The organism is Haloferax sp. ATB1 (assembly GCF_000730175.1).
This window is the reverse complement of record NZ_JPES01000039.1, coordinates 1-47,919: the sequence shown is the minus strand read 5'-3', so window position 1 is coordinate 47,919 and position 47,919 is coordinate 1. Positions and strand designations below refer to the sequence as shown.

Annotated in this window: 43 protein-coding genes and 8 pseudogenes; 17 read left to right on the top strand and 34 right to left on the bottom strand. The window is 56.3% G+C overall.

Annotation, left to right across the window (positions count from 1 at the left end; genetic code table 11):
* Positions 1–203: 203 nt before the first annotated feature.
* Positions 204–1,442: an orc1/cdc6 family replication initiation protein gene (locus tag ATB1_RS06400; RefSeq protein WP_042662755.1), complete on the bottom strand. Its 1,239-nt coding sequence runs from the start codon at positions 1,440–1,442 to the stop codon at positions 204–206.
* A 1,311-nt stretch (positions 1,443–2,753) separates the two neighbouring features.
* On the opposite strand from ATB1_RS06400, the pseudogene ATB1_RS24315 reads away from it, so the two are divergent.
* Positions 2,754–3,684, top strand: a pseudogene (locus ATB1_RS24315) (carbohydrate kinase family protein).
* Between the two features lie 19 nt (positions 3,685–3,703).
* Here the strand turns inward: ATB1_RS24315 and ATB1_RS06390 are convergent.
* The 3 genes from ATB1_RS06390 to ATB1_RS06380 all read right to left on the bottom strand — a co-directional run bounded on the left by ATB1_RS06390 (position 3,704) and on the right by ATB1_RS06380 (position 5,684).
* On the bottom strand, positions 3,704–4,498 hold the full coding sequence (locus ATB1_RS06390) for a BtpA/SgcQ family protein (protein ID WP_042662754.1): 795 nt from the start codon (positions 4,496–4,498) through the stop codon (positions 3,704–3,706).
* Positions 4,499–4,712: 214 nt separating this feature from the next.
* Complete coding sequence (locus ATB1_RS06385) at positions 4,713–5,156, bottom strand: hypothetical protein (protein ID WP_042662458.1); 444 nt, start codon at positions 5,154–5,156, stop codon at positions 4,713–4,715.
* Entirely contained in the window at positions 5,157–5,684 is a 528-nt protein-coding gene (locus tag ATB1_RS06380; RefSeq protein WP_042662753.1) for a winged helix-turn-helix domain-containing protein, read from the bottom strand.
* A gap of 358 nt (positions 5,685–6,042) precedes the next feature.
* Here ATB1_RS06380 and ATB1_RS24495 point away from each other — a divergent pair, with 358 nt between their 5' ends.
* Both ATB1_RS24495 and ATB1_RS22985 read left to right on the top strand, forming a co-directional pair.
* Positions 6,043–6,126 (top strand): hypothetical protein, encoded by an 84-nt coding sequence (locus tag ATB1_RS24495; protein ID WP_394324765.1) that lies wholly within the window; start codon positions 6,043–6,045, stop codon positions 6,124–6,126.
* A 59-nt stretch (positions 6,127–6,185) separates the two neighbouring features.
* A complete protein-coding gene (locus tag ATB1_RS22985; RefSeq protein ID WP_343122537.1) occupies positions 6,186–6,479 on the top strand; it encodes a hypothetical protein in 294 nt (97 codons plus the stop codon).
* A gap of 91 nt (positions 6,480–6,570) precedes the next feature.
* Here ATB1_RS22985 and ATB1_RS06375 read toward each other — a convergent pair whose 3' ends face one another.
* Positions 6,571–6,894 (bottom strand): hypothetical protein, encoded by a 324-nt coding sequence (locus ATB1_RS06375; RefSeq protein WP_042662752.1) that lies wholly within the window; start codon positions 6,892–6,894, stop codon positions 6,571–6,573.
* Between the two features lie 139 nt (positions 6,895–7,033).
* On the opposite strand from ATB1_RS06375, the gene ATB1_RS06370 reads away from it, so the two are divergent.
* Together ATB1_RS06370 and ATB1_RS06365 are read left to right on the top strand one after the other, a co-directional pair.
* The gene (locus ATB1_RS06370) at positions 7,034–7,960 is read left to right on the top strand and encodes a MarR family transcriptional regulator (protein ID WP_042662751.1); all 927 of its coding nucleotides are present in this window, start codon (positions 7,034–7,036) and stop codon (positions 7,958–7,960) included.
* Positions 7,957–8,760 carry a DUF6036 family nucleotidyltransferase gene (locus tag ATB1_RS06365; protein ID WP_042662750.1) on the top strand — a complete coding sequence of 268 codons (804 nt, stop codon included), beginning with the start codon at positions 7,957–7,959 and terminating at the stop codon, positions 8,758–8,760. Before ATB1_RS06370 ends, ATB1_RS06365 begins: the two co-directional genes overlap by 4 nt.
* A gap of 43 nt (positions 8,761–8,803) precedes the next feature.
* Here the strand turns inward: ATB1_RS06365 and ATB1_RS21455 are convergent, their stop codons facing one another.
* The 5 genes and pseudogenes from ATB1_RS21455 to ATB1_RS06345 all read right to left on the bottom strand — a co-directional run bounded on the left by ATB1_RS21455 (position 8,804) and on the right by ATB1_RS06345 (position 11,915).
* Positions 8,804–9,064: a hypothetical protein gene (locus tag ATB1_RS21455; RefSeq protein WP_128081418.1), complete on the bottom strand. Its 261-nt coding sequence runs from the start codon at positions 9,062–9,064 to the stop codon at positions 8,804–8,806.
* A gap of 431 nt (positions 9,065–9,495) precedes the next feature.
* Positions 9,496–10,182, bottom strand: a complete 687-nt coding sequence (locus ATB1_RS06355; protein ID WP_241768101.1) for a hypothetical protein — start codon at positions 10,180–10,182, stop codon at positions 9,496–9,498.
* A 208-nt stretch (positions 10,183–10,390) separates the two neighbouring features.
* Positions 10,391–10,534, bottom strand: a pseudogene (locus tag ATB1_RS22980) (DUF955 domain-containing protein); the annotation flags it as partial.
* 38 nt (positions 10,535–10,572) lie between these two features.
* A complete protein-coding gene (locus ATB1_RS06350) occupies positions 10,573–11,022 on the bottom strand; it encodes a hypothetical protein (protein WP_241768100.1) in 450 nt (149 codons plus the stop codon).
* 5 nt (positions 11,023–11,027) lie between these two features.
* The gene (locus tag ATB1_RS06345; RefSeq protein WP_241768099.1) at positions 11,028–11,915 is read right to left on the bottom strand and encodes a hypothetical protein; all 888 of its coding nucleotides are present in this window, start codon (positions 11,913–11,915) and stop codon (positions 11,028–11,030) included.
* Between the two features lie 241 nt (positions 11,916–12,156).
* Here ATB1_RS06345 and ATB1_RS06340 point away from each other — a divergent pair.
* Positions 12,157–12,522 (top strand): annotated as a pseudogene (locus ATB1_RS06340) (transposase); the annotation flags it as partial.
* A 44-nt stretch (positions 12,523–12,566) separates the two neighbouring features.
* Here ATB1_RS06340 and ATB1_RS06335 read toward each other — a convergent pair.
* The 5 genes and pseudogenes from ATB1_RS06335 to ATB1_RS06315 all read right to left on the bottom strand — a co-directional run bounded on the left by ATB1_RS06335 (position 12,567) and on the right by ATB1_RS06315 (position 17,338).
* A complete protein-coding gene (locus tag ATB1_RS06335) occupies positions 12,567–13,511 on the bottom strand; it encodes a hypothetical protein (protein ID WP_128081417.1) in 945 nt (314 codons plus the stop codon).
* 122 nt (positions 13,512–13,633) lie between these two features.
* A complete protein-coding gene (locus tag ATB1_RS22335) occupies positions 13,634–13,846 on the bottom strand; it encodes a hypothetical protein (protein ID WP_042662745.1) in 213 nt (70 codons plus the stop codon).
* Between the two features lie 123 nt (positions 13,847–13,969).
* On the bottom strand, positions 13,970–14,476 hold the full coding sequence (locus tag ATB1_RS06325; protein ID WP_042662744.1) for a hypothetical protein: 507 nt from the start codon (positions 14,474–14,476) through the stop codon (positions 13,970–13,972).
* Positions 14,473–15,495 (bottom strand): hypothetical protein, encoded by a 1,023-nt coding sequence (locus ATB1_RS06320; RefSeq protein WP_128081416.1) that lies wholly within the window; start codon positions 15,493–15,495, stop codon positions 14,473–14,475. Before ATB1_RS06320 ends, ATB1_RS06325 begins: the two co-directional genes overlap by 4 nt.
* Positions 15,496–16,412: 917 nt before the next feature.
* Positions 16,413–17,338: pseudogene (locus tag ATB1_RS06315) on the bottom strand (DUF955 domain-containing protein).
* A 610-nt stretch (positions 17,339–17,948) separates the two neighbouring features.
* Here ATB1_RS06315 and ATB1_RS06310 point away from each other — a divergent pair.
* The 4 genes from ATB1_RS06310 to ATB1_RS21440 are packed head-to-tail and all read left to right on the top strand — an operon-like array spanning position 17,949 to position 21,741.
* Positions 17,949–18,464, top strand: a complete 516-nt coding sequence (locus tag ATB1_RS06310) for a hypothetical protein (RefSeq protein WP_042662742.1) — start codon at positions 17,949–17,951, stop codon at positions 18,462–18,464.
* A complete protein-coding gene (locus ATB1_RS06305; protein ID WP_042662741.1) occupies positions 18,451–20,160 on the top strand; it encodes an SbcC/MukB-like Walker B domain-containing protein in 1,710 nt (569 codons plus the stop codon). The genes ATB1_RS06310 and ATB1_RS06305 overlap by 14 nt, the downstream gene beginning before the upstream one ends.
* Positions 20,153–20,596 (top strand): hypothetical protein, encoded by a 444-nt coding sequence (locus ATB1_RS06300; protein ID WP_042662740.1) that lies wholly within the window; start codon positions 20,153–20,155, stop codon positions 20,594–20,596. Before ATB1_RS06305 ends, ATB1_RS06300 begins: the two co-directional genes overlap by 8 nt.
* A gap of 50 nt (positions 20,597–20,646) precedes the next feature.
* Positions 20,647–21,741: a hypothetical protein gene (locus ATB1_RS21440; protein ID WP_198526049.1), complete on the top strand. Its 1,095-nt coding sequence runs from the start codon at positions 20,647–20,649 to the stop codon at positions 21,739–21,741.
* A gap of 928 nt (positions 21,742–22,669) precedes the next feature.
* Here the strand turns inward: ATB1_RS21440 and ATB1_RS06295 are convergent.
* The 5 genes and pseudogenes from ATB1_RS06295 to ATB1_RS06275 form a co-directional block, all read right to left on the bottom strand.
* Complete coding sequence (locus ATB1_RS06295) at positions 22,670–23,566, bottom strand: DNA-binding protein (protein WP_042662757.1); 897 nt, start codon at positions 23,564–23,566, stop codon at positions 22,670–22,672.
* A gap of 914 nt (positions 23,567–24,480) precedes the next feature.
* A pseudogene (locus ATB1_RS06290) lies at positions 24,481–25,678 on the bottom strand (RNA-guided endonuclease TnpB family protein).
* Positions 25,679–25,765: 87 nt separating this feature from the next.
* Complete coding sequence (locus ATB1_RS22330) at positions 25,766–25,942, bottom strand: hypothetical protein (protein ID WP_198526048.1); 177 nt, start codon at positions 25,940–25,942, stop codon at positions 25,766–25,768.
* Positions 25,943–26,184: 242 nt separating this feature from the next.
* Positions 26,185–27,672, bottom strand: a complete 1,488-nt coding sequence (locus tag ATB1_RS06285) for a hypothetical protein (RefSeq protein WP_128081414.1) — start codon at positions 27,670–27,672, stop codon at positions 26,185–26,187.
* A gap of 146 nt (positions 27,673–27,818) precedes the next feature.
* The gene (locus ATB1_RS06275; protein WP_042662737.1) at positions 27,819–28,016 is read right to left on the bottom strand and encodes a hypothetical protein; all 198 of its coding nucleotides are present in this window, start codon (positions 28,014–28,016) and stop codon (positions 27,819–27,821) included.
* Between the two features lie 256 nt (positions 28,017–28,272).
* Here ATB1_RS06275 and ATB1_RS06270 point away from each other — a divergent pair, with 256 nt between their 5' ends.
* Together ATB1_RS06270 and ATB1_RS06265 are read left to right on the top strand one after the other, a co-directional pair.
* Positions 28,273–30,012: a hypothetical protein gene (locus ATB1_RS06270; RefSeq protein ID WP_128081413.1), complete on the top strand. Its 1,740-nt coding sequence runs from the start codon at positions 28,273–28,275 to the stop codon at positions 30,010–30,012.
* A 158-nt stretch (positions 30,013–30,170) separates the two neighbouring features.
* A complete protein-coding gene (locus tag ATB1_RS06265) occupies positions 30,171–30,980 on the top strand; it encodes a hypothetical protein (RefSeq protein ID WP_128081412.1) in 810 nt (269 codons plus the stop codon).
* 157 nt (positions 30,981–31,137) lie between these two features.
* Here ATB1_RS06265 and ATB1_RS24070 read toward each other — a convergent pair.
* Together ATB1_RS24070 and ATB1_RS06260 are read right to left on the bottom strand one after the other, a co-directional pair.
* A pseudogene (locus ATB1_RS24070) lies at positions 31,138–31,368 on the bottom strand (hypothetical protein); the annotation flags it as partial.
* A gap of 177 nt (positions 31,369–31,545) precedes the next feature.
* A complete protein-coding gene (locus ATB1_RS06260) occupies positions 31,546–31,926 on the bottom strand; it encodes a hypothetical protein (protein ID WP_042662734.1) in 381 nt (126 codons plus the stop codon).
* A 341-nt stretch (positions 31,927–32,267) separates the two neighbouring features.
* On the opposite strand from ATB1_RS06260, the gene ATB1_RS06255 reads away from it, so the two are divergent.
* A complete protein-coding gene (locus ATB1_RS06255) occupies positions 32,268–33,179 on the top strand; it encodes a helix-turn-helix domain-containing protein (RefSeq protein WP_042662733.1) in 912 nt (303 codons plus the stop codon).
* A gap of 82 nt (positions 33,180–33,261) precedes the next feature.
* Here ATB1_RS06255 and ATB1_RS06250 read toward each other — a convergent pair.
* The 3 genes and pseudogenes from ATB1_RS06250 to ATB1_RS06240 all read right to left on the bottom strand — a co-directional run bounded on the left by ATB1_RS06250 (position 33,262) and on the right by ATB1_RS06240 (position 37,162).
* A pseudogene (locus ATB1_RS06250) lies at positions 33,262–33,705 on the bottom strand (hypothetical protein).
* Positions 33,706–33,977: 272 nt separating this feature from the next.
* The gene (locus ATB1_RS06245; protein WP_042662732.1) at positions 33,978–35,042 is read right to left on the bottom strand and encodes a TrmB family transcriptional regulator; all 1,065 of its coding nucleotides are present in this window, start codon (positions 35,040–35,042) and stop codon (positions 33,978–33,980) included.
* Between the two features lie 110 nt (positions 35,043–35,152).
* A complete protein-coding gene (locus tag ATB1_RS06240; protein ID WP_042662731.1) occupies positions 35,153–37,162 on the bottom strand; it encodes a glycoside hydrolase family 15 protein in 2,010 nt (669 codons plus the stop codon).
* 97 nt (positions 37,163–37,259) lie between these two features.
* Between ATB1_RS06240 and ATB1_RS06235 the strand changes: the two genes are divergently transcribed.
* From ATB1_RS06235 to ATB1_RS06220, 4 genes are all read left to right on the top strand, one after another.
* Positions 37,260–38,750 (top strand): extracellular solute-binding protein, encoded by a 1,491-nt coding sequence (locus tag ATB1_RS06235; protein WP_042662730.1) that lies wholly within the window; start codon positions 37,260–37,262, stop codon positions 38,748–38,750.
* Between the two features lie 63 nt (positions 38,751–38,813).
* Complete coding sequence (locus ATB1_RS06230; protein ID WP_042662729.1) at positions 38,814–39,806, top strand: carbohydrate ABC transporter permease; 993 nt, start codon at positions 38,814–38,816, stop codon at positions 39,804–39,806.
* The gene (locus ATB1_RS06225; protein ID WP_042662728.1) at positions 39,806–40,804 is read left to right on the top strand and encodes a carbohydrate ABC transporter permease; all 999 of its coding nucleotides are present in this window, start codon (positions 39,806–39,808) and stop codon (positions 40,802–40,804) included. The genes ATB1_RS06230 and ATB1_RS06225 overlap by 1 nt, the downstream gene beginning before the upstream one ends.
* Before the next feature lie 2 nt (positions 40,805–40,806).
* Entirely contained in the window at positions 40,807–41,985 is a 1,179-nt protein-coding gene (locus ATB1_RS06220) for an ABC transporter ATP-binding protein (protein WP_042662727.1), read from the top strand.
* Positions 41,986–42,443: 458 nt separating this feature from the next.
* On the opposite strand, the gene ATB1_RS06215 is transcribed toward ATB1_RS06220, so the two are convergent.
* The 9 genes and pseudogenes from ATB1_RS06215 to ATB1_RS06175 form a co-directional block, all read right to left on the bottom strand.
* The gene (locus tag ATB1_RS06215; protein WP_042662726.1) at positions 42,444–43,364 is read right to left on the bottom strand and encodes a DUF2255 family protein; all 921 of its coding nucleotides are present in this window, start codon (positions 43,362–43,364) and stop codon (positions 42,444–42,446) included.
* Between the two features lie 98 nt (positions 43,365–43,462).
* Positions 43,463–43,720 (bottom strand): annotated as a pseudogene (locus ATB1_RS06210) (hypothetical protein); the annotation flags it as partial.
* A complete protein-coding gene (locus ATB1_RS06205) occupies positions 43,717–44,313 on the bottom strand; it encodes a helix-turn-helix domain-containing protein (protein WP_042662725.1) in 597 nt (198 codons plus the stop codon). The gene ATB1_RS06205 and the pseudogene ATB1_RS06210, both read right to left, overlap by 4 nt.
* A gap of 48 nt (positions 44,314–44,361) precedes the next feature.
* Positions 44,362–44,697 carry a hypothetical protein gene (locus ATB1_RS06200; RefSeq protein ID WP_042662724.1) on the bottom strand — a complete coding sequence of 112 codons (336 nt, stop codon included), beginning with the start codon at positions 44,695–44,697 and terminating at the stop codon, positions 44,362–44,364.
* Positions 44,697–44,990, bottom strand: coding sequence for a hypothetical protein (locus tag ATB1_RS06195; protein ID WP_042662723.1), 294 nt, complete (start codon positions 44,988–44,990; stop codon positions 44,697–44,699). The genes ATB1_RS06200 and ATB1_RS06195 overlap by 1 nt, the downstream gene beginning before the upstream one ends.
* A gap of 159 nt (positions 44,991–45,149) precedes the next feature.
* Positions 45,150–45,614: a hypothetical protein gene (locus tag ATB1_RS06190; RefSeq protein ID WP_042662722.1), complete on the bottom strand. Its 465-nt coding sequence runs from the start codon at positions 45,612–45,614 to the stop codon at positions 45,150–45,152.
* Entirely contained in the window at positions 45,611–45,862 is a 252-nt protein-coding gene (locus ATB1_RS06185) for a ribbon-helix-helix protein, CopG family (RefSeq protein ID WP_042662721.1), read from the bottom strand. Before ATB1_RS06185 ends, ATB1_RS06190 begins: the two co-directional genes overlap by 4 nt.
* A gap of 200 nt (positions 45,863–46,062) precedes the next feature.
* Positions 46,063–46,500 carry a hypothetical protein gene (locus ATB1_RS06180; protein WP_042662720.1) on the bottom strand — a complete coding sequence of 146 codons (438 nt, stop codon included), beginning with the start codon at positions 46,498–46,500 and terminating at the stop codon, positions 46,063–46,065.
* A 546-nt stretch (positions 46,501–47,046) separates the two neighbouring features.
* On the bottom strand, positions 47,047–47,919 hold an 873-nt coding region (locus ATB1_RS06175), incomplete at its 5' end, for a primase-associated protein (RefSeq protein ID WP_042662719.1).

Here is a 47,919-nt window from a genome sequence, read left to right as displayed (position 1 = left end):
CCGGCCCGGCAGGAACGGGCTGCCCGCCGGAGCGCGCACAACCCGAGCAGTCGCCCCCAAACGTACCGACACAACTCACCTCCCAACCATGTGCGGTACTGAGTTAATTCTGCTCGCCGGCCGTCAAGAACGTCGGAAACGTGGGGTCCACCTGTGAACAACTTTAAAAAGTGTGAACGGAGAGACCAGCCCGAAAGCCGAATTCAGATTGTTCGAAACTCCTCACCGGAGTCGGGAAGATACTCGAGAATACTTCGGTGGGCACCGAAGTCGCTGATAATCGTCTGTAGCGCATCGACGACGGTCGCGATATCACGGTTGAGCTCATGCTCGCGATACGTGCCCCCATCCTGACCACGGTGCTCCATCTGCGAGAGCGTGAGGTTGAGGATCTCAAAGTCGGAGAGGAAGCTGCGCATTCGGCGAGCAGTACGGGGGTCTCGACCTCGATACTCGCAGAGTTCTTTGTAACGCTGATAGACAACTCGTGACCGGGCCGGCGTGGACTCCTCGGCAGCGAGCGTCGTCAACGCGTAGAGTGTGAGTTGCTCGTGCTCGGTGAGGTCGCGCATGATGTCCATGCTCTGCTGTGCCTCGAGTTTCTCTTGGGCGCGTTCGACGTGGTCGCTCGTCACCGACTCCGCGTTCTCGGTGCGGGCGAGGTCCCCCGCCTTTCGGAGAAGAGTTATTGCTCGTCGGGCATCCCCACCATCTTGGCGACCAAGGGCTGCACACAGCGGAATCACGCCCTCTTCGAGAGCGCTCTGGTGGAACGCGATTTCTGCCCGCTGTTCGAGGACCTTCTGGAGCTCTTCCGTACCGTACGGTGGGAACGAAATCTCGGTTTCACACAGCGATGACTGCACTTTTGCATCGAGCTGTTCTCGGAACGTCGAGTCGTTACTGATCCCGATGAGGCCGAGCTGAATGTTGTCAATGTAGCCGTTGTTGTCGGCACGGGTAATCTGGTAGAGGAACGTGTCGTCCGTGATGTGGTCGATCTCGTCGAGAACGATGATCACGGTCCCCGAGAGCTTGTTGAGTTCATCCCAGAGAAGACGATAGACCTTGGATTGGGGGTGGCCGGTTTCGGCGATGTGATGCTCAGGTTCTCGGAGATTGTTCACCAGACTAATCGCCGCCTGGTAGCTCGTGCTGAGACCGTCGCAGTTGAGGGAGATGACAGAGAGGTCGACTTCGAAATGCTCCGCCGAATCCAAGAGCTCGTTCAGTAGGAAGTTCGTTACAGCGGTCTTGCCGACGCCAGTCTTGCCGTAGATGAAGATGTTGTCGGGGTACTCGCCGTTGATGATCGGCTGTAGGGCAGCTTCGTACTCCTCAATCTCGTTGTCCCGCCCGACGATGTCGTCTGGAACGTACTCGACTTTGAGTGTATTCCGCCGTTTGTACAGCGTATCGTCCGGCTGAAATCGGGGAGTCATATTGTCCTCGACTGACTCAGGCTAGAATGATAACTATTTCGACCACCGTTTCCGCTATTTCCAGTATAACCACCATGGGGTGAGAGTTCCACTATCCGATATCGACCCCGTCGTTTCCAGTCTATTGGAAGAAGGTTGTGTTGACTGTCACGAGGAATGAACACAGAAAACCCGACTCTGGATGAGCAACCCCACCCCACTATTTCCAGTAAACACAGCAGATTGTGGATGACCGACTCACCCCGTCGTTTCCAGTAATTCGCGGTAACTCCAGGTAGCGAGTCACGAGTAAGACATACCACAGGGTTCCAGTATTTCCAGTAAACGTTTCTTTATATACTCGATAGACTCCACTATTTCCAGTATACTCGGTCAGAACACGAACCAGCAGACTACGGAGGGCAACAGCTGACGAGAATGACAGAAACCCCCTCCCCACTATTTCCAGTAAAGCACCAGGAAAGAGAGCCGCCTAGTGATAAGAAACTCTAAACAAGAGAAAAGTTTATATCAATAGCGTTTGAGCTAGTCCGTAGGAGAGCTAGAGTGCGGTTGCTGTGCGGTTTGTCCTAGTGAAAGAAAGCAACTCGAGAGTTCGGGAGACCTTCGTCACTAGCTTTACTGGAAATAGTGGGGGAGAGTGGGTAACTAGAGCCGCTGGCTCTCATCGTGTAAGTGTATTAGTGGAAATGATGGGGTCTGACACTCGTCAGACATTCTGGATTGGTTAACCAACGTGGAGGAGTATGCTGTTCACTCGTTGGTTAATGGCCAATCGTGAGTAGCACCAACGTCCACTCGTGTTCGACGAACTGATGAGACGAGACTGCCAGTCACCACACCACTATTTCCAGTAAAACACCGTCTCTCCGTCTCACTAACAAACCGGCATATCTTGCAAGGTGTCGACGGATTTCGGGTCGTCGTCGCGGGGATCGACGATGTTAGAGGAAAGTTCCTGTGGGAGTCATAGCTCGTAGGGCATGACCGCTCACCCTGTCTTAACCAACAACGAACGTCAATGGCCTATTTTGTTGGTTAACTTTCTATAAGACCGCGAACTAGCCGCACGTGACCAAAGCGTCGGGGTATTCAAACAGTACTCTCGTCGCCGACCCCGTTGCACTTGGAGCGTCCTGTGTCTACTCGACCCTCATCCGGAAACATCCGAGGCCGTGAGGCACATAGTCGCCATCAATTCTCGTGGTAATAGCTATCGACGAGAATGGATACAACAGCGAGGCCATGGACTCAATACAGGCTTGTAAACAATCCCTGTATGTTCAAGACGCACCACCGTTGAGTAGGCGTATGTCATCGTTCGATGTCGTGACGGTCGGCAGTGCCGTTCTCGACCACATCTATTCTCTGTCGAATCTCCCGAAACCTGACGGCGGTGCATTCGCGCGCGAACACACAACCGACGTGGGTGGCGTCGCTGCAAATGTCGCTGCTGGGCTTGCTGAGTTCGGGAACAAGACGGGGGTTATCACCCGCGTCGGCGCCGACGATGCCGCCGAAATCGAAGCTGACCTCCACGCACGCGATATCGACTGTTCGCGGATTCAAGCCGGCTCCGAAGAATCGTCGTACACGCTGATTCTCCGTGGGCCAGATGGTGAACGAATGATCGTCGCCGGTGGCCAGAGCGTTCCGAACCTCCGACTTGATGCTCACGATATTGAATATGCAGGTAACGCCAGCGTGGTGTTCACGAGCGCCTATGCACCTGATGCGGTCGTCTCGAGACTTGTGACTGCCCGGGAACGGGGTGAGATTTCCACACTCGTCTTCGACCTCGCAGGACCACTCTCGGAACTTGAAGGCCGAGGGACAACACCCGAGACGATTGACCGACTACTTTCTGTCGTTGATCTATTCGTGGTCGGTGAGGTTGCCGCACGCTCGTATTTTGGTGGTGGGGCCGACGACGCAATTGCCACGCTTACGCAGCAGGACGTCTCTCGTGCGGCGATTACGGCAGGGCAGTAACGGGGCACGCCTTCTTGAAGGAGGGACAGTAACCGACGTCCCGGCGTTCAAGGTGGATGTGACTGACACGACCGGCGCTGGCGATACGTTTACTGCGGGGCTGATTCATACGTGGCTCCTTAACGACGACACAGCACACAACGCAGGACGATTCGCCGCTGCCACGGCCGCGCTCAACTGTACTGAACTGGGCGCACGGGGCAATCTCCCAGCCGAATCCGACGTTCAAGCGTTTCTCGAGACGCGGTGAACCGCTGAGACAGCGAGGTCTAGCGAACGGACGCGACAAGCCGTTCGACTGCTGCTTCGTCGACAGGGTTCGTCGTCTTGCCACCTTCTTTGAGCGCTGTGCCAACGATTGCACCATCTGCGATCGAAAGCAGTTCAGGTGCCGTCTCGGGGGTGACACCACTCCCGATCAACACAGGGGCGTCGAGACCGCGAGCATCGCGAGCGTCGACAACTGCGTCGAGAACCGTCGTATCGACTGCCTCGCCCGTGCCAGTGCCACTCACAATGATTCCGTCGGCACCGCCACGTTCGATGAGTTCACCAACGACCTCTGAGTGTGACCGGTCAGCGAGTGGTGCAGAGTGTTTCACGTCGATGTCTGCAAGAATGGCAACATCGGTGTCGAGTTGATCACGCAGCCGGACCGTTTCGTGTGCCATCCCCTCGATGACGCCCTGATCAGTAAGCCGAGCACCGGTATGGACGTTCACGCGAACAAAGGCTCCATCTGTCGCAGCGGCAATGCCGAGGGCACTTTGAACGTCGTTTCGGAGGATGTTCACGCCAAACGGCACGGTGACATGCCCACGAAGTGTGCTCGCGAGTGCTGCGACGTCAGCGACGACGTGACGGGGGACTCGGTCTGGATAAAACGGCGCATCACCGAAGTTTTCGAGCATAATGCCGTCGACACCACCCGCCTCGAGTGCTGCCGCATCTTCGAGGAGTCGGGTTCGAAGTGCGTCTCGATCTCCATCAAAGCCGGGAGAACCCGGGAGGGGCGGTAGGTGGACCATTCCGATAATTGGGGTTTCTGTGCTGAAGAAATCCATATCTGGTGTGCCCGTTCGAGAGACTTAACCGTACAGATGTACGCCACTGTTGAGGCCTTCAGTCACGCTGCACGGCCGGAGTAATCGTGGTCTCAGTCGAGTGCTGACGCGAGGCAGGGGCTGAAATCGCTGGGGCGAACCAGCTGAGTCGGTAGTCCGATCTCAATTGTGGACAAATATACTCGAGAGATCTCTCGGCCGAGCCCAGCACGTGCTAGGGCCACAGTATCTCTATGCGTTGCTCGATCGCCGTGAGGACGGTGGAATATACTTCGAGTGGATGGAGCGACGGGAGTTCGAGGTCGGTGATTTCGGTAGCAGACGGTGGCTTGTGGAAGTGCAACCGTGTGTTGTGCGCGTTCGGGTGCCGGTCCCAGCGACATTCCCAGCGTTTCCCGTCCTCGTGCTCTTCGACGTAGTGGACTGAGAAATCGCCAGTCGTGAACCATCGGATGTCGAGACGGGCCGCTGTTACTGTGTCAGGATATCGTCCAGCGTCGAGCAGTCCACGAAGCAGTCGAGGTTCGTATGAATCCGGGTCGAACGCAGTCTCGGCGATGAGCGAATCCGACGATAGGTGTCGCTCCAGCAGGCGCAGTGTTTGTCGATCCGGTGGGCCTGTCGAGTGGGGGTCCGAATCCTCCGGTGGCTGGCTCATTTAGGCCGGAATCAGATGCCCGTCGTTCTGGGAGAGCTGGCGAGCAAGTTCGTACAGCCGGATATCCCGAATCACGCCCTGCCATTCACTAACTGCGGTCATCCGCTCGTGGATGGTTCCGTGACTATCGTGCTCGAACACGTTGACAGCCGTTGGGTCTGTCGTCTCGAACTGCGCTTCGTATTCCGTTCGCTGGGCTTCAAGCGCCTCCACGCGGTCGATGATCGCTTCGATAGAGAGCTCGGTTGCGATTCGACTGGCGTCCTGCCATTCGAGATACCCCTCGTTTCGTTCGTATGTCGCCGGGCGGCTGTCTCTCTCGGCTCGAGCGATGCCCATCTCTGCCAAGCGGTCGAGGTGCTTTTTGGCAGCATTCGGAGAGCAGTCCGCAAGCTCAGCGATCTCGGTGTAGGCAGTCGGTGAGGTAACGCCGAGGACGACGTCGTAGACACGACCAAACGTGTCTGTCCCCGTCTGCCACCGGCGCTGCGTATCGTTGGACGTGGGGGCCGGATCGAACTCGGTCATACGTATCTGTAGGCGGCTACTCTCAATATATCTTCGGATTATTCAGATATATGCAAAAGGGTGCTGTGTTGAGTTACTGGGAAGGCAGGGCCAGTGTTGTTAATCACGTAGTCTTGCGACTGCCTTTCCGACCTGTCGGACGTGTTGACTCCGCTCCAGATCTAACTCCTCGGCGAGAAAATCGACCGTCTCTGTGAGCGTCATGATTGGGTAACTCATCTCGCAGCGTATGAAGTTGATGCCGTTGCAAATCGGCTCACGCTGCGTTGAGTTCGTCTCTCCTCGCACGAACTGTTACAGCTGACATCCCGCTGACGGCGTCACTACCGCGCAAGAACACGGTGACGCCAGAAAGGCAATCGAGGTTCTTCGTCACGCCGACGAGCTAGCCGAGCGAGAAAATGTCGATACAGTCGTCGAGGAACACATTCGCGATGCCTAGGAGTGGGCTGAAATTGATCGCTTCGAGGAGCTACTCCGTGGTTCGACGACCCAGGTCAAATTATCCTATATCCTCTCGCGCTGCTCACCGAAGAGAATCCAAACGAGGACGGGTTTTCGACCAACCGAATTTACGAACGATATGAAGCGACGACCGAGAAAGCTGATGCGAAGACTCTCAGCGAGCACCGCGTCTATGAGCTGTTGAAAGAGCAGGCGTTCCTCGGTGTCGTCGAATCAACTCGGACCGGTGGCCGGGGTGAAGGCAGCTACCTCGAGCATCGGCTGGTTCAGGACACCGGTATCGTGTTGAAATCTGTCCTCCGGGACAGCCGGCTGGAAGACTTGGCTTAGCTCTCAGTTCGGTCGTTCACCACACCCCTGATCACGAGTGTATCTCTCGATACGTCGGAAACGTGGGGTGGGTGTCCTCCCTCATCGAGTTTTACTCGTCCGGGTTGACCGGGCCCTTGTACTGAGAACGAATCTTCTCTCCCTCCCGCCACTGCCAGTAGTAGTAGCGATTGTCGTTGATCTCTTTGATTGTGATCGTTGCTTTGGCAGGGACGTCATCCGGAAGATCGTCTGGTCGCTCTTCGGCCTTCTCTTGATCTGCCGACTCCTGGAGACAGGCCTCTCGTTCCTTGTGCTCGGCGAGCGCTTCGGCATACGAAGCAACGTCGCGGAGCTGCTCCGGGTCCGACTCGTTGAGCGTGTTGACGACCTCCGTCGGAAGATTCGTCGGTGGAGTCTGGGGTTCATAGGACATCGGCTGCTCTCGTGTTAACCAACACCACCCGCGGCACCATAGCTTTGTTGGTTAAGTCGGTGGAAAACGGTTTCCGCGCCTGCTGGATGTAACACTACTCGAAACTTATTTATATATTAGTTTCGTACTATGTTACACCATGCTCCGGCACATCGAACTCGAGGTCCTCGCCGCGGTCGACCGTGGCGACACGATCTCCGAGCTCGCGACGAAGCTCGACCACAGCGAGAGCTACCTCTCTCGTGCCGTCGGCGACCTCGTCGAAAAGGGACTCGTCTACACGGAACGCGATGGCCGGCGAAAACGAGTCGTCCCGTCGGATGCTCGCGCCGTCGAACTCTACCGGGACCTCGTCCGCCAGCACACCCACATCGAGTTCCCCGAGCTGCTGACCGGGAAGGCACTCGAAGTTCTGTACTACCTCGACCAGCCGCGAACCGTCTCCGAGATTGCCGAGCGGAGCGCCAACTACCGCAACACGGTCAACCGCGTCCTCAAGCGGTTTCGCGACCGTGGGCTCGTCGGGACGGACGACGGCCACTATGAGTTCAACGCCGATTTCGGCCGCCTCCACGAGTTCGCACGTGAACTCGCACACCATCTGCATCGTCAACGCCTCGAAGCCGCCGCACCGAAGGGCACGATTCTCTGGGAGGGCTACGACGAATTCCTTGCCCAGGCCGAGACGGAGATCGACGCGGAGGCGTTCCACGAAACCGGCCTCGCTCGATTCGCGGCCTTCGACCTCCAGTTCCTGCTCACCGGCCACCGCTACTACGTCTACTCCGAGGAACTCGACGTAGTCTCGCCGGCGGAGCTCTGCTGTCACACGCTGCTCATCGACGACGGCAGCCGCCACCGCTCGTACTGCCTCCTCCTGCTCAGCCACGTCGGCGTCGACGAGGCGGACCTCCGAGAGCAGGCGGCGAAGTATGGCCTCGAAGACGAAATCGACGCCTTGCTCCGCTACCTCGAGACGCACGGCGAGGTCGACGACGACCGGCTCCCGGCGTGGGACGAGTTCCAGAAGCTTGCGGCTGACTACGAGGTGCCACTCCCACAATGAGACCAACATTCGGACGTGAGTACATCGAGAACGAATTCCAGCGAATCGGAGACGGGCTATCTGAACCGCTCACCGTCTACCTGATCGGTGGTGGCGCGATGTCGCTACGCGACCTCAAGGGGGCGACGAAAGACATCGACCTGGTCGTCCCGGATGGCGACGCGTACGGTCAGCTGTGGGCCGTCCTGATGGACCTCGGGTATGCGGAGGTTCAATCGTTGGATCCAGATTACCGGGCGCTGGGGGCGACGAGCTGCGTCGAGAACGACGATGGGTGTCGCCTCGACATCTTCAACCAGCAGGTCGCGAACAAGCTCGTGCTCACCGACGGGATGCAAGAGCGCAGTGAGCCGTTCCTCAACCTGGATCGACTGACGGTCCGGCTGGTCAGCAACGAGGATATCTTCCTGTTCAAGGCGATTGCCGGCCGCGACGACGACATCGAGGACATGAATATGCTCGTGCAGGCCGGCCTCGATTACGTCGTCGTCCGGGATGAACTCGAAGCCCAGATCGAACGCCTGGGGGACGATCAGTTCGCCACGTTCGCGAATGAGGCACTGGTCGAACTCGAGGAGCGGTACGGGGTAACCACGCCGATCGAGGGCCGCGTCCAGGAACTCACGAATAGGTACTACCGAGGGCTCGAAGTTCTCCAAGCACTCGACGAGACGATGACCGTCGACGAACTGGCCGCCGAACTGGAGTTGGACACCGCTGAAATTCAAAAACGTATTTCGTATCTCACGGAATTCAGTCGAGTTGCACAGAATGGCGAACGAGTCCGTCTAATAGAGTAGGACACAACTCGCATTTGCTTCTAAGGAATTAGCTTAGATCAGGTCATCTTCTGAAGGCTACAATCAAGATCAAGAGAAGGACAACGACTGCGCCGATTTCTTGTAGTGGTAGGGACATGGCGAATCCAATAATGGACTGAATGATCTGATGGATGAGCGTAGTAAGGCCTCTTACAACGTAATTGATGAATGCGGTGACTTGTTCAACGACGTAGTTGATCAGGGGTGGTCCAAACCAAGGGGCGAAAACAAGGAGGAGCGATACACCAATGACCACAAACGTATCACGATCACCGTCAATCACGTTCCAATTCTCAGCTTCATCATTCGTCCGAATTAGCAGAAGTGGTAGCAAAACACCGACCCCCGTCACCAGAAGACGTAGGTCCTGAAAAGAGCGGACCAACAAAGGCTGAGTGTACCCGAAAAGGACTGCAGACGAGAGAGGTAGAATGATTGCCAGCGCAAGCACTAGCCGTTTGTTCCGGTAGAGATCCCGAATCCGCACCCCGTTTTCATCCGTGTCATAGAGACGAGTAACAGTTACTGTGAATACCGTTCCAATTAATAGAATTGCAACTCCATTCCGGAAAGCAGAGAGTAGACTTTCCGTAAGCGGCCCTAACATTTGAGATAATCTACTTTAGTCTCCCTCAAAAGCTTGACGTGCAGAAGTAGCGTAGCTCCTTGCAGTATCACTATATAATGGGTGAAAGTAGTGTCCTTTCACGAACTCTAGGGTAGTCGACCATCCGGCCGCGGAACACGTCCCCGTTCGAACTCGTGATCGATGCGACGCAGGTGCTTGCAGCCGCCTTCGGGTGAACGCTGCTGCCAGTCGGGATAGGTACACGATTCATCGATGACGTCGACTTCGTACCTGTTGCTGGACGCGGACTGCACCTCGTAGCGGCCACCTTTCGAGAGGAGCGAGACGTCCATCGCTTCGGCGACGGCACGCTTCGTGCGTGGCTCGAGATCGTTCTGAGGCCCTGTGTTCTTGTCGACGACCAGTCGGTCACGAACGTCGCCCGTTCGGCCACCATCGGGCGCGACGGCTTCCGCAGGGCCACTGAGCCGCTCGTGGAGCACTTCCTCCACGGGATGGCCTTCCGGCCACAGGTAGTGGACCTCGCGGCGCTCGCGATGGTCGTAAGAGCCGCACGCGGCTGCGCTCCCGGTCCAGACGCGCCAGGCACCGAGCGCGGCCATCACGTCGACGATGTCACGGGGGACCGTCTGGTGGTCGTCCGGGAAGAACACCCGAAAGCGGGTACACGCCTCCTGTGGCGGGACACTCTCCCACCAGTCTTCGCTGGAGCCCCAGCTATCGAACATCGCCCCGTCGCTGCCGTAGCCGACGGTCACGCCGTCGATCGGCGTCCAGTCCGCCGGGAGGTGATCCGCCTCGCCTTCGAGCACCCGAAGAACGACGTATCGAGGGTACTCGTGAGCTTGGTTGTCTGTCGTTCGAGCGACATCGTGCTGCTCGGCAACGTGCTCGGCTTCTTCGAGGACCGTCGTGGATAGGCGTCAGTCATGGTTCGCGGAGGTCAGAATGCGCCTCCACCCCTCTGCGGACGCAGATAAAATTAACCAACAGAGCCGAAAGAGCCCATCACTCCGTTGGTTAACTGGGTTGGGACGAGGATTCGCTCTCGAGAACGTCGATGAGTTCTTGTGCCGTTCGACTAATCCGGCCGAGGCGCTCGCGAACGACCTCGGGATCGTCCGACTCCCACGCAGCGAGGTAGAACGCCGACCTACTGATGTCGAAAGTATCTTTGTTAATAAAGCTGAAATCAGGTTAAATCACCGGCATACAGGGCAAGAGATGTTCTCTAATCCTTCCTCGACAGCATAGGAGAATCCGCAGTCACTACACGTCACTTGGTCTGTTTCGATATCCAGGTGTGGCGAGGGGGTGTTCCGGTAACCGAAATCAATGTCGTCTGTATTCGTTTCGACTTCGATGAAATCGCTTGAGCCCGTACCGCTGAATGCGTCTTCAAACATATCTGCGAACTGGTCCTCCAGCATCTGCCTCGCCTCATTTTCTGCAACAGCATTCCCGTACTCCGCCTGTTCCTCTGTGAGAAACTCGTCGAACTCCGCGATCCAGTCACAGTACGGACACTGGAGATTCAGATAGTGTTCTTGTTCGTAGGTCTCTCCATGGATCATGAACTGACAGTCACAACTCGGGCATTGACGGGGAAGCATCCCGGCCTCGTCAGTTGGTAAATCGATGTTGACTACCATATCCGTCATACAACCACCGTCCCGTTCTGCCAAGCGGCCGTAAACTGGGACTCAATAGATTCCCGATTGATTGGTCGGAGCTCAGAGGCGGTGTGCTGCGTATCACCGGCGTCGTGGAACGAGTGACCCCATGCCCAGCCATCCTCCCGGTCACGTATGATGTAGCGGTCATGGAAATCCCAGTCGCTGTCCGAGAGATACCGGACCTCGATATCTGAGTGCTGCTGTGCAAACTGGGATACGCGCTGCTGGTAGCCCCCTCCAGTCACGCGATCCGTCGTCATCACTTTGATTTCGACGCCGTTCGGCACGTGCTGGAGCAGGTCGTAGAGGCCTTCGCGGGCGTACCGATCGATGATAATCACCTCATCTCGCGCAAGTTCCACGAAATCCCGGAACAGGTGCTCAGCTTGTTGCGACTCGTTAGGGCCAATCGAGGCCTGCCGAAGTGATCGGTGCGTCCCTGTCCGCGGAATTTCGACACCATCGTTCCGATATGCTTCGAACCGATCTGCACCACGGTCTGTGATCCTGGCGCCGTGGTAGAAGAGTCTGCTGCCCCCTCCGTGCGTCTCGATGAGTCGCTTCTCCTTCAGGTACCAGATGTTCTGGTCGACGAGCGTTTCATCCCCAATTTCGTCAATGAGTTCGTCTCGCTCGGCGAATACTACCCCGGTGTTCTCTCGATCAAGCTGGTACAATTCCTCTAGGATGTCGTACCGGGTGTTGCCGTCGATGATGGTTTCGTACCCGTCTTCGTGCAGTTTCTCGATCCCTGCCGCAGTAATCTGGATTGTGCTGATTCGCTGCCCCAGTGCCCCCTGTACTTCGACGTATTCTCCATCGATTCGCTCCGCCACATAAGCCACGTCGTCCTGCTCGTACTCCTCCAATGCCTCGTACAATCCATCCCCTGTCAGGCCACGGTACTGTACGTCTTTGAACTGATTATAGAGCGCTTTCAGAATCTCCCGCGCGATTTTCTCATCTTGTTCCCCCTAGTGACGACATCGTTTCGTGTGGAATACTTAGACCACATATCATTTAAAATCGTGCTGCAGCGACAGGCGGCAACGCAGATATTACGGGAAGAACTAGTACAGAAGGGCTTTGTTGAAATCCTCAGAAGATGACAGTGATGTGGAATCGCTTGCGGTTCTTGACGTTCACATCACAGCGCGGTGGAAGCACGATACGAAGACCGGACCGCAGGTCGTCGCCGACAACGGTTTCCAAGACTGGCATACCGAGTACGAAATCGCCGCATATGACGTGGAGTACCTCGTTCACTACCGTTGATCATCACCGAAAGCAGCTCTAAACAACGCGCTCAACCGGGGAAAAGGCTACTCTCAGCGCTGGATGGCCGAAACCTCGTACTCGACAGTCAAGCGCTCGCTCGGCGACGCCGTGCGAGCGCTCGGCTGGTATCGGCAGTTCCGTGAAATTGTCCTGATGTTCGCTCTCATCAACATAGAATCGCTGTGTGAGCCGCTGTAACCGTGACTCAGTATCTATTCAACAGGGCAGAAGTGGAATATATTCTACAGGTAGGAGTAGTGGCCTGTACGGTGAACCCTTTCGCCGTTTCGGAGTGAAATGTTTCCTCTATCATCGAACGAGGGCTGTTTGTGAGTGAGAATGGTTCTATTCTCTGAATCTTCAAACAACTGTTCCACGCTGCCCCCATCTCGAATATCAATCCAGCCAGTAGCCAATGTCCTATCAGACACCTCATTGTCAAATATATCGTGGTAAGAGATACTGATACTGAATCCAAGTGTACTGACACCCTCTTTTATTAGTTGTTCTACACCCTCACTAAATGAAAATCTGCTTGGCTGTTCTCCGCCGGGGTCTACGTATCGCTCAAGATATAGTGAAAAGTTCAACTCTTGTTCATTGCCTTCACGAAGAATCTCTTCTGTACGGGTTTGTGGTAGTTCTTCATCAGCGCCTACCGTCACTGGTGTTGTGGCACCAGCCGTGTAGGTGGCACGAAAGGTTACTTCACCCCGTGGTGTCTCTTGTTCAGTACTGGTGAAAGCCTTGTCAGAGACCGGAACCACCTCAACGCCCATGTCATAATCAGCAGGTCCGTCCATCGCTTCTTCACCAACGTAGAACTCAACATCAGTCTTGAATTGCTTGGCAAGGCCTGTCCCTTGATTTGAACAGTGAATAGTGATAGAATCATCAGAGACTTCAGTCACAGAAATATCGACCGCAGGAATGTACTCGGCCTCCATTATCTCTTGCTGTCGCTCTTGAATTGAGGTCTGTTCTTTACTGATTGATGTTTGCTCTTCTGCTATAGAGGCTTGTTCTTCACTAATGTCTCTCTGATCTTCCAACACTCTCGTCTGGCGAAGGTATATCCATATCAGACCACCTGTAAGGAGGCTGTTCACGAGAATAGAGATAGCTGACAACGAGATATTCCCTGCTTCACTCGGGGTTGCATTTGGGAAAATCGAATCGACTGCCATAGTAAGGAGGCCCATCGAAAATAGAGTCAGCCCGACAACCAACAGTACGACGTGAGAGAAAATGACGGCTATACCAACTCCTGTTGGAACGCTTACTTTACCGTTACGGAGTCTTTGCCAATTCATAAGTCTGATTCCGTGAAAATCAGGTCTGTGCTATTCTTTTCAATCCAATTGGCCTTCTCCTTGTAATCAAGAACGTGTTCTCCGACCAATTTATACGTCTGTCCGAACGCTTCAACGGAGTATTCGAGTTGCGTGTTTTGCGGGATCTGCCAGTCGAGAAGTTCCAAGAAGTCACGGAAGACAGCGGCCTTGGTGTTGACCTCATCCATCTGTGGAGAAGATTCGATACACATACTCCCTAACAGCGTCCCTATTCATCGTATGCTGTCACGAACTTACTGACACTATATCAATCCCTGTGAACGAAAACAGTGGTTCTGTAAACTGGAATCTCAAAGAACGTCGCCATGTATCAAAGACCAGAAACGGTGAGTGATGACTAACAGCGTCAAGAAGTAGTGTGCCATCAGGCTGTAGACAATCCCACTCACGACGAACGCGAGTCTCGAACCAGTGGGGCCACCTATACGCGATACCACGATTCCGAAGACCAAACAAATGATTAGAACAACACCTGCCAGAATCGCGTAGAGAGTGAACTCTTTCGTCTTTCTCACAGTCCGTTGTTCGTAGGGGTGGCTACCGTCCTCATCATACCTCATAAGCAGAATGATAGTGTTGATTGAGAATCCCGTCAGGACACTCAACACAGAAGCAGAGGCAGTGATGAATCCCGACCAAAGCACGACGTAGTTGGCCAGAGCGAACCCGACAACCGCGGGGAAAGCGACGAAGATAACCGCCAATACGGCATAATCAAACGGATTCTTCAGACCAGTCTCTTGGCTGAGAGACGAATAGTGGTCGCTGATAATGCTTCCAATGTTGCCAAATATCATTTTTCGACGTTGGCTGTCCCGGTAACTGGTTCTACAATCTGCTGGTCCAAAATGTCATTGGCCAAGTCGTTTGCTTCACTTCGGAGAGAACGTGCAGTAATGAGGCCAGAGTCAGTACGGAGTTCCTCACTATCAAGGTCTTTCCGCATAGCCACTTCCTCGTTCAACAGCGAGAACGTCTCGCTCCTACCGCCGTCTTTCTGAATAGTCACGGTGAAGTCTTCCACGTCGTTGCCGACAATCGTCCCAAAGTGCGTATCTTGGTCTTTGAGACTTGCCGCCTTACGCTTCAACTTCTCAAAACTTCCCCCATGTTCCGGACGTAGGACGATGGAACGAGTCCCGACTTCCTCGGTGCTTAATCCCTTCACCAGTTCCATCCGGCTTTCATCGTCTCCCGGAATCTTTCGGACGTTTATATCTAACTTGGCAATCCGGTCTGCCTCTATGACTTTCTCAAGTACTTCTTCTGTAGAGACAGGTTCCATCTTCATCGTATAGTCAGTCACTCCCGAGAGACACGTTTGCTCGATATGCTTCTTCAATTTCCCCTTCACACCAATCCGGTTCACTTGGTGAAGGATGATTAGGGCAGTCTGGCCACTATCGTATGGCTTGCCTTCACGTGTATGAGGAAGATAGATGAGGAAGTATAGCGGCATTTGCTCGGCTTCGTCTTCGCCTTTCAGATGGGTCATGTCACCCGATTCAACATCACGGATTTCGGCCTCGTATCCGTGGTAGCCGGTAGACACGATTCCTTCGATTATGTTCCCGTCCCGGTGGTAATCTTCGATAACGAAGGTCTTGTCATTGGTCGAAGGTTCAAGATTGGTGTCTTGCTTTGAGAATAGAGTTTCCATCAAGTCGAGAATGTGATTTTCATTGAACGCTGTATCGTGTGCCTGCAATTGAGTGAGATTATATCCGTTGTCGGGATTGCGATGTTCGTATATCTCGAATGAATAAGGTACGAGCTTCTCTGATGCATTGCCCGAAACCTCAAAGTGGGATAACATAAAGGTGGACACTCTCTATACCTATAGTTCTCCAATCAGGCAAGTCTGTGCGACAGCAACGTTCTTTTCGTCCGTCTCCGCACCTACCACGTCGATTACTTCCTCTTCGTCAGCTGGTATGTGTATCTCGGGGTCCTTGTCTGTTCCTCGCTCATACCTACCTTATTCCCGAAATACGTGAACTTCTTTCAGCAGTTGAGTGATGAAGTCGTCGTTCACGGGATTAGTCGTATAGCTTGATCGTTACAAGAGTTAAAAATTATACTTTGGAGGCCCTGTTGAAATCCTTCAGCGTTGACATCACAAAGAGCTACTCTTTCCACCGAATTTCGTCGATACAGTTAGAAACTAGCCTCTCAACAAATCGCCAGACGTGATGAGGGTTTCAACAGAGCCTACAGAAGCAAACGCCGCTTCTCTCTACCTCTTCAACACCTCATCGAGGCCAGCTTTTTCGATCAATAGGAGTGGCATTCCGCCAAGGAATACGATCCCGATCAAGGTGCCCAAAAACCCGAATACGGGATGGATCACTATCGAGATAATCTGGGTGCCATCCAAATCAGGACGATACCGGACAGGACGAACCCCGTCGTGTAGCGGATGTACCAATTTTTTGCCGAGGTGTAGATCCCTAAGAAGATAACAACAAGCATGAGCAGGTACACCAGTCCTGCTACCACCGCCCCCACGAACTCCTTGATGACCACGACGATGATGAAAAAACGCCCACCGGCGGCACGAAAACCTCCTGGATAGCTCGTCCGACTCCATCAGCTCCCGTTGGCGCCGGCATACAATCTCATCTAAAGTGTCGAGTGACAAAAACAGCCACCCGATACGCTGGCAACACAAAGGGGTACTGAGTATAGTAACAACCGAGCAGCGGAGTACCGGATCGAATGCTGGTTAATCCCTCAATTCTCGAGTGTCTCGACGATTTTCTCTGCTGTGGTACTAATCCGTCCAAGCCGCTTGCGGACGACCTCAGGGTCGTCCGACTCCCCGGCTGCGAGGTAGAACGCCGAGCCGCTGGTATCGAGCCCGCAGTACCGCCCAACGACGTACGCGACGGCTTCGGCCTCAACTTCGCGTTTCGACCGCTCCGTATCGTCGTCGACGTCGAAGTGGAGCAGGGCGTGGGCGTACTCGTGTATCAGCGTCCGCGCAAGGTCGGCCTCGTTCTCCCGATCACGCACCTCAACCCGCGGTTGCATATCGACGAGGCTCAGCTGCTCGCAGATCCCCTTCGCCTCGCCGTGGGTCCACTCCTCGGTTGGAACGATCCGCACCGTAACGCCAAGGTCGTCAGCGGCGGCATTCAACTGTTCGACGAGGTCGCCAGCGTCGCCGGTCGCTTCCGTGTCCAGGTCGGGAAGCGGCTCGCCCTCGGTCTGGGAGACATCGAACACCGGCGCGGGCTTGAACCCGACTAGACCCTCGGACCACTCCTCGGGTGGCGTCTCGTCGTACTCACAGTTACTGTCCTCGTGGTAGCTCGGCGAGTTCTCGCACTCCGGGCACTGCTTGGTGATGATCGGCGCCCAGATAAGATGGTACTTTCACCCTCATCGACGTGCTGATCGAACTCCTCCTGCCACGTCCGGTAGCCGGCGACTTTCGTCGCGTTGGGGCACTGCTGCTTGATGAGCAGCGTGTTTCGGTGCGAGTAGTCGTGGAACTGACTCTGGACGTCCAGCTAGTCTTGGAACTCGTCGCTCGCTTTTGCGTCGTCGACGGCGCCGGTCAGCTCGGTAAGCCACTGTTCGATGGTGCTGTGCATCTCGTCGTGCCGCGTGTCCGAGTCGTCGAAGGACACACTGGGGCTATCGCTCGTAGCCATTGGTCAAATCCGAGGACGCGGGTTCTGTCGCGCCTTCGGCCCTCAGGGGCAGCACAAACTGACATGAGTGGCTCTGTTGAAACCCTCTTACCGTCTTGCGATTTCTTGAGAGACTAGTTTTTACTGTGAGCTATGGAAACTAGCCAGAAAGAGCGCTCTCTCCAATGTCAACGTTGATGGATTTCAACAGAGCCACATGAGTCGTATCGATGGGGGTGACGAGTAACCCGTGTGGCCATTGCATCGATATGAACCTCAGACTTCGGGGAAACCACCAAGTCTCACGGAGAGAATTTACCCGAGGTGTTGTTTCTGGCCAGTTGGTACGGCTTGGAAGTTACCAGAAAAGATTGACACAGCCACCTCGAACGCTGAATCTCTCGAAGAAGTTCGAGACTGCATGGTACAGGGCGGAAGCCTTGACGAGCATCCCTAACCTGATGAACCGACAATGACGTCGCTTGAAGGGGCCCAGGAAATGTCAGACAAATTTGGCTATGGTAACGCTCGTTACAAGTTACCTTTGCCGATTAATATTCGGGCATTGTGACAGTCCCACACAATTTATATTTGTTGGCACTCTGATTAGTTCTGAAGGTCAGAATATCGAATGCAAATTGCCACGAAGATTTGGGATAGTGGATGGGGAGCGGTCTTCCTAACTGTCTACACAGGCGTGGTTATCCATCTTGTCACGCCAGAACCGCTCTTCCTAAAAACGCTAGCTGTACTCCCAGCAATACTGGTCATGTTTATCGCCGACCGGCAGAACAACCAGCTCATTAACTTTTTTGCAGGAGGTGAACTGAGACGTTCCACGGATCAAATCCAAGAAATCACAGGAGATGACGACTTCTACGAATCCGCTTCCGAAGAGCTTCAAAACCGAGTAGACGACTTCGACCGCCGCGCTTATCAGAAGAATATCTCCATCCTCGCAGGCGTGATTATCACCGTAACTACTCCCTTTATCGGAGCCTACCTCCGTGGCACTCTCGGACTGGCTATCGGCCTACTCGTTGGCCTCCTTGCTGCTCAACTTCTGACCCGGCGCAGCATCCAAGAACTCAACAGACTCGCACAGAACATCAGCAAACCGTACACAGCCAAATATGAAAATCAGTAGACTCCACATTGATGAGTTCGCGATCGAGGACTACCAGACAATCACGAAAGAAGACATTGGTGGTGATGACCTCCTCCTCAAGGGCGGAAACCGTTCCGGTAAAACGCTGACCATCAACGCTCTCCTGTACGCACTCTACGGTCCTCGGGCAACACTCGGCATCCAGCCCGGTCGATCAAGCACAGTAGAAATCCAATTCGATAACGGGCACGAACTCCATCGTGGTGGGGGAGGACGCTCCTACAGTGACGGTACAGCGACAGTTGACAAAGAAGCTGCTGACGAGCGCTTCGTAGAACTCATCGGGCCGGAAGATATCACCACTCTCCAGTTCGTCCACTCTGAGACCGACAAGCTCCCACTCTCTCGGCTCTCAAATCCACAACTTATCCAGTCTATTCGCCGGGTAGTTGAAAGTAATCTTCAACAAGAGCTTGAGGACTATCGGGAAGAACGGGACGCACTTGAGCAGGAGGTCGAGCAGGTCAGGCGTACTGAGCTAAAACCAGTTCAGCGTGAGTTGGAGGAAATTGATGTTGGCCGGGTCGAAAATCGCCTTGAGAAAATCGAGAAGCTTCAGTCGCTTATTGATACCGGGCGCATCGAAATTATCAGAAACCGGCTCTTAGAAAATGAGGAACTCAACGAGGAGCTGCAGGACCTCTACGATCGGAAGCGAACGATAGAACAGGAACTCAGGAAGAAAGACCGGCAGTTGCGTGAGGTTCATCGGTATACACAGGAAGTCAACGACCTCATCCTCAACGCGATCGAAGAGTTGTCCTGTCCTGTCTGTGACCACGTGGTCGCTGAGAGTACCGCTAAACATAGGCTCCAACGGGGGAAATGCCCGCACTGCGGGCAAGACCGGTCCTTGGATGATCTGAAAACGAATCTCCGCAGCCGTGTTGAGTCCGCTGACGACACGGTCGACCAGTTGGAAGCAGAGATTGAGGAGCTGGAAGAGGAGCAGACTGAGATAGAAGATGAAATCGACTCGATTCAGGCATCCATCCCGGACCTTTCAGACCTGAACAACCTCACCAAGTTCACGCTTGAGGACAACGACTACGACATCGAGGCAGTTGCCGAGCGAACAAAGAATGAACTTGAACAACACCGTGCCGAAATAGATCGCCTCAAAACGCAGAAGCAGTCGTTGGAAAAAGAACGTGACGAGATTCAAGACTCCTTGGATGAGATGGATGAGTCGCTAGAACAGCTGACGGAGCGCATTGATGAGCTCGAACGAAACAGCTTCGAGGAAATCGTGATGTCCTTTCAAGATGAGTGGTCAGAGAATTACGAAGCACTTGCTGGAGAATTGGGCCTTGAGGTCCGGGTAGAGGAAGATGGTCAGATTCTCCTGCCAGGGAACGAGGGGCCACGGAAGTATGGTGAGTTGAGTACTGGCGAATCACGGTTGCTGAATTTGGCGTTCGCCCACACGGTTGCGTCTGTGGCGCGAGAGAATGAGATATCGGAGGATAGCTTCGAGGTTGTGGTCCTTGACGAACCGTTCGCTAATCTGGAAGATGACCAACGTGACAGCGCTATAGATTTCATTCGGGACACGGATATGCAGTACGTTATCGCATCCTCAAATGAGTCTCTACAAAGCCACTTCGACCCACACCAAGTGGAGGCTTTGCAGACGATGACGGTCCAGCTAACGTGGGATGATATCGATGAGTGACGACAAGAACCACCACCCACGTCTGCTGATGTTGAGCGAAGCCGGAGGTCGAATTGAAGGAAGGACAAAGTACCACAAGCTCCTGTTCAATTATGCTGATGAGGAGGCCGAAGAGACCTCTCTGCGATTGATAACTGAGGAGCGTGGTCCGTACGATCCGGGACTTTCTCAGGCGATGCAGCGATACATGGACCTTGGGCTGCTTGACGTAGATGATAATGACGAACCACATGAGATAGAGCAGACCGAGAAAGGCCAGCGATACATGAGCGGATATGAGCAGGCGAAGATGCGGCTTGACGAATCTTTTCGGCAAACCAAGGAACGCATCGCGAACACGGTCCGGAAACATGGAGATAAGAGCGCGTACGAGATGGTGCAGCGGGAGAACGTGCAAGAGGCAAAAGATAATCCGCTCAACAAAGAGCTGAAATAGAGTGAGTCTGATTAGGAAGCTTTCTTAACATAATCTCCGGTAAAATCGGTATGCCAAATGTACCTCTGATCAGAGAATTTGGTATCTCTCCGTTCTACCAAGGAGCTATTATAACCGGAATAGTATTCCTCATAGTCATAGTCGTGTGGAGGAAACTCCGTCAAACGATTAGTGGGGAAAATTCCCCAACTAACGAATTCACTCGTATCCAGCAAAACTTGCGAAAAGGTTGGTTACGTAAGGGAGTGATTTTGGCCTATGGAGCAATCTTCGTCGCCTTCGTTGTCGCAGTGTTAGAGTGGAATCATACCATTGATCTTGTCCCTTCTGAAGGAGAAAATCAATTAACTCTAATGGCACCTGTCTTCGGAGCCTTCGGCTCTATTGCTTTATCCTTTGGTTTGGTAATCTTATATGATCGTCAGGCACGTGTCTTAGCACAACAGTACCAGCCTCACCTAACAGGTGATCTGGAAAATCGAAGTGCCGTCACTACCCAATTTGTCATCAGGAATACTGGAGAAGACTATGCGCACGACATTACAGCGGAATGGGAAGTAGCCGGTGAGACACGAGAATGGGAAACGCCAAACCTTGCACCCGGCGACACCGCCGCATTTCCAGTAGTTGTAGATGATGACGGCGGTTGGGTAATGAACACCAACCAGATACGAGACTATTTAGAGGATAATGGTGATTCGCTCGAAATTGAATTCACAATTAATTGTAAAGACCAGATGGATCTTGCTCATACTTTCTCTGGAACTGTAGATTTCGGTGTGATGAGTCAGAGACAAGAAGCGAAGGAGATCTGGGAGATGGACCCAGTTGATTCCTTGGCTTCCAGTGCCGAAAGCATAGAAGCATCAATTGATCAAATCGCTTCAGATTTCGATGATCGTAGAAATGAACATCAATGGCAAGATAGATGGACAAAGCAACAAGCAATCAAAACTATTGTCTCAGAGACTGGTGAGATACCCATCTCTGTTCTGTCACGGATAATAAAAGAAAACGAGTCTTCTTTGGAGTACCGTCTTTCAGAACTGGAAAAAGCTGGATACTTAGAGTATAACGAGAGATCTGGAGTGATACGGAACAAACCAAACTCCAAAAATAATCATACTTTATCGGAGTTCCCGTGAAAACAAACTCGCTCGTTGAGGTCATCAAGGATCGTGCTTGCGCTAATTGCGGTTCTGGATCTGTACAGAACCAAGTGTATCGGTTTATAGGCACAGACAATCGTCATATTCAGCTCTGCAATAACTGCCTAATCGAACTCAGGAGACGTGCAGAAGGTCGAAGATTGTGCGCATTTTGTGGCTCCTTGGCGAAATATGCAACCTGGAGTCTTGAAACTACAAAATCGTTGGGGACATTGACATTTGATGACGGAAATAACGTACCCGAATTTTGGCTCCTCTGTGACAAACATTTCACATACCTCTATAGAGCTTCAAAAATGAGAATCAAGCAGAGACAACTAACCGATTTTACGGACGACAGTTGAGATTGAAGTTCCCTCGGTGACACTACACTATTTCTACACCTCCGGATAGACACGTGTTTGGAGCTGTTTTGTCGCCTCTCACAAGGGAGTGGGGAATTCACCCGATTATCAGCAGAAGCCAACGAATTCTATCGCTTCGACCAACACCTGTGTTGCTGGATTCGTTCTGGGATCCCGATTTTCCCACAGACTGGGCACTCCTGTAACGGTGTTGGCGGCAGGTCGTTCCAGGCGTCCAGCGCGGCCTCTAACTGTGCTTCCACGATTGGCGATCGGTCATGCGGCGGGCCTCGCGGAGGAGAATGCCAAGCCGCTCGCGGGCCGTGAGAGTACGTTCCTCGGACATTGGTGCTCGGGGCACGTGTCTGGTGTGCCCTCCGGTCCTCCTAGAGGCGGACAAACATACTCCGCTCGTACTAGCTAGCTTTCTTCGAATCGACCTACTCCCCCGAAACCGCGAGTACGGTTGTGGTTGCCCGCCGACTGGAAGGCGGCTGGGAGCGGTGGGGTCTGGGTCGGTCCGGCACGTAGCAAAAAAAAAAGAAGGATGCGACGACCGGCTATTCCCACCACCGACCGCGCTCAGGGAAATGCAAGGTCGACCACCCAGTGACGGCCAGTGAGACGCGTCCCTCGTACCAGTTCCGAGCCACGCCGTGAATGCGCACCTGCTCGCCTTCCTCGATCCACGGAGCATTCGATTTCTCCCAGATCGTCACCTTGGTTTGCCCGCTCTCGTCCACGATGAGGCCAACTTGAGCGATGGCTGGTGAGTCACTATCCCAGAGCACCTCGATTTGACCTTCAATGCTCACTTCTTTGCGATTGACATCCTCGAGCTTTCCGATGGGAACCACCTGCCCCGGCGCCGTCTGCAACTCCTCGAACACCCCGACGACCGCGCTCATCAGGTCTTTCCCACCGACGACGGCCTCACCCAGCCGCCGACCAATCGCCACCCGCGACCAGCCATCCAACTTCTTCACCAGTCGCATCGACTGCTTGTTCACCGCCGCCAACTGCTCCTGCGTCAGTTCTGCACGAGGGTCGTCCCGCTCTGGGTCCGCCCACGGGTCCACGCTCGCCGCCCGCTTCTGGAACTCTGCACGCCGCTCAGCGCTCCGCTTCGCCGCGATGTCTCGCGTCCGCTTTGCCCGACCGTCTTGCGTCCCCAGCTCTGCCTGGGCACTGATACGCTCCAGCTCAGCCTCTCGCGCACGAATGCGCTCTTCCTGTTCGAGGGTCGCACCGTAGATCCGCTCTTCGCTGGTGTCGACCATCCCGTCTGGGTGGTTCGCATCGACCTTTGCCTGCACCTCCATCTGCACCGTCGCCTGGAACTCCGGCGTCTCATCGACGACCTCGAAGCCGTCTTCGTCGACCGCCGCTTCGTCCGCCTTTTCGAATGCCTGTTCATCGACCGAAACTACATTACTGGTTGCGTTGTTACTTGACATTGGTCTCACCATAGACCTGAAGGCGCTCACGCGCCCGACACCGCGATGCTACTACATCGCGGTTCTTCGACGACAACGATCGACAGAACCATCTGCGCGCTCTCGCTCGCGCCTTCGCGAGCGCCCCCCTGGGGCGCGAGCGAGAGCGCGCCATAGGGAGGCCACCCAACCAGCACCGCGCGCCGTCCTGCCGAGCGGAGCGAGGCAGGGCTTGGAAGACGAACGGAGTGAGTCTTCCAGCGACCCGCCCGGAGCGAGCGGCCAGCTTTAAGCCGTTTCTCGCGTCCGGCCCGGACTGCGGGTCCGTGTCCAGGGCGACGGTCGTGAGCACGGCGAGTCGTGGTGTGACTCGCCGCGCGGAACGGCCCAAAGCGCTGGAACGCGAAAGCCCGCGAGGGGCGCAACCGAAAACGCGCTTAATGCTGGCGTCGAAGGCACATGCACTTTAGCCCGGAACGCGGTCGAGTGACGGAGGAACGAGACCGCGTCAGCCCGGAATGGTCGGTCGCGAGCGACGCGGAGGGCGGAATGCGGCGAGCGGTGCGTGCCGTCCGAACTCCATCTAATCGAGGAGTGCCCGCGTACCCGGAGTGATATCCCGCGTTCCGAGACGGAACGATATCCTCCACAGGAGGATGTGAACGGGTTTCGATCCAACTACGCCAGAAACGTCACCCACGAGGGTTTCTCGCTCGGTTCCTGGTGGATCGTGGCACTATCACGAGTGCACCCACCCCGCGACGAGTCATCGCCTCTCAGTTTTCAAGACAGGCTCTCTCATCGCAGGTCATTGATTCACTATGCGTTGACTGCCTACCTACGGGCGTAGGAAGCCCACCCGGAGTGACATCCTCGCCTCATGGCCCCTCGCACAGGAGGGGAGTACCGAGGTTTCGGGACTGTACTCGTGAGCGTCATCGCTGTGACGAGCTCTCCTCACGAGGTCCTGTGGCACTGTCACGGGTGCGCCCATTCCGTAGCGTGTCATCGCTGCCCGGTTCCCTGGGGCAGCTCTCACCCCACGGATTGAGGCGACCAGCGATGTTGGCCGCCGCGTTGATATCGGCCTGATAGACCGACACCCAGCAGTCGTCGTTGGGACAGCGGAACTCCGCTTGCTTGGGACGGGTTCCAATCTCCCCGCACGCATGGCAGATCTGGGACGTGTAGGCTGGGTCGACGTACCGAACAGGAATCTCTGCGTCGGCAGCCTTGTCTGCGAGTCGCGTTTGCAGCTGGTCGAAGGCCCACGCATGGAGTCGCCGATTCATATGTGGGCCGAAGTCGAGGTCGTCTTGGATCGAGGTCAGCTGCTCTAGGACGATTACCGACTGATCGAACCCGGCAGCATACTCCACAGCGTTTCGTGTCGCCGTCTCGATCTCGTCCCGAAGCGCATTTCGGAAGTACGCTGCCTGCTCGTCAATTCGCCACTCTGCGGCGTCACGTTCTTGGAGTCGTTGGAGTGTCGTCTGTAGCGTCTGGTTGAGGTGTCGGGCTCTGCCGCCATCGACAAGCAACGGATCGACTGGCCGCCCGTCCAGAAGCGCACAGCCGGTCAAGAGGATGGCTTCGCCGACGTCGAAGCCGACCGGCGTGCAGGTCTCGCAATCGACCTCGGGTTTCGTTGTTGGGAGTTTGAGGGGAACGTGCAGTTCCCAGCGGGCCTGTCGCGGCCGGGTGATCAACTGTAACTGCCCGGCAGTAGCCTCGCCGTCAAACAACTGGAGCCACCACTTGCGTTGGTCTGGATTAATTGCGAGCGGAATCCAGAAGTTGGTGCCACGGCCAGGTTGGGGAACTTCCCAGCAGAATGCGTGCGTCCGGTCGGTGGAATGATCGAATACCGCCGCTCGGTTGGGTCTCGCTGAGTTCTGCTGACCCGCTCTTGAGGAGGCCTGGAACATGGCGCTTCAACGCGTCCTTCGCTTGGTACGGGAGGTCGTAGGGCGTTACAATATCGTTGACCGCCGTCATCGTCGTTGCGTTGGCGTCGAAGGCCTCACAGAGGGCTTCCCGATAGGTCGACCGCAGATTCAGAAGCTTCTGCTCCTTATTCGATGTCGGCTCGACGAGCGACGCAACGACCGTTCGGATTCGTTCGTCTGGCATGGTTGGTCGAGGCACGTTCTGCACTTCCGCGCACCTCCGCCCATCGCGGGCGCGAAAAAACAAACGGGGAGTCGAACGGGATTCACCTCACCGCTTGCTGTTGCCCCACATTCGTGGGACATAGCCAAGGTCTTCGACGTCGTCCGCATAGTCTCGGAGGAGATTGACGAGGACGAGTTCGGGAACACCGGATGCTGCCTGTTCGACTAACCACTCTTCGAGGTTGACCTCTGCCTGTTCGATCTCGTTGAGGTCAACCGACATTGATCGGGTTCACCCCACGTCGTTGGATACGCTGGTTCATTTTGCCTCACAGGCCTGTTGAAACGCCTGCGCCCCTGACTGGCGAAAAACAACTCTCTATCGGCGAGATTGGTGTAAGGGGTTCTGTAGGAAATCCTCAAATTATGACAAGAACCTTGTGCTGAATATCGAGGGTGAGTTCAGCGCCAGTCGTGGGTTGATTGCACGTAGTGGGTGGACCCCCAGATGGGCGTGAAAATCTACTAACCGTCTGATTCTGCCTCTTTGGGGTCGATCTCTTCAACTAAGGACTCGACTTCAAACTCTTCGCTACCCACTAACTCCTCAATAGAGCCTATGATAGACGGCCCTCGCAACTCTGCTTCGAGGTCGTCATCCAACTGCCCGATTTCCTCTAAGAACCTACGGACGCCCGTTTTGACGCTTGCCCGTCCCTCAGATTCCACAAACTCCGTTACTGTGTCTCCCAAGTTAGCTGGGAGTAAGTCCTCGTCTTGGACGGCAACTCGTCGATGGAGTTCAAGTGCATTTTCATACCAGTAATGAGATTTGGCATGGTCGCGATAGAGCTCATCAGATCGGTCTAATATCGGTTTCAAGTCTGCTGTATCAACACCAGCTAATTCACTCAAGAGGCGCATGAAATTGTCTGGGAATTCATACGCCCGAGGGTTACCCTGCAGTATCAGGTCTAACTCGTCGCTCAGGATACTCACTAAATCATCAGGGCGATAGCGATAGATTTCGACGAACGCCTGTATGCATTCTTCTGGCCCAGAAGGAAAGCGATTTAACATGAAATTGAATAACTTCTCAACGACAGGCTTGAGGTCAGAATCTGCATCACAGCCCTCTTCCCGCAAGTAGATGGGGGCGTGTCCGATTTTTCGATGACCCACCTGGGCGGCATAATAGAGTTGCCAATCCGGTCCGAGGCTGCCATTTTCAGAGTACTCCTTGAGGCGAGAGGCGAGATCATCTGGGACGAGGTCTGGGCGTGTGTATCCGATTGAGGTCAGAGCGTACACAAGCCATCCCTGACGTTCGTCGGGCTTTCCTAGCAATTTCTCAATCGCTGGCACTGCCTCCGAAACTATCTCTGGGCGTTGGTAACCAATTGCCCCGAGTGCTTTGGCGCACTCTCTAGCCACTGCCCACTCGGAACTGCGCTTGTACTCTTTCCGATTCAAATTCGAGATGAGAGCATCAATCGCTGATTCAACAGTTGCCGGCGAAATTCTATGCAGATAGCCAGAATCGATCGGTACGTCCCTGATAAATCTATGTTGGTCGAGATCCTCAAGCATAGACGTCGACGCCATTGGATCTGATCCGTCCCACCGAGGCAGATATCGGTCGGGCGGACGTGTGCTCAAAAAGAACGCTAAGGTAGTCGCGGCTTCTTTCGCAGGTTGGATACGCCGTTCGTTCACTTGGTTGGTCAGGGCTGCGACGAGGGCGTCCAAATCACAGACGCGGGAGCAGAGCAACATATGCTCCCGAAGAATGACTGCTGCATTCGCACTAATTGCGAACTCATCATGATTCAGGCATTCAGCTACAGCCTCGACGAGAACTTCCCGAAGGGAGTTGACCTGATGCCGCTTATCTATATTCCAGTTCTTCTCTCGATAATCGTCAAAAGTTCCTTTTGGATCGTCTGACTCGAGTACAGCCTCAACCAGCGGTGTGAATTCCTTCTTGTTGATGTGCGCAATCCCACCAGTCATTGAGAAAGTGGGTAGCTGTCCTCAGATTCGTACGGCCATGGACTAGGGCTTAGTTTGATATCGTGGGACGTCCTCGGCCTGTCGGCAATCGGTACGCTCGCCATACGTGAGGGGTTGGAGAAGGGGAGCGAAAAGGGTTCGGAGGGCTACATGACCGCCAACCTCACAGTCCCACGTCCCTGCGGTGCGACACTGACTACACTGAGCTTGTGCGCGACCAGCCGCTCTAACACATCGACGGAGAGACCGACGCCGACGTAGACTATCTCGATGCTCCACCCCACGTCGTGGCTCTTTTCTCCGTTCTCGTGCTTGTTGGTGTGCTCCTTTACTACCTTCCTCAACCAGGCTACAGCCAGTCTCGCCTCGTTCTCTTTGGATTATCGCAGGTGCCGCCGTACTCGGGGGGCCGGTGTGGTACCTAGCCGTCACGCGTGGCCAGGACTACGAGCAGGCGACGCTGACAGCTCTCGCACGCGGCGATGGATCGACCCAGTGGATGGAGACGATTCCGGACATGACTGGCTCGCCAGCAGTCACAGTTTTGTAAGAATGCAAAAGGTTGGTTTATCAGCATACTGTCTGAACTATGATCCGATAATGGACGTAACTGAGGGCCCGCCCTTTGCGAACTCTCCTGATCATCTTGACCCCTCTGAATTTCACCGCCGAGATGACAGGCTCCGACGCGGCAATCATCCTCTCGCTAACGCTGATCGCGACGAAATTCTCACTTCTCTCCTCCGGACAATTCGTGCGAACGGAACACGTCGAACGCTGACGCAGTTCTATGTCCACAATCTCCTCCGGATGAATCTGTTGCGTCATGCGGATCAAAGTCGCACAACGTCGAACCCGACTGGCCTGGAGATTTCACCGGAGCAGGACCCTGGTCTCCCACCGCGACTCATTCAATTTGGCGTCGGTGCGGCCCTCCGGACTGATGCAGAAACGACCGATGCACAGTCGTTCGAGCAAATTGCGACGCACCTCCTCGAGATCAAGAACTGGTACGCTCGGCAGGGTGGTTCACTCCTCCCACTCGACTCTCCGATGGCAGACCCGTACTTCGGGATGGTCTGGCGTGAACTCACGACGCTTCGCCACGCAAGTGGCTTTCAGATGCTCGAAAAAGGGTACCGGGCGTACAAACCGTGGGAGCAGGAGATGGAGAAGCTACTCGGCTTTTCCATCGAGGATGCGGTGTACTATACGCGTGAACTCACGAATTGGATTACACCAAGATTAGAGGGGCAGGATAAGGAGGTCGCGAGATGGTGCCCGTCACTTTTAGACTTCTCTCAGAAAGCGATCGATCTCACGGACGAGGCGGTGTGGGTACCCGAAGAAACTCTTGTGGACTGGTGCGACGACAGCCCACGTTTCCATAAATTCCTTGATCGACTGACTGTTGTACCGGGAGCTGTCTCCGGGTTTCGAACACCGGTGGATGTGAACCCATTAGAGCGAGCTCCGCTCGTCCGAACTGGTGATGAGTACCTGCTTCCGCTTCCTCGCACTGTTCTCTATGCTCTCGCCAACACCTTTTACTACGATTTGATCGGTTCGGAGTATCAAGGCGCATTTCAGCTGCAATTCGGTGATTGGCTCGAGGAATGGACTGTGGATTGTCTCTCGAAAACCTTCTCGGAGGACGATATCATCCAGAACTACACCTATGAATACGATGGAGAAGATGTAGAGGGTGATATCCTGATCCTCCGCGACGATGAACCCATTGTAATCGAATGCAAGGGGAAGAAGCTTCGTGCTGAGACTCGTAAGGGAAACTTCGGTGGCATCGACGCGATTAAAGAGGACATCGAACGGGGAATCGGGGACGCATACCACCAGGCTAACCGGCTGGTGACAGGCGTTCAATCCGGCCAGATCACTGAGATCGAAACGTCGGATGGAACAACGGTCGGCCTGGAACCCTCGTCTTTAGAGGATGCCCGTCGGTGGCTTGTTCTGGGAGAGTCCTATGGGTCGATTGCGACTCGTGACTTCGCGAAGATACTGGATATGTCGCCTGTCCCCTACGTCTGCGATATCTATGATCTGCAGGTCCTTACAGAGGTCCTTGAGACTCCGGAGCGACTTCTCCACTACGTACGGCAACGGACTCGTCAAACGACGGTCCAACTCCGCCGTCCTGGTACCCAGTATGCAAATTCGAAAACGTTCAGTTCTGATGAGGTTGACTATTTAGCCGTCTACAGACGCAACGGCTGGGAGTTTCCACCGGGTGCGCAACGCATCACTGGAGCTGGAGACAACCTTCGGGAAGACGCCATCGATTCGATAATGGATAGAGGGGAGTTTCGATTCACGTTTTAATTTCTCGGCAGCGACGGTAACCGGTGGTGAGTGTGTCTTACCAAACTTTCGTTCAGTACCTGCCACGGATGTTTGGTAAGACTATCCCGCTCAGACGACACGAATATATGCATTCGATTTGAGGAATCTGGTAAGCAGCAATGTCGATGGATCATCTCATGGACGACTTCTGGGAGAATATCCTGAAGGAGTACCATGAGATGGATAATTCGTCCTTTGACAAAGAAGAGGATTTCATCCAAGAGACAGTCAAACGGTTTCGCGGGAAGTCGACTCACTCCGCTGCAGGCTCTGTGACTACCACGGCTCGGTCGGTCCATCAATCGCCCAGAGTGCGCTATGATTTGAACAACGGCAAAAATGTCACACGAGAACTCGCGGATATTCTCTATATCGTTAATTCGAACTACCCCACTGGGTCACATGAAACGCGAGCGATGCTCTCACAGGCAAAATTCGCCAAATCACCACCATCTTGGAATATCGACTTGTATCAATACGACCTGATTCACCAGCTTCCGGAGTTCACCGTCGTCTCACCACGAACCTACGAGGACTTCGATGTGAGTGGCCTGAGTCATACGAGCTTCGCGAACTTCGTTATGGCAAGCCGATTCTCTGACCCGTTCTACCTCTCGTCCGATCGCATGGATGAGGCCCTCTCCAATTACAATCTCGCTACGGACAGTGCGACATTCAATCCGGACCGTTATCACTCAGACCCCAAACCGACGCCATACGAATACAGCAAATCGATTTTGAAGCGACTCGTCAGGCGGACGTACGGACAGCGGATCAGGGCTGGAACAGAGGTTGACCGGCTGATCGATCATCTCTACGATATCGTCGACGGCAGTTATACAACGAAGTCGAAGCCCCGGACAGATGGTGGCTCAAACGAGGTCGATGACCCCGCGACATTTGCAATCATCGAGATCGATGTAGAGCTCGACCAGTATCTAGAGTAGCGATTAATAGGCATCTCTTCCTGCTTGGTGAGACTCGATCGGCTCACCGAAAAACTGCCGCGATTCGTGCCCTCGTAACACAAACAATTTCCTGTGTTCTCGACATGTTCGTCTTCATCGGCTGCAAGGAACACGTAAGAAGACGATAGTTTCAGTGTCAGAGCTCCTCAAGCAACGATCTCGCTCGTTGCACGTTGCTGTTCGTGCCCCGGCTACGGGCCTCCCTAATTTCATCGAGGACCAGCCTAGCATCAGGAACTGAGAGTTGTTCAGTTCGAACGAGAACGGAGAGCAGCGTTGGTGTCGTGACGAGCCGGGTAACCGTGAGTAAGGCGTGGATCAATCCAAATTAAATAAACCCCTCACAGAGGAGGAGCACGGAACCGAGCAGGAACCGCACCGACTGGAGCGGAAGCCCACTCGGGAGGGTCGGTCACGAGCGACGCGACGGGTGGTGGGGGCGAACAGGGCGGATCGTACGAATCACAGAATGTAGACGGGTCTTGAGAGACTGACCGACTGGGACCTTCCCTAACTATACTTAAACCGAAAACCGAGCAAAATCCTACTCAAACCTCGTCCGGCGATTTCCGCCCTTATCGACAACCCATCCGTAGAAGTTCGCACCTGTCTGGCCAGCGCTTCGTCGGAATGCCGTGTGTTGGTCAGGGTCGTCATCTGGGTCCGTTTCGATTTCAACGATACGGGTCCCGCCCCGTTTGGTGGCATACACATCGGGCTGATGTCCGTTGACCGTTGGTGGGCTCCCATAACCGTGTCCTGAGATATCTGCCTTAACATCCCAGCCTTTCTTTTCGAGATCTCGGGCTTCGGCAAGTACTCCTTTGTCGTGCGCCTTCTGTACGTCGCGACTCCGGTGAGCCATACCTGATAATGTCTCCTTGGTGTTATGAATATTGTTGATGATTATTCCAGCAACCAGCATTCAGCGACTACTTGCAACCCCTTTCTTTAACCGATTCGATGCCTGTGTCGCGAACGACGCGGAGGGCGGCAGCGGCGAGCGGGGCGGGCCGTAAAGAAACACCGTTCAACCACTCTCGGCACTCAGTAACCCAGCCGCCATCCTGGCGGACTCAGAAAGGGCGAGGCCGTCTCGGTCGTCCCCCGACCCCGCAAGCACCACAGGCACGAGGAGCGCAGCGGTGGTCGCGGGATGCCGAGCGGCCGAGGGCTTTCATCCGTTATGCCTATGTTCGACAGAGTCAGCTCTGCGTTGCAAAATACCGAACTGATTTATATATCGGTTCGCTAGTATGCAACAGTATGCTCACAGAAGGTGAGGTTCGCGCCCTTACTGCCCTCCATGGTGAGCAGACGGTCTCTGACCTTGCAGCGAATCTCGATCGGAGTCTCAGCTACACCTCAGAACTCGTTGAGCGGCTCGAAACGACTGGCCTCGTCGAGACACGTCGACAGGGGAAAACAAAGCGGATTCGACTGTCGGACGCAAAGGCCCTCGAGTTACTTACGGATCTCACCCAGCAGTATTCATACATCGACTGGCCGGAGCTGTTGTCAGGGGCAGCCCTCCGTGCGTGCTACTACCTCGACACCCCACGGACCGCGACCGAACTCGCACACCGCGCCGACGTCCACCGAAGTACCGTCCACCGTGCGCTTGCCCCGCTTCAGCATCGCGGAATCGTCTACCAAACTGACGACGGGGCGTACACACTGAACGACGGCTTCGAACAGCTGAGCGTGTTCGCTCGTGAGTTGGCCCATCACGTCCACCGCCAGACTGTTGAAGAACAGACGGACACCTACACGATTCTGTGGGAATCGCTTGACGAGTTCCTTGTGCAGACGCCGACTGAGATCGCCGACGAACACTTCATTCCGACAGGGCCAGACCAGCTCCAGCGATACGGTCTCCCGCTGTTGGCACGTGACCGCAGACACTACCTCTATTCGGAGACAGTGAGCAAGCTCTCCCCGGAGCTGTTGTGCTGCCATATGCTCGTGCTTGATTCCGGCCCACGAACGCAGTCATACTGCCTGCTCCTGCTCAGTCACGTCGACATCGACCGCGACGAACTCCGAGCCCAAGCCACCAAGTACGGCGTCGACGACCTCTGCACCTATCTCGACACCAGCGGTGCCCAGCGGACGTCGCGACTTCCCGAGTGGGAGGACTTCCTGGAACTGGCTGAGGAGTACGAGGTGGCGCTATGAGGGCACGGTTTGATAGTTCATACAAGGGAGATGCTGAGCGGTCACAAATCCTCGTACGATGCGTCTCCTTTTCTCCCGTCCCTCAGCTACGGTTCGAAACCAGGTCTTCGATGAACCGGAACCCGTTCACGAACGTCACCGAGTCCCCGTACCCCTCGCTCGCGAGCACAGTTTCGGCCCCCTCGCCTGCCGCGATATCCGTCGTGTAGATGTAGACCTCAGTCACCATTCCCGCACTTAGATGCTAGGCAGCGAGGGCCGCGAGTGCGGCGTCCGCTCGCTCGACTTCGTCGGCGGGCCGCTCGTCGGCGTTCGCGATGTACCGCTGGACGCCGTCCATGGCTCGCGAGACGACCGGCTCGGAGAACTCGAGCGGCGCCGCAACCGTCGCCCACCCCTCGTCGATCGCGGTGTCGACGGGTGGCGCCTCGACATCGGGGTTGTCGTCAGTTAGCTCCTCGTACACCCATTCGGGGAGGACGAAGGGCGATATCGTACTATACCACAGAAACCGCAGTCGAGTCAGTCGGCGCGTAGAAGGTCGACGACGAAGATGGCCCCCGGGGATTCGTTGTCTTCGGGTCGAGTCGAATAAGTACCGGCACCGGAGGCAGATAGCGGAGTAGCCGGCGTCAAAGCTCCCTCCTGAAACGTGAGGCCAGTTCGTGGACGAGCAAAGCGGACCTTCACGCTACGTGAGTGACGTCGAAGGTTGGGGTGGACTTGACCGGGAGGAAAACAGAGGCGATCCACGCACGGCAGTCCATCACGACCGGTCGGTGAGCAAGTGCAAGGTGCCTACTCCTGTTCCGCATCGCTGACCGAGCGGAAGACGACGCGCTGAGCCTCGAAATCCTCCAAGAACGCCTTCGAGCCACCGACGGTAAACGTGTCGTCAGGCGTCTCAACGACGAACGACTCCTGGGTCGGAAAGTCGTTCGAGAAGGGCCGAACGAGGCTTTGTTTCACCGCCACGATCGTCCCAGTGGTCGTCTCGAACGCCGCGTTGCTCTGGGTGGGACGGATGTCCATCTCGGCCGTGACGACAGCTCCGTCCATCAGATGTAGCGTCGCGTCGAACACCGCGTGACGGAAACTCGTGAACGTCGCCGGCAGTTCACTTTTCGACCCGACGTGCACCTGCTCGCCCATCGGCCAGTAGTTGGCGATGAACGAGTCGAACAACGAGGAAACGATGTGCTCCTCAGCGTGGTAGATGGCATATTCATCGGAGTTCGAGTTCAGAATCGCATCTGCCGAGGCGATGATACCGTCACGCCGGTCAACAGTGAGCGTCACTGGGGCTGGGGCGCTCCACGTCTGGATGATACTTGCGGTCGCACCGTCGATTGAAGTCGTGCCGTCATACTCCGTGACGAGAAGCATGCAAAATACTCCCCGGCTCTGAGCCTCTCTGAGAGAGTCCTCGACCCGATGCAGCACCGATGCGGGAAGTGCGAGAACGAGTTCCGATTCAGCGGCGTCGATCAGCTTGTTGAGCTGAGCGAGTATCGTCCGTCGAGATTTGATGATACTGAACTTCTGCTGTTCGTAGCTCTCGGAGTCAAACAGGTCCTCTAGCTTGGACTCAACGGTCTGTAGTTGGGAAACGAGATTAGCGATGCCCTCTGCGGGCGGAATCGCTCGTAACTGCGTCGGTTGAACGTGATCATCGATTTCGATGAGGTTGCGCTCCTCGAGTTTTCCGACGATATCGTACGCGTAACTCTTGGAGATGTCAGCCTCTTCGGAGACGACCCGGATTGTCGTCGCCCCGTTACGGAGTATCGTCACGTATGCTCGCGACTCCTTGTCCGAGAGCCCAATCCTCATGAGGCTGTCCACCACCTCGTCTTCCACCATACCCAAGTGTTCGGCCAGCGGGGGATAAATCTTAGTAAAGATGAGAGTACAGGTAGGGGAGTTGTCCGACGCGTGACCGCCTCGGACTCCGCTATTCGAATGTAACAACCCTACTCGGTGCAAGTACCTCGGGTGACACGGGACGCGTGCGTGGCTAATCGAATAGCGTGAGACCAACCCAACGGCGTTGCGCTGTCCGGCGCTCCGGTGTCGAAGAACTGCTCTGGGAGGTAGCCCGATGGAAGGCACAGACTGCCGTTGAGATCAATTTCGTCGAACAACCGGTCCGCCCACTTCTCGGGGTCGTACTCGTCCGTCGACGAGAAGAGTCGAATCGACTTCTCGGCCGCGTACGCGCCCCAGCCAGTCGAGACGGTCCAAATCTTCTCGCTCCCCTGCCCTCGCTGCCGCCACGTATCGCCCTCGAATCGCGTGAGTCCGGAGATGTCGCCGGTCTCTTTCCAGAGCCTGGAGAACGCGGTGTGGAGGTGACGCTCAAGCCGCCGCAATCGCGTGTCGCCGATATCCTCGATGGCCCGGTAGGCGAGGTAGGCGTCAACGAGTGAGAAGGTAGTGCTGTCGACTCGATCGTCCAAGTCACCGTCCCCGTCGTCTAATCGGAGCGCGTAGATACCCTCGTCGGGGACCCACGCCATATCGAGTGCGTCGAAGACCTGCGTTGCCCGCGTAGCTGCACGCTCTCTGGTGGTTGCATCGCACGTGACGGCCGCAATCGTACTGTAGGCCTGAACGAACTTCGCAGCGGTGTGCGTGAAACGACCATTCGTATTCTCCCACGCGTTTTCACAGACCGTCGGAAAGCCATCGTCTTCCAGCGAGCTGTCGAGCCCATCTACTCCCGACTGTAACGCGCTCTCGATGGCCTCGACGGTGACGTTTCGGAGCGACTGTCGGTATGTCGAGAGGTACCCGGCGAGGAAAACGAGGACGCTCGCAGTCTGGTCGGCTTGGTACTGCGTTTCCGTGCCCTCGATGTGCCCGTTCGCCCACCCCGGCGCGAGCCGGCCGTTCATCGGCCACACTCGGTGAGGCCACCGACCGTCGGGTAACTGCGTCCGCAAGTAGAACTCGGCGCTCTGTCGGTGTGCCTCGGCTGCGCCGAACCCGAGCGCTTCGTCGGCTTCCAAGAGAAACGTCGAAACTTCTCCGTCGTCTCGAAACCACGTGTAGCCATAGCCGCCGGAGTACTGGTAGTATGGGTCGAAATCCGGCCCCGCAATTCGGGCCCCAGTCGGTGCGGAGAGTAACTCAAGGACCGAAAGGTCAGTCGCGACGAGCCGATCCGTGACCGTGGGGTACTGTCCGGCCTGCCGGGCCGTCGCGAGGAGCGAGGCTGAATCGCTGTTGGGTCGTCGCGTCCGGGTCGCGACCGCAGAGAGCGCATCCGAGCGCGACTGCGTTTCGATGTCCGACAGCAGGGTGACGAGACTGGTCTCACCATCCTCGAAAGCGACGCGGACTCCAACACCGCCGGTGAGGCGACTCTCCTCGTACTCTTCGGACGCACCGAACTCCGGAAACGACCGCGATTCCGCGGCGAGTATCTCGTCGAACCGCTCGAGTACTTGGGGCGTACACTCCACGAACTCAGTCGAGGTGCCGAGATAGTCGTGCTCTCGGTTGTGATACACCTCGACGGCGTCGTCGTGGACGAGCTGCCCAACGCGCCCATCTCGCCCCTCCGGGCTGATCTCGACGAACCCGGCCAGTTCGATATCTTCGGGTGCACCGTCGCCAAGCTCAAACGCCGTCGTGTGGGCGAGCCCGTCAGTAACGTCGCGTTGTACCACGTCGAATCCGTCGAGACGGTGCGTCGTCTCGACGAGCGAGCGACCCGCTCGGTACGTCTGGCTCCCCGTGTCGAGCGCATCGAACCACTCGACGGCGTCGCCGACACGGACGCCGAAGCGTGAGGACACGATGCCGCCGAATCCCGAAAGTGGGTACGAGTAGTCTCGGAGCGACCCGGCTGGTGAAACGTGAACGAGGCGTTGGTCCGACCCGCTGAATCTGCCTTGCCTCGTACGCCGTTCGCCCGGAAATACGTCGGTCGCGTCTTCGTTCTGCTTGTAATCGTCAAGTGACCGTCGGAGTCCCATACACCTACTGGCCACAGAGTTCAGATAAAGTTCTTGTGATATCTCAAATCTAATCCCTAAAGTATAAGTGGCCCTATTTTGATGAACAATTCGGACGATGACAACGAACCCAGAGACGAGCAAGACGACGAAGAAGAGCGTCTCACGACGGCGGTTTATCACCGCTGCTGGTGCGACGGGGGCCACAGCGGGCCTCTCCGGCTGTGCGAGTATGTTTGGCAACGGCTCCGACACCGGTGCACAGGTCGGTGAGTCCGAAAGCGGCGGAACAACCGTCGTCTGGGGCTTTGACGCGACTGTCGCACAGGACCACGCGGACCAGCTCCGCACGGCGCTACACGAGAAAGGAGGGCTGTCGGACGACATCCGTGTCGAGTTTCAGCCGGGCCAGCCGGACAGCGGGAAGCGTCGGGCGACGTACAACCGGCTCTTGAGCTCTCAGGAGACGACGCCGGATATGTTCATGATGGACAACGGCTGGGTGAACATCTTCATCCAGCGGGGACAGCTCGCTAACCTCTCGGAGGTTCTCCCCGAGAGCGCGCTTTCAACCATCGAAAACGAGTACTTCGGCGGATTCACCGAGACGGCCATCGACCCCGCCAGCGGGGACCTGTTCGGTGTTCCGCTGTACCCCGACTACCCGACGATGTTGTACCGGAAAGACCTCGTCGAAGAGGCGGGTTACAATCCGACCGAGGAGAACTGGGCCACCGAGCCGATGACGTGGAAACGCTGGTCGAACATCGCTGCCGAGGCACAGGACGTCTCGGGCGTCGATTACGGCTTTACCACCCAGTGGGACATCTACGTCGGCACCGCCTGCTGTACCTTCAACGAGGTGCTGTCTTCGTGGGGCGGCGCCTACTTCGGTGGTCGCGAGAACCTGTTCGGCCCCGTCGGCGAACGGCCCGTCACCGTCGATTCGGACCCGGTGGTCAACTCGTTGAATATGATGCGAAAGTTCGTCCACGACGAGAGCTTCGACGGGGAGTTCAGCGACTACGGCGGCGGCTTCACACCGACGAACATCCTCGGGTGGATCGAAGACAGTTCGCTCGCACCGTTCATCGACGGGAACGCCGTGTTCCACCGCAACTGGCCGTACGCGATTAACCAAGCAGCGTCGGAGTTCGGTGACGACCTCGGGACGATGCCGCTTCCCTATGGCGTCCCCGAAAGCGAGGCGCAGTTCCCCGGAACCGGTGGGTCCACCTCCGCACTCGGTGGCTGGCACATCACTGTCAACCCGAACAGCCAGAAGCTCGACGCTGTCACACAGGTCATCCAAGCGTCAATGCGCGAGGAGTTCCAGCTGTTCCTTCTGGAGATCGAGGGGTGGCTACCGCCGCGGGCGAGCCTGTTTAACTCCGAGACGGCTGCGGAGCTCGAACCGGCCGGCGACTACATGGACACGCTCCGCGTCGCCGGTGAGAACACGATGGCTCGACCGGTGACGGCGGTCTGGAACAACCAATCGAGTAAAATCGCGGAGCAGGCCAATCGCGCGGTCGGACAAGAGGTATCTTCGTCCGAGGCGATGGCGACGCTCCAGTCCAGCCTCGAAGAGACAGAGAGCAACAACTGACGAGCTGAGAGCTTTACACTTGACAGATCAAATCATGAGTCCCACATCTCTCAGAGGGGTAGTATGAGCGCCGATACGACTGCGAAGCCGGCACGCGAGTCACGGCAGTCGGGACCAGTCGTCGGCTTCTTGCGGTGGCTGGAGAACCTGAGCGACACGCAGTACGCGTACCTGCTGTTGACCCCGGTATTCGTCCTGCTCGGTATCGTGGCTATCTACCCGCTCTTGCGGACGTTCGAGCTGTCACTGTACGCCGTCTCGACCGACCTCTCTAATGTCCGGTTCGTTGGTCTCGACAACTACGTCGCGCTGTTCACCGGGGAGAAAAATCGGTACCTCCCCGGCGGGACGACGTTCCTCCCGACCGGGTTCGACGCCGCGAGTCTCCTCGATAGCGCCCTCGTAATCACTCTCATCTTCGCCGTGGCCAGCGTACTGTTCGAGACCCTCATCGGACTGGGACAAGCGCTCGTCTTAGATCAAGACTTCTACGGCCGACGGTGGGTCCGTGCGGCGATTATCATTCCGTGGGCCGTCCCAATCGTCATCCAAGGGATGATGTTCTTCTTGATGTTCGACTCGAACGTCGGGTTCGCGACGCCGATTCTCGCCGACCTCGGAGTAGTGGCACCAACCAACACACTGAACGACACGGTCAGCGCGACGTTCATCATTATCGTCGCCGACATCTGGAAGACCTCGGCGTTCATGGCACTACTCATCCTTGCCGGGCTCCAGAGCATCAATCGCAGCCTGTACGACGTGGCCCGCGTCGCCGGTGCGAGCAAGTGGCAGCAGTTCAGATACATCACGCTCCCGCTCATCCTGCCGACCATCGGGGTTGCGGTGTTATTCCGCTCGGTGCAGGCGATGCGCGTGTACGGTATCATCGATACTGTCTCGAGCTGTACCGTCGTCCCCTCACTCTCCTGTATGGTCGTCTCGACGTTCAACACGCACGAAGGAACGTCTGCCGCCATCGCGTTCGTTACGGCGGCCATCATCGGCGTCGTCGTGATGGGAATCATCCTGTGGCAGGGGGAGGACGCGATATAATGTCCAGCGAAACCGACGGCGCGTCAGACGACACCGGACCGCTCGCACGGTGGGCGCGGAATGCGATCCACAACCCACGACGTGTGTATCGAGCGTTGTTCTACGTCGCGATGGCGTTTTTCATGGTCACGACAGTATTCCCGTTCTACTGGTTACTCGTCCTCGCGGTGACGCCGCAAGGGAACCTGCTGTCCGGGAGTTTCCTCCCAACTGTCGAGCTGTTCGGCGTCAGCGGTACGTTTCCGCTCCCCGTTCCGAAGGGATTCAATCCGACAGCGTTCGTTACCGTCTTCGAGCAGGTCCCGTTCCATCTGTACGTCCTAAACAGCTTCGTGCTAGCTGCCACGACGACGGTTATCGTCCTCGTCGTCGCAAGCCTCGCAGGTTACGTGTTCGGACGGATTGAGTTCCCCGGGCGCGCGCTGTTGATGCTCGGTATCCTCGCCATCAGTTACTTCCCGCCGGCAGCGTTCGTCATCCCGCTGTTTCAGGCGTTCGCCGGGAACGCCCCGATAACGATTCCGTTCGTAGGGATCCCGCTATTCACACCGCCCCGACTGCTGAACACCCCGGGGTCGATGGTCATGCCATTTAGCGCGCTGTTCCTGCCGCTGTCGATATTCATCCTCACGACCTTCTACGGACAGATTCCCGACGGGTTGGAGGACGCGGCGCGGGTGGAGGGAACGACCCGACTGGGCGCGCTATTCCGCGTCATCGTGCCGCTTTCAGCACCCGGCGTGGCGACCGCGGGCGTCCTCACGTTCATCAGCGTCTACAACGAGTACTTTTTCAGCTCGATTATGGCGACTTCGCCCGAAGCGTCCAAGTGGTCGCCAATCGTCGGCGGGATTCTCAGCTACCAGACCCAGTACACGACGCAGTACAACCTCATGGCCGCAGCGAGTGTTGTCGGGGTCATCCCGGTCGTCGTCCTCGTCATCATCGCACAGGAACGCATCGTCAGCGGACTAACCGCAGGAGCACTTAAAGAATAACAATGGCACGACTACGACTCGAACACGTAAGCAAGCACTACGACGACGTAACGGCGGTCGATGACATGAACCTCGACATTGACCACGGCGAATTCATCTGCTTTGTCGGCCCGTCGGGTTGTGGGAAGTCGACGACGATGGAAAGCATCGCTGGACTTACGAAGCCGAGTGAGGGCGAAATCCACATCGGCGACCGCGAGGTGACGAACCTCCCACCGAAGGACCGTGGGGTGGCGATGGTGTTCCAGAACATCGCGCTGTTTCCCCACATGGACGTGTACGACAACATCTCCTTCGGGCTTCGCCTCCGCAACTACGACAAGGAGGAAATCGAGCGCCGCGTCGAGCGCGCCGCCGAAATCGTCCAGTTGCAGGGAATGCTCGAACGCATGCCCGACGAGATGTCCGGCGGCCAGCGACAGCGCGTCGCCATCGCCCGCGCCATCGTCCGTGAGCCCGATGTCTTTCTCATGGACGAGCCGCTGGCGAACCTCGACGCGAAGCTCAAGGTCCACATGCGGACCGAACTCCAACGCTTGCACAAGGAACTGGACACGACCATCATCTACGTCACCCACGACCAAGAGGAAGCGATGACGCTTTCGGACCGTATCGCCGTCCTCGACTCCGGACAACTCCAGCAGATCGACCCGCCGCTCGTCTGTTACAACGAGCCAGCGAACCTGTTCGTCGCGGGCTTTATCGGCTCGCCGTCGATGAACTTCGCCGAGGCGACGGTCACAGAAAACTCACTTTCGACGGCGTACTTCTCGCTTGCGTTCGATCCGGCGTCTGTCGAGGCTGTGGACGTGGGTGACGAGGTGACTGTCGGAATTCGTCCCGAAGATATCTATCCCGGCAGAATGCGTGTCGAAGTGGAAGACCCTTCTTCGCTCATCTCCACGCGTGTTGATATTCTCGAACCGATGGGCGACGAGATATTCGCATACATGTTGTTGGGCGAACGCCGTACATCGATGGACCAGTCGAGAGCCGATGACCAGCTGCTGATGAGTGTTGACCCCGACTCGACGATTCGAGAAGACACGGACGTCGAAGTCGTGATAGACCGGGGGAACGTCCACCTCTTTGAGACGGCGTCGGGCGAGGCACTCGCCCACGGTCTGTCCCCCGTTTCAGCCGACTTAGAGACCGAGACGACAGCCGACGAAGACGACTGAAACGGCCCGACGCGACGGCCTCGACGTCGCCGACGTTTCGACGAGCAGATGGACGACGTGGAGTCGCGTCCCCTCTGTATTCGGAGTGCGACTATCGTCGCGGGTTCCACCGAGATGGTTTGTGAGGCAGAACCGACACTTGGTACGGTTCGCAGGAATCGACGTACTGTACGAGGAACATTTGCTTCGCGTCGATCTCACTCGATCAGGATACGATCCGAGCTCTTCCTTTCGCTCTGCTCGTCCAGCGTTCCGTGGATAAAGCTCGTCATCAGGAACGTGGGCTAATTCGCCAAGTGGTCGTGTTCCTCAAAATCAGAGTAGGTCCGTCCTCTCTTGTGAATGGCTTCCCTCGTTATCGTATTTGAACTCATGCTCCCCTTCTTCACGAAATCACTATCTTCTTTCGAGGAGAGAATCCCGCCGTTTACGGCGGGGAGGATGTCACCAGGTTCCTTCTACAGTTCCCGAACGACTTCTGCCGGCACTCCCGCGACGACGGTGTTGGCAGGCACGTCTTTCGTTACTACGGCACCGGCGGCTACGACCGAATTTTCACCGATCGTTACGTCGGGCAGTATCGTCGCACCGGCACCGATCCACGCGTTGCGTTCGACAACGACCTCCCCCGGCACCAGCGTCTTTCGACGATCCACATCCACCGGGTGACCTTCGGACGTAATCGTTACCATCGAACTGATCATGACCTCATCTTCGATGGTGATGCCTCCCAGGTCCAGAAATGAGCAGGCGTGATTGATGAAAACGTTGCGTCCCACACTGGTATGCTTTCCAACGTTGATGTGAAACGGCGGGAAAATCTTCGTGCTCTCGTCGACTTCTTCGCCAATTATCTCTCCTACATAGTGCCGTATCTCGTCTACGTCTGTCGCTGTATTCAGCTTCCTCTTCAAGCCTATTGTTCTATTTACTTCCTCGGAGATCTTCTGATACCCGGGGTCGTCCATCGGGACCGGCTCACCGGCTTTCAGCCGATCGAAGATATCTCTCGGGAGGACTCGGATCGTCGAGGACCGGGCACGCTCGCTGATCATCGAGTCGAGGTACTGGCTTCCCTGGTACTTCGCGCGGTAGGCTTCGTCAATACGGTCGTTCAGCGCCTCGTCTGTTACCGACTCAAACGAGACGTCCTTCGTCATGCCGGCCACCTCGATTCGCCCGGCGTTTTCCCGAACGGCAGCCTGGTACCAACTCGAATCCTGACCGTTGTAGGCGCGCACATAGAGATTGCCATCTACAGCGACGCTCCAGATCCGCGTCGGTGTGCCGTAGGTTTCGCCGTCCTCACGGAACGGTGCAACGTGCAGGTCATCGGACTCAGCAATCTCGGTCAGTTCGTCTTCTGGCCATGAACTCATTGTTATCGCTTAACAGGGTGTTGTAGATCGACTTGCACTATAGTCTTCACTGCCTCTTGCTCATCCATCGCTTCGTAGCCGTCCGGCACGCGGTCGAGGTCAACGGTCTCCCTGACGATCGGCTCGGAGAACTCGAGCGGCGCCGCAACCGTCGCCCACCCCTCGTCGATTGCGTCGTCGACAGGCAGGGCTTCAATGTCGGGGTCGTCGACGGTCAGCTCCTCGTACACCCGTTCGGGCAGGACGAAGGCGATGTCGTTCCGGCGAGCGAACCCCCGGACGGCCTGGTACCGACTGTTCGACGGTTGCCCCATCGCGACGAACAGGCCGGTGTCAGCGATGTGGAGCCGGCTCACGCGTCGTCAGCGCTGTCGCCGTCGATGTCCAACTCGTCGAGTCCCGCCCCTGTGTCCTCGATGGCGTAGTGCTCGTGGACGACGGGCCGGAGCGCCTGGAGAATCATCTCCGCAGCTAGCGGCGAGATGTCCAGATCCTCGGCCATCAGGCGGTGGGTTACTTCCCCACGCTCCCGAGCGACGGCGTAGGTGAGCGCGGTCGCGAGGCCGGCGACGCCGTGGCGGTCGATGTAGGTGTCGATGTCCGCGTCCGTCTCCCGGCGGCCGACGGCGTCGATCAGCGCCGGCGTGATCGTGTACTCGCGGTCGCCCGCGGTCGTCGTCACGGTCAGTTCGATCTCCCGAGCAGCGTACCGGCGAGGCTGTTCGTCGTCGGTGACGTCGACGACGCCGGCGTCGACGAGCCGGTTGACGTAGCTGTAAGCGGTTCCCTGTGCGAGCTCGAGGTCGTCAATTACGTCCTGGACGGTCGCTTCCCTCTCCCGGGCGAGGTACGCGTACATCTGGGCGAGCTGTGGCTCCTCGAGGAGATCGGCGACCGAGAGGAAGTCCTGGACGATGTCGCCGTCGGCGCGGTTTGAGGTGTGTGACACGATTCGTTCTTGATTACAGTTTACAGCGAATCAGTAAAGAGTGTTGGGTCACTCCGCCGGCGTCGCGACGAGATGCTCCTCGAGGTCGCGCGTCCAGTACGTCGCGAGCCCACCCGGACTACAGCGAGCGCACAGCTGCAACGGGCCTTCCAGATGCCCTAGTTCGACCCGGAATCCCGTGAGCGCCGCGAGCGTGTCGACGACCAGCCCACAGCCGTCACAGGCGATGTGATCGCGCTTGTCGGGATCCGGCTCCGTCTGGATCGCGCAGTCGACGCAGATCGGGTGGGTGACCCGTTCGTCCTGTCCCCAGGTGTGCGCCTCGCCGACCTCGGCGCCGGGCGAGGCGTCGCAGAAGGCACAGCCAGAGAGCGTCTGTTGCATCACTCGGCCTCCACGTCGGCGTCGCGGCCGGCCGCCCAGCCACGGTGGAAGACGACCAGCTGTGTCGTCGAGTCGAACGTGGTGCCGCTCGGCTCGTGAACCAGAACTTGGTCCTCGGGAACCAAAGTGACGACGGCCGCGTCGACGAGGTCATTGACCAGGCGTTGGGCCACTTCGTCGTCGTCGACGTCCGCCGTGTCGACGCCGATGGCGTCGCGGTCCTGGGTGAGCTGTTCTTTCTCGAACTGTTCGTAGTCGCAACTCGTGTCGTCGTGCGGATCGGGACTAGGCATGGAGAGTCACGCAGAGCACCCTATTGTGCGCTGCACGTCTCACGGCGTGCACGAGAAACAGCCCAGTCGGAGAGTCAGTCCAGTTGCAGGTTGTGATAGCCGACGACGGCAACGCCGTCGATGAACAGAACAACCTTCGGAAAGTCGAGAACCGACAAATTAGCTCTCATCGAGGAGTGAGATACCGTGCTCAACCACAGCGTCAGTAACGAAGAGACTCGTTTCAGTCTGGAGCGCTCGCATCAGCTCAGCCGCCGCTGATTTCTCGAGTTCTCCCCGTGTAGACGCAAGCACGAGAATCCCAATCGAGCCATGGACTTCCACATCGTGATCGTTCGCAGCGTCTCGTGCTGCAAGGTCGTCAGTCAGGAGGACGGCAGCGCGTTCAGATGCGACGGCGAGTGCAGCTGTCTCACCGGGGTCCAACTCGACGCCAAGGCCGGTTGTATCACTCTCAACCAGTTCGTACTCTATGGTTTCGAGCGCAGGTGGGACCATCCCCGCCTCGAGTTCTTGGTAGACAGTCTGTGGAATCAGCAGCTCGTCGACGACCGAGAGCAATGCAAGCGCGTCAATCTCGTCGAGATGAATAATGGGGCCCGCATCAGCAACCGCGAGGATCACGCATTCAGTCCCCACCGAACATCGTCTTCGACGACCTGTACCTCCTGCTCTGCTCGCTTGACACGATCTCGACCGACGAGGTTGATTGCGGTCTCGCGGTCGATGTCGTCGTCGATGTATCGCGAGAGGACGAGGTCAACCCAGAGATCTTCGACGCCGCGTTCCAACGCCTGTTCGAGGATCTCTGATTCGGGGATACCCCGCGCTTCGGCGATTTCTTGCACCCGTTCAGTGAGATCCGTGGCCATGGGTAGATGATTGCTCTGTGGTGACTTAAACATCTGTGGACCCCCCCTCTGGGGGTTCTCAGAAACGACCTTGGACAACCGTTTCGTTCATGCTCACATCAACATCGTCCGAACTACCACTCTTCGCGAGATGAGGGTTCCGTTGGTGCTCGCTGCCACGCCGTTAACCAACACTGAGGGAGACTGCGGTTCTGTGTTGGTTAACTTGTGGGGGCTCGGAACTGATGAACGGGCTTCACGTGGAACGTATCTGGGTCAGTGTTCGGCGTCTCGTCAATTCGGTCAAGGGATAACTGTGAGAGTCGACTGACCAGTTCGTCACGAACTACTCCACGGCTGACTGTTGTTTCGTGCCAACCGAGACGTTCGTCGAAATACCGCTTCTGGAACCGCTGGCCGGCGTGGTCGACGGCGATGAACTGCGTCCGCTTCACCCCCGCTAGGTTCGTCGAGACGAACTCGGCTCCGATGTCTTCGTGGGTGAGTTCGACGAGTACACGCTCGATGAATGAGACGATGCCAGTTGGACTTCTGCCGTGGGGGAGCGACAGTTCGAGACCTGCCCACGGTTCTTTGCTCGGTTGCTCAGCCTGCTCGCTAGAGGGTCGTGATTGCTGTTGCTCGTGTTCGGAAGACATGGTTGTTGAGTGGGTACCTACGACGGCCCCCTCGCCCCTCTCGGGGGCGACAAACTCAACCGCGGATCACATCGTCAACCAATGAGTGAATTCTGATATATTGGCAAGAGGCGCTCGTCGTTTGATGGCCCCTCGGCCGGAGAGAGCCAGCGGCGTTTGCACCCGTGTACCCTAGCCTTCCTTTGGATGACTTTGGAGGTGCAGCGAGGATTGAGACACCCTTAGATTTAGTAAGAGACCCGTCGGGCAGTTCTCAGGTGTTACTAATGTCCTCGACGGGTTCCAAAAGATGGTGATGCAGCGAGATTGTGCTTGACGAAGTGTTGAAAGCCCCGTATTCGAGAGGATTGGAGTCAAATTAGAATCAAGCCCTAGCAGAACTGATCGACCCCAACTGATGAGTTGCAAGACTATCCTTCCAGCACGATACCCATCCTTGTCCAAATTGGTCGACTGAAAGCCTGAAAAGTGCATGACGGGTTTTCAATCTCCGTCACATCGCTGTCCGCCGAGAATAGTAACATACCTGATAGTTGTCTGTCTGCGTTAGAACTCGTTTCTGTTACCCCCCGTTCCACTTAGTTGGTCATACATCTCGTCCGGGAAGGGAAGGCTCCCCCAGATCGAGTAGGGGCACTGCTCCTGCCCAATGCAGTACCGCTGCATATCGTCGTTGTCACAGTTCATCGGAAGCGGGGTGTCGCCCCCAATGGTGTTCGAGAACTCGTAGCGAATCTGGTAGTCGGTGACTTGTTCGTCGTACCAGGGCCATCGCGAGAAGACGTCTTTGAGGTCTGTGACAATCGTCTCAAGGTCGCTGTCCTGATACTGTGGCAGCCACATCACCATCCGGGCGAAGTTGTACAGGTCCTTTCGGACTGGTTTCTTCTCGTGGAGGCGCTCGGCCATATTCGCCATACAGGGGAGTTCGAACAGGTCTTCGATTGACTCTACAGTGAGGGGCTGGACGCCACGCGAAGACTCCTGAATCCGATAGTGGTTCGTATTTCCGTGCTCTCGAATGGTCAGACTCCGGTGGTCGCGCTGGGATGCGAGAAGATTCCCGAGACTTCGAGGACTCGAGATGCGATTACACACGTCTCGCTTCCAGCCCGCTTCCGGATCGTAGGACTCCACTACTTCAAACAGCTCCTTCGCCGAGTGGAACTCCCCCAGTGAAACGACTTCGTCTGGAGCGTCTCGAATCGCATCTCTGATCACACGGATGGTCCGTTCACCGGGGTTCCAATCTCGCCAGATTCGTTCGTGGTGTCCCGTCTCGATGAAGCGGTCGATACGCTCTGTGATGGCTGACTCATTCGTCGTTAGCCACGTCAGCTGGTCTTCAGAGAGGTTTTCCTCCTGGACCCGCAGGAGCTTCTTGAACGCACGTCTGGCGTACTCGCGATACTTCGTGTC

Coding starts and splice junctions, on each gene's coding strand:
- ATB1_RS06400 (WP_042662755.1), bottom strand. CDS start 1,442: ATGACTCCCCGATTTCAGCCGGACGATACGCTGTACAAACGGCGGAAT.
- ATB1_RS06390 (WP_042662754.1), bottom strand. CDS start 4,498: ATGGATTTCTTCAGCACAGAAACCCCAATTATCGGAATGGTCCACCTA.
- ATB1_RS06385 (WP_042662458.1), bottom strand. CDS start 5,156: ATGAGCCAGCCACCGGAGGATTCGGACCCCCACTCGACAGGCCCACCG.
- ATB1_RS06380 (WP_042662753.1), bottom strand. CDS start 5,684: ATGACCGAGTTCGATCCGGCCCCCACGTCCAACGATACGCAGCGCCGG.
- ATB1_RS06375 (WP_042662752.1), bottom strand. CDS start 6,894: ATGTCCTATGAACCCCAGACTCCACCGACGAATCTTCCGACGGAGGTC.
- ATB1_RS06370 (WP_042662751.1), top strand. CDS start 7,034: ATGCTCCGGCACATCGAACTCGAGGTCCTCGCCGCGGTCGACCGTGGC.
- ATB1_RS06365 (WP_042662750.1), top strand. CDS start 7,957: ATGAGACCAACATTCGGACGTGAGTACATCGAGAACGAATTCCAGCGA.
- ATB1_RS06350 (WP_241768100.1), bottom strand. CDS start 11,022: ATGGTAGTCAACATCGATTTACCAACTGACGAGGCCGGGATGCTTCCC.
- ATB1_RS06335 (WP_128081417.1), bottom strand. CDS start 13,511: ATGGCAGTCGATTCGATTTTCCCAAATGCAACCCCGAGTGAAGCAGGG.
- ATB1_RS22335 (WP_042662745.1), bottom strand. CDS start 13,846: ATGGATGAGGTCAACACCAAGGCCGCTGTCTTCCGTGACTTCTTGGAA.
- ATB1_RS06325 (WP_042662744.1), bottom strand. CDS start 14,476: ATGATATTTGGCAACATTGGAAGCATTATCAGCGACCACTATTCGTCT.
- ATB1_RS06320 (WP_128081416.1), bottom strand. CDS start 15,495: ATGTTATCCCACTTTGAGGTTTCGGGCAATGCATCAGAGAAGCTCGTA.
- ATB1_RS06310 (WP_042662742.1), top strand. CDS start 17,949: ATGCAAATTGCCACGAAGATTTGGGATAGTGGATGGGGAGCGGTCTTC.
- ATB1_RS06305 (WP_042662741.1), top strand. CDS start 18,451: ATGAAAATCAGTAGACTCCACATTGATGAGTTCGCGATCGAGGACTAC.
- ATB1_RS06300 (WP_042662740.1), top strand. CDS start 20,153: ATGAGTGACGACAAGAACCACCACCCACGTCTGCTGATGTTGAGCGAA.
- ATB1_RS21440 (WP_198526049.1), top strand. CDS start 20,647: ATGCCAAATGTACCTCTGATCAGAGAATTTGGTATCTCTCCGTTCTAC.
- ATB1_RS06295 (WP_042662757.1), bottom strand. CDS start 23,566: ATGTCAAGTAACAACGCAACCAGTAATGTAGTTTCGGTCGATGAACAG.
- ATB1_RS22330 (WP_198526048.1), bottom strand. CDS start 25,942: ATGTCGGTTGACCTCAACGAGATCGAACAGGCAGAGGTCAACCTCGAA.
- ATB1_RS06285 (WP_128081414.1), bottom strand. CDS start 27,672: ATGACTGGTGGGATTGCGCACATCAACAAGAAGGAATTCACACCGCTG.
- ATB1_RS06270 (WP_128081413.1), top strand. CDS start 28,273: ATGGACGTAACTGAGGGCCCGCCCTTTGCGAACTCTCCTGATCATCTT.
- ATB1_RS06265 (WP_128081412.1), top strand. CDS start 30,171: ATGGACGACTTCTGGGAGAATATCCTGAAGGAGTACCATGAGATGGAT.
- ATB1_RS06260 (WP_042662734.1), bottom strand. CDS start 31,926: ATGCTGGTTGCTGGAATAATCATCAACAATATTCATAACACCAAGGAG.
- ATB1_RS06255 (WP_042662733.1), top strand. CDS start 32,268: ATGCTCACAGAAGGTGAGGTTCGCGCCCTTACTGCCCTCCATGGTGAG.
- ATB1_RS06245 (WP_042662732.1), bottom strand. CDS start 35,042: ATGGTGGAAGACGAGGTGGTGGACAGCCTCATGAGGATTGGGCTCTCG.
- ATB1_RS06240 (WP_042662731.1), bottom strand. CDS start 37,162: ATGGGACTCCGACGGTCACTTGACGATTACAAGCAGAACGAAGACGCG.
- ATB1_RS06235 (WP_042662730.1), top strand. CDS start 37,260: ATGACAACGAACCCAGAGACGAGCAAGACGACGAAGAAGAGCGTCTCA.
- ATB1_RS06230 (WP_042662729.1), top strand. CDS start 38,814: ATGAGCGCCGATACGACTGCGAAGCCGGCACGCGAGTCACGGCAGTCG.
- ATB1_RS06225 (WP_042662728.1), top strand. CDS start 39,806: ATGTCCAGCGAAACCGACGGCGCGTCAGACGACACCGGACCGCTCGCA.
- ATB1_RS06220 (WP_042662727.1), top strand. CDS start 40,807: ATGGCACGACTACGACTCGAACACGTAAGCAAGCACTACGACGACGTA.
- ATB1_RS06215 (WP_042662726.1), bottom strand. CDS start 43,364: ATGAGTTCATGGCCAGAAGACGAACTGACCGAGATTGCTGAGTCCGAT.
- ATB1_RS06200 (WP_042662724.1), bottom strand. CDS start 44,697: ATGCAACAGACGCTCTCTGGCTGTGCCTTCTGCGACGCCTCGCCCGGC.
- ATB1_RS06195 (WP_042662723.1), bottom strand. CDS start 44,990: ATGCCTAGTCCCGATCCGCACGACGACACGAGTTGCGACTACGAACAG.
- ATB1_RS06185 (WP_042662721.1), bottom strand. CDS start 45,862: ATGGCCACGGATCTCACTGAACGGGTGCAAGAAATCGCCGAAGCGCGG.
- ATB1_RS06180 (WP_042662720.1), bottom strand. CDS start 46,500: ATGTCTTCCGAACACGAGCAACAGCAATCACGACCCTCTAGCGAGCAG.